This window comes from Eggerthella hominis, from assembly GCF_014287365.1.
In the GTDB taxonomy this organism is placed as follows: domain Bacteria; phylum Actinomycetota; class Coriobacteriia; order Coriobacteriales; family Eggerthellaceae; genus Eggerthella; species Eggerthella guodeyinii.
On the sequence record NZ_JACOOA010000003.1, the window covers coordinates 228,448 to 284,506 of the forward strand.

50 protein-coding genes (2 of these 50 running past the window's edge) are annotated in these 56,059 nt (G+C 66.3%); 32 read left to right on the top strand and 18 right to left on the bottom strand.

The genetic code is table 11. The annotated features are described in order from the left end of the window. Positions 1-238: the beginning of a biotin--[acetyl-CoA-carboxylase] ligase gene (locus tag H8S61_RS08500; protein WP_186938676.1), read on the bottom strand. It extends 734 nt beyond the left edge of the window; 238 of the gene's 972 nt are visible here — the first part of the coding sequence; the start codon lies at positions 236-238; its stop codon lies beyond the left edge, outside the window. Between the two features lie 386 nt (positions 239-624). Between H8S61_RS08500 and H8S61_RS08505 the strand changes: the two genes are divergently transcribed. From H8S61_RS08505 to H8S61_RS08515, 3 genes are read left to right on the top strand one after another with little or no spacing between them, the layout of a single operon-like run. Then, positions 625-1,284 (top strand): TetR/AcrR family transcriptional regulator, encoded by a 660-nt coding sequence (locus tag H8S61_RS08505; RefSeq protein ID WP_015761347.1) that lies wholly within the window; start codon positions 625-627, stop codon positions 1,282-1,284. A 12-nt stretch (positions 1,285-1,296) separates the two neighbouring features. Next, the gene (locus H8S61_RS08510; RefSeq protein WP_186938677.1) at positions 1,297-5,988 is read left to right on the top strand and encodes a 2-hydroxyacyl-CoA dehydratase; all 4,692 of its coding nucleotides are present in this window, start codon (positions 1,297-1,299) and stop codon (positions 5,986-5,988) included. Positions 5,989-6,032: 44 nt separating this feature from the next. Continuing rightward, positions 6,033-6,533, top strand: a complete 501-nt coding sequence (locus tag H8S61_RS08515) for a LytR C-terminal domain-containing protein (RefSeq protein WP_186938678.1) — start codon at positions 6,033-6,035, stop codon at positions 6,531-6,533. Between the two features lie 69 nt (positions 6,534-6,602). Here H8S61_RS08515 and H8S61_RS08520 read toward each other — a convergent pair whose 3' ends face one another. Further along, on the bottom strand, positions 6,603-7,127 hold the full coding sequence (locus H8S61_RS08520) for a TetR/AcrR family transcriptional regulator (protein ID WP_186938679.1): 525 nt from the start codon (positions 7,125-7,127) through the stop codon (positions 6,603-6,605). Between the two features lie 106 nt (positions 7,128-7,233). Here H8S61_RS08520 and H8S61_RS08525 point away from each other — a divergent pair, with 106 nt between their 5' ends. From H8S61_RS08525 to H8S61_RS08535, 3 genes are all read left to right on the top strand, one after another. Continuing rightward, positions 7,234-7,992: an EFR1 family ferrodoxin gene (locus H8S61_RS08525; RefSeq protein ID WP_186938680.1), complete on the top strand. Its 759-nt coding sequence runs from the start codon at positions 7,234-7,236 to the stop codon at positions 7,990-7,992. After that, positions 7,989-8,771: a nitroreductase family protein gene (locus H8S61_RS08530; RefSeq protein ID WP_186938681.1), complete on the top strand. Its 783-nt coding sequence runs from the start codon at positions 7,989-7,991 to the stop codon at positions 8,769-8,771. The genes H8S61_RS08525 and H8S61_RS08530 overlap by 4 nt, the downstream gene beginning before the upstream one ends. 133 nt (positions 8,772-8,904) lie before the next feature. Continuing rightward, on the top strand, positions 8,905-9,459 hold the full coding sequence (locus H8S61_RS08535) for a glutathione peroxidase (protein ID WP_186938682.1): 555 nt from the start codon (positions 8,905-8,907) through the stop codon (positions 9,457-9,459). Positions 9,460-9,580: 121 nt separating this feature from the next. On the opposite strand, the gene H8S61_RS08540 is transcribed toward H8S61_RS08535, so the two are convergent. Further along, the gene (locus H8S61_RS08540; protein WP_186938683.1) at positions 9,581-9,883 is read right to left on the bottom strand and encodes a DUF2316 family protein; all 303 of its coding nucleotides are present in this window, start codon (positions 9,881-9,883) and stop codon (positions 9,581-9,583) included. Positions 9,884-9,923: 40 nt separating this feature from the next. Beyond that, positions 9,924-11,735, bottom strand: coding sequence for an FAD-dependent oxidoreductase (locus H8S61_RS08545; protein ID WP_186938684.1), 1,812 nt, complete (start codon positions 11,733-11,735; stop codon positions 9,924-9,926). Positions 11,736-11,967: 232 nt separating this feature from the next. Between H8S61_RS08545 and H8S61_RS08550 the strand changes: the two genes are divergently transcribed. The 3 genes from H8S61_RS08550 (at position 11,968) to H8S61_RS08560 (ending at position 15,205) form a co-directional block, all read left to right on the top strand. Further along, entirely contained in the window at positions 11,968-13,365 is a 1,398-nt protein-coding gene (locus tag H8S61_RS08550) for a helix-turn-helix transcriptional regulator (protein ID WP_186938685.1), read from the top strand. A gap of 235 nt (positions 13,366-13,600) precedes the next feature. After that, on the top strand, positions 13,601-14,023 hold the full coding sequence (locus H8S61_RS08555) for a helix-turn-helix domain-containing protein (RefSeq protein WP_186938686.1): 423 nt from the start codon (positions 13,601-13,603) through the stop codon (positions 14,021-14,023). 42 nt (positions 14,024-14,065) lie between these two features. Next, positions 14,066-15,205, top strand: coding sequence for an alpha/beta fold hydrolase (locus H8S61_RS08560; RefSeq protein WP_186938687.1), 1,140 nt, complete (start codon positions 14,066-14,068; stop codon positions 15,203-15,205). A gap of 95 nt (positions 15,206-15,300) precedes the next feature. Here the strand turns inward: H8S61_RS08560 and H8S61_RS08565 are convergent, their stop codons facing one another. Further along, positions 15,301-15,882 carry a TetR/AcrR family transcriptional regulator gene (locus tag H8S61_RS08565; protein ID WP_186938688.1) on the bottom strand — a complete coding sequence of 194 codons (582 nt, stop codon included), beginning with the start codon at positions 15,880-15,882 and terminating at the stop codon, positions 15,301-15,303. Between the two features lie 130 nt (positions 15,883-16,012). Here H8S61_RS08565 and H8S61_RS08570 point away from each other — a divergent pair, with 130 nt between their 5' ends. Continuing rightward, entirely contained in the window at positions 16,013-17,476 is a 1,464-nt protein-coding gene (locus H8S61_RS08570; protein WP_186938689.1) for a DHA2 family efflux MFS transporter permease subunit, read from the top strand. Here H8S61_RS08570 and H8S61_RS08575 read toward each other — a convergent pair. After that, positions 17,473-18,972: an aldehyde dehydrogenase family protein gene (locus H8S61_RS08575; protein WP_186938690.1), complete on the bottom strand. Its 1,500-nt coding sequence runs from the start codon at positions 18,970-18,972 to the stop codon at positions 17,473-17,475. The genes H8S61_RS08570 and H8S61_RS08575 overlap by 4 nt on opposite strands. Positions 18,973-19,196: 224 nt before the next feature. Between H8S61_RS08575 and H8S61_RS08580 the strand changes: the two genes are divergently transcribed. From H8S61_RS08580 to H8S61_RS08590, 3 genes are all read left to right on the top strand, one after another. After that, positions 19,197-20,633, top strand: a complete 1,437-nt coding sequence (locus H8S61_RS08580; protein ID WP_186938691.1) for a helix-turn-helix transcriptional regulator — start codon at positions 19,197-19,199, stop codon at positions 20,631-20,633. Positions 20,634-21,035: 402 nt separating this feature from the next. After that, a complete protein-coding gene (locus H8S61_RS08585) occupies positions 21,036-23,222 on the top strand; it encodes an FAD-dependent oxidoreductase (RefSeq protein WP_186938692.1) in 2,187 nt (728 codons plus the stop codon). A gap of 51 nt (positions 23,223-23,273) precedes the next feature. Further along, positions 23,274-23,501, top strand: coding sequence for a 4Fe-4S dicluster domain-containing protein (locus H8S61_RS08590; protein WP_186938693.1), 228 nt, complete (start codon positions 23,274-23,276; stop codon positions 23,499-23,501). 60 nt (positions 23,502-23,561) lie between these two features. Here H8S61_RS08590 and H8S61_RS08595 read toward each other — a convergent pair whose 3' ends face one another. Further along, on the bottom strand, positions 23,562-24,374 hold the full coding sequence (locus tag H8S61_RS08595; protein WP_186938694.1) for an alpha/beta hydrolase: 813 nt from the start codon (positions 24,372-24,374) through the stop codon (positions 23,562-23,564). Positions 24,375-24,439: 65 nt separating this feature from the next. After that, complete coding sequence (locus H8S61_RS08600) at positions 24,440-26,155, bottom strand: FAD-dependent oxidoreductase (RefSeq protein ID WP_186938695.1); 1,716 nt, start codon at positions 26,153-26,155, stop codon at positions 24,440-24,442. A gap of 346 nt (positions 26,156-26,501) precedes the next feature. On the opposite strand from H8S61_RS08600, the gene H8S61_RS08605 reads away from it, so the two are divergent. The 4 genes from H8S61_RS08605 (at position 26,502) to H8S61_RS08620 (ending at position 30,754) form a co-directional block, all read left to right on the top strand. Further along, complete coding sequence (locus tag H8S61_RS08605) at positions 26,502-27,830, top strand: helix-turn-helix transcriptional regulator (protein WP_186938696.1); 1,329 nt, start codon at positions 26,502-26,504, stop codon at positions 27,828-27,830. A gap of 117 nt (positions 27,831-27,947) precedes the next feature. Beyond that, complete coding sequence (gene rsmI, locus H8S61_RS08610) at positions 27,948-28,799, top strand: 16S rRNA (cytidine(1402)-2'-O)-methyltransferase (protein WP_186938697.1); 852 nt, start codon at positions 27,948-27,950, stop codon at positions 28,797-28,799. Between the two features lie 9 nt (positions 28,800-28,808). Then, positions 28,809-30,164, top strand: a complete 1,356-nt coding sequence (locus H8S61_RS08615; protein WP_186938698.1) for an MATE family efflux transporter — start codon at positions 28,809-28,811, stop codon at positions 30,162-30,164. After that, positions 30,161-30,754 carry a M48 family metallopeptidase gene (locus tag H8S61_RS08620; RefSeq protein WP_186938699.1) on the top strand — a complete coding sequence of 198 codons (594 nt, stop codon included), beginning with the start codon at positions 30,161-30,163 and terminating at the stop codon, positions 30,752-30,754. The genes H8S61_RS08615 and H8S61_RS08620 overlap by 4 nt, the downstream gene beginning before the upstream one ends. Positions 30,755-30,758: 4 nt before the next feature. On the opposite strand, the gene H8S61_RS08625 is transcribed toward H8S61_RS08620, so the two are convergent. Both H8S61_RS08625 and H8S61_RS08630 read right to left on the bottom strand, forming a co-directional pair. Then, positions 30,759-31,328, bottom strand: coding sequence for a helix-turn-helix domain-containing protein (locus tag H8S61_RS08625; RefSeq protein ID WP_186938700.1), 570 nt, complete (start codon positions 31,326-31,328; stop codon positions 30,759-30,761). Between the two features lie 193 nt (positions 31,329-31,521). Beyond that, the gene (locus tag H8S61_RS08630; RefSeq protein ID WP_186938701.1) at positions 31,522-32,943 is read right to left on the bottom strand and encodes a response regulator transcription factor; all 1,422 of its coding nucleotides are present in this window, start codon (positions 32,941-32,943) and stop codon (positions 31,522-31,524) included. A gap of 186 nt (positions 32,944-33,129) precedes the next feature. Between H8S61_RS08630 and H8S61_RS08635 the strand changes: the two genes are divergently transcribed. Further along, complete coding sequence (locus H8S61_RS08635; protein ID WP_186938702.1) at positions 33,130-34,776, top strand: FAD-dependent oxidoreductase; 1,647 nt, start codon at positions 33,130-33,132, stop codon at positions 34,774-34,776. Between the two features lie 145 nt (positions 34,777-34,921). After that, positions 34,922-36,340, top strand: a complete 1,419-nt coding sequence (locus H8S61_RS08640; RefSeq protein WP_186938703.1) for a DHA2 family efflux MFS transporter permease subunit — start codon at positions 34,922-34,924, stop codon at positions 36,338-36,340. Here the strand turns inward: H8S61_RS08640 and H8S61_RS08645 are convergent. Next, complete coding sequence (locus tag H8S61_RS08645; protein ID WP_186938704.1) at positions 36,337-37,125, bottom strand: alpha/beta hydrolase; 789 nt, start codon at positions 37,123-37,125, stop codon at positions 36,337-36,339. The genes H8S61_RS08640 and H8S61_RS08645 overlap by 4 nt on opposite strands. Before the next feature lie 198 nt (positions 37,126-37,323). Between H8S61_RS08645 and H8S61_RS08650 the strand changes: the two genes are divergently transcribed. Further along, a complete protein-coding gene (locus H8S61_RS08650; RefSeq protein ID WP_160941280.1) occupies positions 37,324-37,638 on the top strand; it encodes a DUF6442 family protein in 315 nt (104 codons plus the stop codon). Between the two features lie 9 nt (positions 37,639-37,647). Continuing rightward, positions 37,648-37,899 (top strand): helix-turn-helix transcriptional regulator, encoded by a 252-nt coding sequence (locus H8S61_RS08655; RefSeq protein WP_114544954.1) that lies wholly within the window; start codon positions 37,648-37,650, stop codon positions 37,897-37,899. A 13-nt stretch (positions 37,900-37,912) separates the two neighbouring features. Here the strand turns inward: H8S61_RS08655 and H8S61_RS08660 are convergent, their stop codons facing one another. Further along, positions 37,913-38,257 (bottom strand): GIY-YIG nuclease family protein, encoded by a 345-nt coding sequence (locus tag H8S61_RS08660; protein ID WP_186938705.1) that lies wholly within the window; start codon positions 38,255-38,257, stop codon positions 37,913-37,915. Between the two features lie 115 nt (positions 38,258-38,372). Beyond that, positions 38,373-39,683 carry a lipase family protein gene (locus H8S61_RS08665; RefSeq protein ID WP_186938706.1) on the bottom strand — a complete coding sequence of 437 codons (1,311 nt, stop codon included), beginning with the start codon at positions 39,681-39,683 and terminating at the stop codon, positions 38,373-38,375. Positions 39,684-40,062: 379 nt separating this feature from the next. On the opposite strand from H8S61_RS08665, the gene metG reads away from it, so the two are divergent. The 6 genes from metG to H8S61_RS08695 all read left to right on the top strand — a co-directional run bounded on the left by metG (position 40,063) and on the right by H8S61_RS08695 (position 45,471). Beyond that, positions 40,063-41,652, top strand: a complete 1,590-nt coding sequence (gene metG, locus H8S61_RS08670; RefSeq protein ID WP_186938707.1) for a methionine--tRNA ligase — start codon at positions 40,063-40,065, stop codon at positions 41,650-41,652. A gap of 70 nt (positions 41,653-41,722) precedes the next feature. Further along, entirely contained in the window at positions 41,723-42,025 is a 303-nt protein-coding gene (locus tag H8S61_RS08675; protein ID WP_160941276.1) for a nitrate ABC transporter substrate-binding protein, read from the top strand. 18 nt (positions 42,026-42,043) lie between these two features. Beyond that, complete coding sequence (locus H8S61_RS08680) at positions 42,044-42,697, top strand: TatD family hydrolase (protein WP_186938708.1); 654 nt, start codon at positions 42,044-42,046, stop codon at positions 42,695-42,697. 5 nt (positions 42,698-42,702) lie between these two features. Continuing rightward, entirely contained in the window at positions 42,703-43,323 is a 621-nt protein-coding gene (locus tag H8S61_RS08685; RefSeq protein WP_186938709.1) for a flavodoxin family protein, read from the top strand. Then, positions 43,320-44,243 (top strand): 16S rRNA (adenine(1518)-N(6)/adenine(1519)-N(6))-dimethyltransferase RsmA, encoded by a 924-nt coding sequence (rsmA, locus tag H8S61_RS08690; protein ID WP_186938710.1) that lies wholly within the window; start codon positions 43,320-43,322, stop codon positions 44,241-44,243. The genes H8S61_RS08685 and rsmA overlap by 4 nt, the downstream gene beginning before the upstream one ends. Before the next feature lie 277 nt (positions 44,244-44,520). Further along, complete coding sequence (locus H8S61_RS08695) at positions 44,521-45,471, top strand: serine hydrolase domain-containing protein (RefSeq protein WP_186938711.1); 951 nt, start codon at positions 44,521-44,523, stop codon at positions 45,469-45,471. A 7-nt stretch (positions 45,472-45,478) separates the two neighbouring features. Here H8S61_RS08695 and H8S61_RS08700 read toward each other — a convergent pair whose 3' ends face one another. Then, entirely contained in the window at positions 45,479-45,664 is a 186-nt protein-coding gene (locus tag H8S61_RS08700) for a hypothetical protein (protein ID WP_160941271.1), read from the bottom strand. A 100-nt stretch (positions 45,665-45,764) separates the two neighbouring features. Beyond that, entirely contained in the window at positions 45,765-47,252 is a 1,488-nt protein-coding gene (locus H8S61_RS08705; RefSeq protein ID WP_154332983.1) for a YfcC family protein, read from the bottom strand. 258 nt (positions 47,253-47,510) lie between these two features. Between H8S61_RS08705 and H8S61_RS08710 the strand changes: the two genes are divergently transcribed. Together H8S61_RS08710 and H8S61_RS08715 are read left to right on the top strand one after the other, a co-directional pair. Beyond that, positions 47,511-47,855: a Veg family protein gene (locus H8S61_RS08710; protein WP_154332984.1), complete on the top strand. Its 345-nt coding sequence runs from the start codon at positions 47,511-47,513 to the stop codon at positions 47,853-47,855. 157 nt (positions 47,856-48,012) lie between these two features. Continuing rightward, complete coding sequence (locus H8S61_RS08715; RefSeq protein WP_186938712.1) at positions 48,013-49,425, top strand: response regulator transcription factor; 1,413 nt, start codon at positions 48,013-48,015, stop codon at positions 49,423-49,425. A 12-nt stretch (positions 49,426-49,437) separates the two neighbouring features. Here the strand turns inward: H8S61_RS08715 and H8S61_RS08720 are convergent, their stop codons facing one another. After that, positions 49,438-50,415 carry an FAD:protein FMN transferase gene (locus H8S61_RS08720; protein ID WP_186938713.1) on the bottom strand — a complete coding sequence of 326 codons (978 nt, stop codon included), beginning with the start codon at positions 50,413-50,415 and terminating at the stop codon, positions 49,438-49,440. A gap of 227 nt (positions 50,416-50,642) precedes the next feature. Here H8S61_RS08720 and H8S61_RS08725 point away from each other — a divergent pair, with 227 nt between their 5' ends. Then, positions 50,643-52,538, top strand: a complete 1,896-nt coding sequence (locus H8S61_RS08725) for a flavocytochrome c (RefSeq protein WP_186938714.1) — start codon at positions 50,643-50,645, stop codon at positions 52,536-52,538. A gap of 98 nt (positions 52,539-52,636) precedes the next feature. Here H8S61_RS08725 and H8S61_RS08730 read toward each other — a convergent pair whose 3' ends face one another. Beyond that, entirely contained in the window at positions 52,637-52,825 is a 189-nt protein-coding gene (locus H8S61_RS08730) for a phenylalanyl-tRNA synthetase subunit alpha (RefSeq protein WP_154332987.1), read from the bottom strand. 53 nt (positions 52,826-52,878) lie between these two features. After that, the gene (locus H8S61_RS08735; RefSeq protein ID WP_160941266.1) at positions 52,879-53,793 is read right to left on the bottom strand and encodes a LysR family transcriptional regulator; all 915 of its coding nucleotides are present in this window, start codon (positions 53,791-53,793) and stop codon (positions 52,879-52,881) included. 297 nt (positions 53,794-54,090) lie between these two features. On the opposite strand from H8S61_RS08735, the gene H8S61_RS08740 reads away from it, so the two are divergent. Both H8S61_RS08740 and H8S61_RS08745 read left to right on the top strand, forming a co-directional pair. Then, positions 54,091-55,338, top strand: coding sequence for a radical SAM/SPASM domain-containing protein (locus tag H8S61_RS08740; RefSeq protein WP_186938715.1), 1,248 nt, complete (start codon positions 54,091-54,093; stop codon positions 55,336-55,338). A 206-nt stretch (positions 55,339-55,544) separates the two neighbouring features. Beyond that, positions 55,545-56,059, top strand: partial view of a hypothetical protein gene (locus tag H8S61_RS08745; protein ID WP_186938716.1) — the 5' portion only. Its footprint extends 10 nt past the window's final position; only the first 515 of its 525 coding nucleotides appear in the window; it begins with the start codon at positions 55,545-55,547; its stop codon lies beyond the right edge, outside the window.

Genomic DNA, 56,059 nt, shown 5'->3' on the forward strand with positions numbered 1-56,059 from the left:
GGTGGCCGGGCGGCAGGAACCGCTCGATGCCCTGGGGCGACAGCAGGTCGTTCTCCTGCGACAGCGCGTAGCCCTTGTTCGTGACGGCATCGATGGCGTACCCCTCGGCGCGCAGCGCCTCGACGGCTTTCCACACTGCGTTGCGGCTCACGCCGATGGCCTGCGCCATCGCGGCGCCCGACACGTAGCGCTCGCGGTTCTCCTCCAGCAGGCGCAGCAGTTGTTCCTTGGTTCCCATGGGTGCATGGTAGGAGAGAGGGGCCGATCGTGTCAACGCGATCGGCGAAAGAAGGTGACAATGGGCGGAAGGCACGCGAGGCGCGCGAGGGCTTGGGGGCGCGAAGGCGCGGGGGTGGGCGAAGAAACGAACGAATGTTTCACGTGAAACATTCGGCACGCCGCCGCACGGGGAAGTGCGCGCGGCGCGCCGCACGGGGAGACGTGCGCGGCGCGCCGCAGGCAAGGCGCGCCCCACGGGAGGCGGACGCCTCGCAGCACGCCGCGCGGCGCGCCTCGTGTGAAGGCGGGGTTCTCCCTCGTTGTGTTCCGGGGCGCTAACAGGTATACTGCTCGTTATTCGACAAGTTGTTCATTATTGACCCAACTGTTCAATTAGAGGTGATCATGACCACGACAACCGTTTCGCCCGCTCCCGTCGCTGTCGCGACGGCGCGAAGCACGGCTGCCCCGCAGGATCGCCGCATCACGCGATCGAAGCGCGCGCTCAGCGACGCGCTCATCGAGCTCATGGAGGAGCGCAGCTTCGACGGCTTCTCGGTGAACGACCTGTGCGAGCGCGCCGATCTCAACCGCGGCACGTTCTACAACCACTTCCGCGACAAGGACGACCTGCTGGCCCAGTTGGAAGCCGAGGTCATGGACGACCTCGACCGGCTCCAGGCGCAGATGCAGAACCTCACCGTGCGCGAGCTGCTGGGCTACCGGGCGCGCAAGAAGCCGCTGCCGCTGCTCGTGGAGCTGTTCGACTACCTGCGCGAGCAGGGCGCGTTCCTTCACGCGGCGCTGGGCCCGGGCGGCGACGTGGGCTTCGGCCCGCGCCTGCGCGACTCCGTGTGCACCAACCTCGTCCAATCCATCCTGCACGAGCGCTACCGCAACGATCCGTCGCCGTTCGTCGGCTACTACGTCGCGTTCTTCGCGTCCGCGTACCTCGGCGTCATCACGCGCTGGATCGAAACGGGCATGCAGGAAAGCTCGGAGGAGATGGCCCTCATCGCCATGAGGCTGTTCTTCATCAAACCGGGCGAATCGATCAAGCTGTAAGGCAAGGGAGCTATGGAAGAGAACAACAACCTGCATATCGGCATCGACGTGGGCTCCACCACGGTCAAGCTGGCCATCCTCGACGAGGCCCACGAGGTGAAATTCTCGGTGTACCGCCGCCACCACGCCGACGTGCGCGCCACCATCGTGGAGGTGCTTTCCGAAGCGGCGGCCGATTTCGGCACCGATCGCATGACCATCGCCATCACGGGATCGGGCGGCCTGCTGCTCGCGCAGTGGCTGGGCATCGAGTTCGTGCAGGAGGTCATCGCCTCGAAGACGGCGGTGGAAACCTTCATCCCCGTCACCGACGTGGCCATCGAGCTGGGCGGCGAGGACGCGAAGATCATCTACTTCGATCAGGGCATCGAGCAGCGCATGAACGGCACGTGCGCCGGCGGCACGGGCGCCTTCATCGACCAGATGGCCGCGCTGCTGAACACCGATGCGGGCGGCTTGAACGTGCTGGCGCAGGGCGCCACCACGCTGTACCCCATCGCCAGCCGTTGCGGCGTGTTCGCGAAGACCGACGTGCAGCCGCTCATCAACGAGGGCGCGCGCAAGGAGGACATCGCCGCGTCCATCTTCCAGTCGGTGGTGACGCAGACCATCAGCGGCCTGGCGTGCGGCCGCCCCATCCGCGGCCACGTGGCTTTCCTCGGCGGCCCGCTGCAGTACCTCCCCGAGCTGCGCAAACGCTTCTACGAGACGCTGGAGCTGGACGACGAGCACATCATCGTGCCCGAGAACGCCCACCTGTTCGTGGCCAGCGGCTGCGCCATCGCGGGCGCGGCCAGCGAGACGGTGAAGGCCGAGCTGCTGGACGACGTGCTCGACCGCCTGAAGAACCTCGGCGACATCCAGGGCTCCGAAGTGGTGCGCCTGCCCCCGCTGTTCGCCAGCGAGGACGAGTACGCCCAGTTCAAGGATCGCCACGACGGCGAATGCGTGCGCCGCGGCGACCTCATGTCCTATGAGGGCACGGCCTACCTCGGCATCGACGCCGGCTCCACCACGTTCAAAGCCGCGCTCATCGGCGAGGACGGCGCGCTTTTGTGGTCGCACTACGCCAGCAACAAGGGTGACGTGCTGGGCTGCGCGCGCACCGCGCTGAGCAACCTGTACAACGAGATGCCGGTGGACGCCGACACGGGCGAGCCGCTCGTGCACATCGGCCACGCCACGGTGACGGGCTACGGCGAGCATCTGCTGCTGGAGGCGCTGCGCGTGGACTCCGGCGAGATCGAGACGGTGGCGCACCTGCGCGGCGCGCAGGAGATGCTGCCGGGCGTCGAGTTCATCCTCGACATCGGCGGCCAGGACATGAAGTGCCTGCGCGTCAAGGACGGCGTCATCGACCACATCATGCTCAACGAGGCGTGCAGCTCGGGCTGCGGCAGCTTCATCGAGAGCTTCGCCACGGGCCTCAACCTGGACGTGGCCGAGTTCGCGCAGACCGCCATCAAGGCCGAGCGTCCCGTCGACCTGGGCAGCCGCTGCACCGTGTTCATGAACAGCCGCGTGAAGCAGGCGCAGAAGGAAGGCGCCACCGTGGGCGACATCGCCGCGGGCCTGGCCATCTCCGTCATCAAGAACGCGCTGTTCAAGGTCATCAAGATCCGCGACCCGCACGATGTGGGCACGAAGGTCATCGTGCAGGGTGGCACGTTCCTGAACGACGCCGTGCTGCGCGCGTTCGAGCAGCTGTCCGAGGTTCAGGCCGTGCGTCCCGACATCGCCGGCAACATGGGCGCGTTCGGCGCCGCGCTGCTCGCGCGCGACCGCTACCACTCCGCCGTGGCGCTCGAGGCGCGCAAGGCCGAGGCCGGCGCCGCGTGGAGCTCCGAGAGCGAGCAGCCGGCCGCGCCCGTCGCGGTGGGCTCGAGCCTGCTGTCGCTCGAGCAGCTGGCGGCGCTGTCGCCCACGCACAAGACCGTGCGTTGCAAGGCGTGCTCGAACCACTGCCTGCTCACCGTCAACGACTTCGGCGTGGACGAGACCACGGGCAAGCACCGCCGCTTCATCACGGGCAACCGCTGCGAGAAGGGCGCGGGCACGCTCGACGAGAGCAAGAACGTGCCGAACCTCTACGAATACAAGAGCAGCCGCCTGTTCGATTACGAGCCCCTCGCGTCCGAGAACGCCCCGCGCGGCAGCGTGGGCATCCCGCGTGCGCTCAACCAGTACGAGAACTACCCGTTCTGGTTCACCTTCTTCACGAAGCTCGGCTGGCGCGTGGTGCTGTCCGACCCGTCCACGAAGAAGACCTACGAGGCGGGCATCGAGTCCATGCCGTCCGAGTCGGTGTGCTACCCGGCGAAGCTCAGCCACGGCCATATCATGAACCTGCTGGACAAAGCTCCCGACTTCATCTGGTTCCCGTGCAGCAAGTGGGAGCGTCAGGAGGACGAGGGCGCGGGCAACCACTTCAACTGCCCCATCGTGGCCAGCTACCCCGAGGCGCTGCGCCTCAACATCGACGAGCTGCGCACGTCCGACGTGAAGCTGCTCACCCCGTGGCTGCCCTACGACCAGAAGGAGCACCTCAAGAAGCGCCTGTTCGTGGAGCTGGTCGAGGCGCACCCCGAGCTCATGGGCTCGGCCGCCGCGCCGACGCAGGCCGAGGTGGACGCCGCCGTGGACGCCGCGTGGGCCGAGGACGAGGCCTTCAAGCGTGACATCCGCGCGAAGGGCGAGGAGACGCTCGCCTGGATGGAGGCCACGGGCACGCACGGCATCGTGCTGGCGGGCCGCCCTTACCACAACGACCCCGAGATCAACCACGCCATTCCCGAGCTGCTGACCAGCTTCGGCCTGGCCGTGCTCACCGAGGACTCCATCGCGCACCTCGGCACGCTCGAGCGCCCCATCCGCCTCGTGGACCAGTGGATGTACCACACCCGCCTGTACGCGGCGGCGAAGGTGGCCACCGAGCGAGCCGACCTCGACCTCATCCAGCTCAACAGCTTCGGCTGTGGCCTCGACGCGCTGACCACCGACCAGGTGCAGGAGATCCTCGAGGCGGCGGGCAAGGTGTACACCGTGCTCAAGATCGACGAGGTGTCGAACCTGGGCGCGGCGCGCATCCGCGTGCGCTCGCTGCTGGCGGCGCTCAAGGACCAGGCCGACGAGAAGGCCGACGCCGAACGCATGCCGCGCGGCTGCCCCGCCGTCAGCTTCGATCCCGACACGTTCGAGGCCACGCCCGAGGCGGCCATCGACGCGAAGACGGGCCAGACCGAGGCCGCCATCGCGGCGAAGCTGACCGGCGCCACCCCCGAGACGTTCACCCAGAAGGCGGCGCCCGAGGTTGCCGAGCGCTTCCGCCAGCGCGAAGGCGCCACCACCGAGTTCCCGCGCGCGGTGTTCACGCAGGAGATGAAGGATGCGGGCTACACGATCCTCTGCCCGCAGATGGCACCCATCCACTTCGACCTGCTCGTGGACATCTTCAAGCGCAACGGCTACAACTTCGAGCTGCTGCCGTCGGTCGACCACGGCGCGGTGGACGCGGGCCTCAAGTACGTGAACAACGACATCTGCTACCCGTCCATCCTGGTCACCGGTCAGATCATGGAGGCGGTCATGTCGGGTCGCTACGACACCGACAAGCTGGCCGTCATCATCACGCAGACGGGCGGCGGCTGCCGCGCCACGAACTACATCTCGCTCATCCGCAAGGCGCTGGCCGCCGTGGGCCTGCCGCACATCCCGGTGATCGCGCTGTCGTTCAAGGACCTCGGCGAGGAGAACCCGGGCTTCAAGGTGACGCCTTCCATGCTGCTGCAGGCGGCCTACGGCATCTTCTACGGTGACCTGCTCATGATGGCGCTGTACCGCACGCGTCCCTACGAGGTGGAAGCGGGCAGCGCGAACCGCCTGTTCGACCACTGGATGGCCACGTGCAAGGCCCAGCTGCGGCGCGGGCTCAAGCGACGCGAGTTCAAGGAGACGGTGCGCCGCATCGTGGAGGACTTCGACACGCTGCCGCTGACCGGCGAGGGCACGAAGCCGCGCGTGGGCGTGGTGGGCGAGATCCTCGTGAAGTTCCACCCGACGGCAAACAACCAGATCGTCGACGTCATCGAGCGCGAGGGCTGCGAGGCCGTGGTTCCGGGCCTGGCCGAGTTCTTCCTGTTCGGCATCGCGGGCGGCATCTTCCAGAAGGACCCGCTCGGGCGCTCGGCGAAGGGCGCGGTGGGCTCGCGCATCGGCCTGTGGGCCATCGCGAAGCTGCGCGCTCCCATCACGAAGGCGCTCGAGTCGTCGAGTCGCTTCGAGGCGCCGGCCGACATCTACGAGCTGGCCGAATACGCCAGCGAGATCCTGTCGCTGTGCAACTCGATGGGCGAGGGCTGGCTGCTGACGGCCGAGATGGTGGAGCTCGTCCGCACCGGCGCGCCGAACGTGGTGTGCACCCAGCCGTTCGCGTGTCTGCCGAACCACGTGGTGGGCAAGGCCGTCATCAAGGAGCTGCGCCGCCGCTACCCCGACAGCAACATCGTGGCGGTGGACTACGACCCCGGTGCGTCCGAGGTGAACCAGCTCAACCGCATCAAGCTGATGATCTCGGTGGCGAAGGCGAACCTGGCCGACAAGGAAGCCGAGGCGAAGAAGACGCGTGATCGGTTCGTGAGCGCCGGGCGCCCCCAAGCCACCCAAGAGGACGCCGGCGAGCTCGAGATCGAGACGAAGCGCGCGTAAGGGGCGCCTGCGCGCCTGGAACCACCGATACGAGGAGGCCCGAGATGCTGAAACGGATGGTCGGGATCGTCATCGTCGCCGCGCTCGGCGCGGCGTTGACTGGGTGTGCGTCGGGCGTTGAGCGGCAAAATGTTCCGAACGACCGCGCCGTCGGCGAGCAGCCCGCCAAAAGCGAGCAGCCCGTCGGGGGCGCCGATTCGACCGAGCCTGAGCCGCTTCGCGCGGGAAAAGGCGAGATCACCGTGCTCGTGCTGAACGCAAGCGGCGAGGAGGGGGCGGCGCGCGAGGCCGCCGATAGCATCGAGGCGCTCGGCTTCGAGCACGTCACGGTCGACAATGCCACGTATCACCAGAAGGGTAACCGGGTGTCGTACCACTACGAGGAGCATCGCGCCGAGGTGGACGAGGTCGCGGCGCTGTTCGACGCGCTCCCGCCTTTCGACCCCTATTGCTACGAAGACGCCCGGAGCGGCGGCTGGAGCATGGACTACGACATCCTCGTCATGCTCGGCGAGCCGGGCACTGGGTACCCTGTGCCCGTGTAGCGTACAAATGTTTCACGTGAAACACCGTCGGAAGCGACCTGCTCGCCGGGCCGTGTCTCGCGACCTCGCCTAGAGCTTCTCGCCCTTCGCCAGGTGGGCGAAGGTCTCGGCCATGACCTCGGGGGATTCTTTCATGCCGCTTTCCAGCCAGCAGAGCAGCACGTTGTAGAACGCGCCGGCGGAGAAGTACAGCCGGTAGCGCTCGGGGGAGCTTGCGGGCATGTCTCCTCCGGCGGCGATCTCGCAATCGGTGATGAGGTCGAGCAGCGACGTGCCCGCCTTCGCGCGATGGAACGCCAGCACGAGGCCGGCATGCTCCTGGTAGAAGCGGAACTTGAACTCGAGGCGCGCGCGGCTATCGAGGTCCCCATCCGGCATGCCCTCGTGGTAGCGCTGCGTCACTTGCCCGATGCCGTATTCGACCAGCTCCTCGACCGAGGAGAAGTTGCGGTAGAACGACGCGCGGGCGACGCCCGCCTGTTCGACCAGCTCGGTGACGGTCACCTTCGACCAGTCCTTGCGGCCGGCGAACTCGATCAACGCGGCCAGCAGCTGGTCTTTCACGCGTTGGTTCTCCTGCTTTCTCTTGTCCATGAGACAGATCACCTCGTTTTGTCTCCGGTGCACGGATTGACGGCATACGCATATCTGATACAAAATGTATCACATCGAATGATATCACCGGAACGGGAGATGCGCCATGATTTTGTACTTCAGCGGCACGGGCAACAGCCAATGGGCGGCGCGGCGGCTCGCCGATTCGCTCGACGACGAGGTTGTTTCCATCAACCGGGCGATGAAGGACGGCCATCCTGCATCGTTTCGCTCGGAACGGCCGCTCGTGTTCGTCGCCCCCGTGTACGCGTGGCGGCTGCCGCGGGTGGTCGACCGGTGGATTCGCGCCGCGCGCTTCGAGGGCAACCGCGACGCCTACTTCGTCATGACCTGCGGTGGGAAATGCGGAAACGCGGCCGCCTACGCACGGCGGCTGTGCGCGAGCACGGGGCTGCGCTATCGGGGGCTGGCCGGGGTGCCCATGCCGAAGAACTACGTGGTGCTGTACGACACGCCCGGCGCCGAGGAGTGCCGTGCCGTCGTCGAGCGCGCCCGGCCGCGCATCGACGAGCTCGCCAGGCTCATCGGGCGGAACGAAGCGCTTCCGGAACAGCCCATCGAGCTGAACGACCGCTTCCGCAGCGGCCCGGAGAACGCGCTCTTCTACCCGGCGCTCGTGCACGACGCGAAGTTCACCGCGTCGGACGCGTGCGTCGCGTGCGGGCGCTGCGTCGAGCGCTGCCCACTCAACAACGTCGTGCTGGTCGACGGCAAGCCTACGTGGAACGGCACGTGCACGCACTGCATGGGCTGCATCGCGGGATGCCCGGCCGAGGCCATCGAGTACGGCTCGAAGTCGAGCGGCCGCCATCGCCATGATCTGTGGACGGAGGAGCTCGCATGAGGCATGCGCACGACGTGACGATCGACGCGGGACGGTGCATCGGGTGCGGCCTGTGCGAGGAGGATTGCCCCGCCAGCGCCATCGCGGTCGAAAGCGGGAAGGCGCGCATGGTCGCGCAGGACTGCCTCCTCTGCGGCCACTGCGTCGCGATCTGCCCGAAGGCGGCCGTGTCCATGACCGGCTTCGAGGACGAACCGCGCGAGCTGGGCGCAGGCGCGCCGCCGGCCCTCGACGCGGATCGGCTGCTCGAGGCCATCGCCGCGCGCCGCAGCATGCGCCGGTTCAGCGACGAGCCCGTGGCGGAGGAGGACATCGCCTGCATCATCGAGGCGGGACGGCTGACGCCCACCGCGAAAAACGCGCAGGACGTGTCGTACGTGGTGCTGCGCGATGGCATCGCGCGCTTCGAGGCGCAGGCGGTTCGCCTGTTCAGGCGGGTGTTCCCTTTCGTGCGGCTCGTGAACTCGATGGCGCGCCGCACCAGCATCGACGACCGGTTCTTCTTCAAGGGCGCGCCCGTGGCCATCGTCGTGGTTGCGCGCAACGACATCGACGGTGCGCTGGCGGCCTCCAACATGGAGCTCATGGCGCAGGCGTGCGGTCTGGGCGTGCTGTACAGCGGCTACTTCTCGATGGCCGCTGCCGTGTCGCGCGTGCTGCGTCGTGAGCTGGGGCTGTCCCGCGGCAAGAAGGTGGTCGCCACCCTCGTCGTCGGTCATCCCGCCGTGCGCTACCGTCGCACCGCCCCGAAGGAGGCAGCCGCGGTACGCTGGGCGTGAGGGGATTTTCGCGTCGCCGCCGCGCGCCTGCAACGGATATATGACCGTTCCGTAAAATGTTAGTAACAAAGTATCATTAAACGGTATCATGGGTTCCACAACCGACGAACAACCCTCATCGAAAGAAGGACCCATGGCTTCCAGCATCTACGACTTCACCGTGAAGGACCAGCAGGGCAACGACGTGTCGCTCGCCGATTACCGGGGACGGGTGCTGCTCGTGGTGAACACCGCCACCGAGTGCGGCTTCACGCCCACGTACGCCCAGCTCGAGGAGCTGTACCGCGCGCTGCACGAGCGCGGGTTCGACATCCTCGACTTCCCGTGCGACCAGTTCGGCCACCAGGCGCCGGGCACGAACGAGGAGATCACGGCGTTCTGCACGTCCCGCTTCGGCGTGACGTTCCCGCAGTTCGCGAAAATCGAGGTCAACGGCGAAGGCGCCGACCCGCTGTTCGCCTACCTGCAGCAGGAGAAGGGGTTCGAGGGCTTCGACGAGGGCCACGAGCTGACGCCGATCCTGGAGGACATGCTGGCGAAGGCCGATCCCGACTATGCCGGCAAGCCCGACATCAAGTGGAACTTCACGAAGTTCCTCGTGGACCGCGACGGCAACGTCGTCCGCCGCTTCGAGCCCACGACCAGCGTGCCCGACGTGGTCGCAGCGGCCGTGGAGGAGTTGCTGTAGGTTCGCGCCCGGCACCCAAGATCGCGCAAGCCGCCGCGTCGAAGCTCGACGCGGCGGCTTTTTCGTGCCGGCGGGTCGGATGTTTCACGTGAAACATCCGTACGCGTTCGCGGTGCGGGCGTTACGGTCGCATGTGGCCGCGGTCGATGGCCGCGCCGTCGAGGAACCAGTAGTCGTGATGGTCGCCGACGAGGGCCGTGAAGGGTATCAGCTCGATGCCGCGCGCGGCGCCCTCGGCCAGCAGGTGGTTCCGCAGGATCCACGGGTCCTCGAGCCGCACGTTGTCGAGGTTCGCCACGCGGACGAGGTGCTGCTCGGTCGTGCCCAGGTCATGCGCGACCTGGGCGGGCGTCAGTCCCAGCCGGCGCAGGTTCTCGTCGAACTGCTCGATGGTGCTGGCTCGCTGCTGCGGGGATAGCGACATGGTGCGGCTCCTTCCGGTCGGCGTCGTCGGTCGTCGGCGTCTATTGTAGCGCTGCTTCCGCCGCGATGTAGCCCGTCGTCCACGACATGGCGTTGCCGCCGAGGATCGTGGTGTTGTACAGGCCGGTGCAGTAGTTGCTCTCGCCGACCATGCCGCCCGCGGTGGAGAAGTTCGCGTACAGGCCCTCGATGACCTTGCCGTCGGCGTTCACCACTTCCATGCTGGGCGTCACGCGCACGCCGCACATGGTCTTGCCGAGCGAGGTGCCCAGGCGCGCTCCGTAATACGGCGGCTTCTGCACGGGAGTCAGCCAGTTGGGGTTGTAGGGGTACACCATCTCGGTGTCCTCTCCCTGCTCGCACAGCTCGTTCCAGTGCGCGACCGAGTCCTTCAGCACCTCGGGGTCGAGCCCGAGCATGTCCGCCAGCTCGTCCAGCGTGTCGGCCTTCTTGATGACGCCGCGGTCGATGGCCTTTTCCACGTCGCCCAGCCAATCGCCGCTGAACAGGCTGCCTTTCGGCACGTTGTCGGTGTTCGTCACCGGCGAGGCCGAGGCGCTCAGCCCGTGTGCGAACACGTCTTCCGGATAGTTGCTGTCGAATACCTGGTAGTAGCGGTTGCCCATGCGCGACACCTGCGCCGCCACGACGCCCGTGTCGCCCATGCCGCCGTAGAAGTCGGGGCAGTCCTGCTTGCCGTCCGTCGCGTAGTACGGCACGCGGCGCCCGCGCTTGTCGATGGTCAGCCACACGTTGCGGCACAGCTGCGTCGCGCCGTCCCAGAAGTAGTGCCAGAACTCGCCCGTCTCCTGGTACTCCTCGAACCCGGCCAGCCAGCCGCACCACGAGTCGTGCCCGGACATGTCCGCGTTCAGCCCCAGCGCCATGCGCGTGCACTCGCCGGTGTGGTAGAACATGGGGCCGCCGAACGTCGCCACGTCGAGCGCCGTGGGCACGTACTTCTCCATCATGGCCAGGTTCATGCCGAACCCGCCCGAGCACAGGATGACGCCCCGCTTGCCGCGGTAGTGCACGGTGGCGCCGTCCTTGTCGGTGGCCTGCACGCCCACGACCTTCCCGTTTTCGACGACGAGGGCCGTGCACGTCGTGTTCGTGCGCAGGTCGGCCCCCTTCTTCGTGGCGCATGCGCCCATCGCGAGGCAGGTGGGCTGCATGCCGAGGATCTGGCTGTGCTCGCCGCTGATCACCTTCGTGTCCATGAACGCCTGGCCGCGGCAGGTCATCTCCACGCCGTCGTGCTCCTGGAGCCAATCCATCACCCCGCCGGCCTTGAGCGCGATGTTCTTCAGCAGTTCGTCGTCGATGCTGAACTGGTAGTTCGGCAGGATGGCGCGCATGAACGCGTTGATGTCGAAGGGGTAGGACGGGTAGGCGTACTGCAGGGCCTCCTGGTCCTTCGAGCCGCCGGGCAGCAGGAACCAGCCGGCCGCATGCTGGGTGGCGCCGCCGATCTCGGCGTTCTTCTCGATGGCGATGACGGTGCTGCCGTTGTCCACCGCGTAGTTCATCGCGGCGAGGCCGCCGCCCCCGGTGCCCACGACCACGATGTCGGCTTCTCCGTCCCAGGTCGCGGGCGGGTCGACCGGGGCGATGGGCTCGGCCTCGGCCATGTCGATGTTCTTGAACACGCCGTGGTCGATGAGGCTCGCGCCCGCTGCCTCCTTGTCGGAGCTCGCGTCGGCCGAGCCTGCCGGGGCGCAGCCGCCGAGCGCGAACGCGCCGCTCGCGGCTGCCGTCGCCAAGGCCCCTTTCAAAAACGCTCGACGATCCATTCCCCGGTCCATTTCCCGATCCATTTCCCGATCCGTGCCCTCAGACTTCTTTTCGTTCATGATTCCCTCCTCGGTGTTCAGGCTGTGCGGGTTGCACGTTCCAACGGGCCCAGCTTCGCACGGCGTGGGCGCTCGCGCGTCGTTTCGGGAGGGTGATTGCGGCTTTCACACCGTTTGGGTGACGGATTCGGGCGGAGGTTCCGGCTGCGGCGCGCCCTTCTGCGTCTATAATCGGCAGAGGAGAAGGATAGGTTGGTGGGGACGGGATTTCGATCCGGGTGAGGGGAGCGCTTTGTCCGCACGGGAGACGCAGGATGCGCAGGGCATATTCAAGGAGCAGCTGCTGCTCGTCGTCGCGGGCTCGTGCTTCGTGTGCCGCCATTTCCTCACGTTCTGGACTTCGCCGTCCGATGCCAGCCTGATCTCGTCGTTCGGGCAGGGTTGGTCGTGGATGGTGGCGGTGGCGGCGTCCATCGTGTCGTGCGCCGCGTTCGTGCTCGTCTCGCGCCGCGCGGGTCGAACGACCGCGTCGGGGTGGTGGTACCTGAGCGGGTTCGGGCTGCTGCTGGTTGCGCTGTTGGTGGGCGCGTACGCCGGCTGGACGGGCTCCGACGAGCTGAGCTTCGCGGCAACCGTGCTGCTGGGGCTGGGCAACGGCGTGGCGTTCTGCATCTTCATCGGGGCCCATCTGGGCGAGAAGCCGGGGATCATCATCGTGCTGCTGGCTTCGGAGTTTCTCGTGGGGTCGGTGCTGTACCTGCTGGTGCACGCGTTCGTGCCGAACGTCGCGCTCGTGGTTCCGGCGCTCGCGCTGAACGTGGCGTCGGGTCTGCTGCTGTGGGCGTGCGCGCGATCGTCGGGCAAGCCGGCCTCCCTCGAGCCGGTGGCGAACCTCAGGCCGCCGGTCATCACGTTCAAGCAATTCTGCCTGGTCACCGTCTGTTTCGCAGCTTCGTACGGCATCGTTCGCACGCTGGCGACGCGCACGTCGAGCGGATCGCTCGACATTGAGGTGCTCAGCACGCTCGTGGCGGCACTCGCGCTGCTTGTGTTCGGCCTCGGGCGCGGCATCCGTTCGTCGCAGTCGTTCATCATGGTGATCGTCGGCATCTTCGCCGTGAGCTTCGTGTCCATACCGCTGTACCTGTTCGACGTGTACGTGGCCTCGCTCATCCACGCGGTGGGGTTCTCGCTGTTCCTGATCGTCTGCTGGGGGTTCGACGCGTTCTACGCGTCCGAGAACGGCACGAGCCCGCTTGTGGTTGTGGGCGTCACCTACGGGTGCGTGCAGTTCGGCGAAGTGGTGGGCGGCCTGCTCATGCTCGTGTTCGCCCCGCTCTCGGAGCTGTTCTTGCACCTGTTGTCGTCGGCGCTGCTGTTCGGGCTGGTAGCGTTGCTCATGCTGTTCTTCATGCGGCAGCAGCGTACGAAGGAAGTGGACTACACGGCGTATTTCGAGCTGCTGGCGCAGGCGTGCGCCCGCCTGGCCGACGAGCACGGGCTGACGCAGCGCGAGCGTGAGATCCTCGAGCTGACGGCGCAGAAGAAGAGCAACGGCCAGATCATGAACGAGCTGTTCATCTCCCAGAACACGCTCAAGACGCACCTGCGCCACATCCACGCGAAGATGGGCGTCCACAACCGCAGCGAGCTGCTCGACCTCGTGGAGACGGAAGCCGCCCGCGCGTAGGCGCTTCCGGCGGACGAGGCTCCGGCGGATGTTTCACGTGAAACATTTGTTCGGAGTCTGCTTGCGTGGCCGCGGCGTGGAGCGGCGGGCGGTAGCTTGCTGCGGACCGATGCGGGGAGGGGCGTCCGCCCGGTTTGTCAACGAAACGCGACAGGGATTCGGGTTCGTGTCATCATCGGTTGGTGGATCGGGGCCGGTTGGCGGCTTACCATAGGTGGCAAGGAGTATGAATACCATGATCGGTTCGAACATTCAGAGCAGGCGCAAGATGATCGGGCTCACGCAGGAGCAGCTGGCCGAGCGCTTGGGCGTGTCACGGCAGACCGTGACGAAGTGGGAGACGGGCGAATCCGCTCCCGACCTCGTGAACGCGGGGGCGCTGGCCCGCGCGCTCGACGTGTCGCTCGACGCGCTCGTGGACTACGACCCGCAGGGCACGGTGCTGCCCATGCCGCCGCGCGGCAAGCACCTGTTCGGCACCGTCACGGTGGGCGAGCGCGGGCAGATCGTCATCCCCAAGCAGGCGCGCGAGCTGTTCGGCATCGAGGCCGGCGACGCGCTGCTCGTGCTGGGCGACGAGGAGCAGGGTCTCGCCATCCTGAAAGCCAACGAGTTCATGGACCGCGTGTCGATGCTCCGCACCATGGTCGACCGATAGCCCCGCCGCCCGGCGGCGCGGGCTCTGAGGCGAGGAGGACGCATGAGCACCGTCGGGAAGAGGAGGATCGGCATGATCGCAGCTGTCGTCGTAGGAGTGCTGGCGGTGTGCATCGCGGCCGCGCTGCTGTGGTACGTGGATGCCAACCGCCACGGCGAGGAGCGCGATCTCGCGAAGGCGTACGCGGTCGGTTTCGTGGAGAAGCAGGCGCAGGTGAGCGTGCCGGTGCGTGGCGAAGAAGCGCCCGGCAGCGCCGCCACCGCCATCGCCACCGTCAACTACGCCGAGGGCCCCGACAACGGCCCGGCGCTCGTGCTCGTGCACGGCCAGTCGATGCAGTGGGAGGACTACGCGCGCGTGCTGCCCGACCTGGCCGCGCGCTACCACGTGTTCGCCGTCGACTGCTTCGGCCACGGCGAGTCGAGCCATGACGAGGCGCTCTACTCGTGTCAGGCCGTCGGCGAGGCGCTCAAGGCTTTCGTCGCGCAGGAGATCGGCGGCCCGTACCTCGTGTCAGGCCATTCGTCGGGCGGCATCATCGCCGCCTGGTTGGCCGCCAACGACGCCGAGCGGGTGACGGGGTGCGTGCTGGAAGATCCGCCGTTTTTCCGCGTGACGCCGGACGAGATGCGGCAGGAGCCCGGCTGCTTCGTATGGAAGGACGCATTCGAAGTGACGCACGCCTTCCTCAACCAGGACGAAGTGGCCGACCCCGCTGTGTTCTACGCGCAGCACAGCTACCTGTTCGGCCTGTTCGGCGGCTTGCAGCCCCAGATCGCCGCGTGGACGGAGGCCGAGCGCGCCGCCCGGCCCGACGCGCATCTCACGCTGGCGTGGGTGCCGCACGATTGGGTGCGCGGCCTGTACTTCTACGACGACTTCGACGTGCGGTTCAGCGAGACGTTCTACGACGGCTCCTGGTTCGACGGCGTCGACCAAGCCGAGGTGCTGAGCCGCATCGCGTGCCCCACCGTGTACCTCAAGGCGAAGACGAACTACGGCGAGGACGGCACCCTGTTCGCCGCCAATTCCGACGACGACGCCGCGCGCGTGCAGCAGCTCGTGGCAAGCTGCGAGACGACGGTCGTCGAATCGGGCCACGACATCCACTACGAGAAGCCCCGGACGTTCATCGAGGCCGTGGACGCCGTCGGGGCCGCTCGTTCCACGAGCCGCGGCTGAAAAGGACGCCTCGCCGAACGTCCCGGAATGTTTCACGTGAAACATCCGTTCGCATCGCGCTGTTTTCGCATCGCGTCGCCTTGCGGGCGCGCGGCTTACGCCTGCGGCGCGCGGGGGAGGAACAGCTCGCAGGTTTTGCGGGCGAACTCCTCGAGGGAGAGGCCCCGGGCGGTTTGCTGGAACTCGGGGGAGCCGCTGATGAACGCGGCCAGCAGCATGTCGGCGCGGAACGGCGCGTCGTCGCAGCCCGCGCGCTCGAACAGGGCGGCGAAGGGTTCATGCAGACGCTCGTAGACCGGGCTCTGCAGGGGCCCCGCCGCGCTGAGGGCCGACTGTTCCATACCCTTGAACAGGGGAATCTTCTGCTCCTTGAACTGGAGGTAGCGCAGCGTCATCCGCTCGAGCGTGGGGCGCGCGTCGTCGCGCGCGGCTGCGAGCGCGGCCAGCTCGTCGGCGAGCGTCATGAGGTGGTCCTGCATGAGCGCGAAGCACAGGTCGCTCTTGCTGCCGAAGTGGCGGTACAGCGTGCCGGCGCCCACCTCGGCCTCCTGCGCGATGCGGTTCATGCTGACGCTCTCCACGCCGTAGCGGGCGAACAGGTCGTGCGCCGTCTCGAGGATGCGGGCGCGGTTCTTCACGGCGTCTTGGCGCTCGCGGCGCGGGGCCTGCTCGGTCATCGTCGATCCTTTCGCTCGAAGCGCACCTTGTCCCTTGACAAACGGAGAGTACTCCGTTTACTATATCCGGAGAGTTATCCGTTTATACTAGCGCATGCGGGGCGATCGCGCAATGCTGAGGAGCCGCACCATGGAGCAAGCGAATTCCGCACCGACGAAGATCCCCCGCAAGGCCATCGCCATCGTGGCCGTCATGATGGTGGGCTCGTTCATTTCCGTCCTCAACCAGAACCTCATGACCACGGCCATCCCCACGTTCATGGGCGTGTTCTCGGTCGAAAGCAGCGCCGCACAGTGGCTGACCACGGCGTTCATGCTGGCAAACGGCATCATGGTGCCCATCACGGCCTACCTGATCCGCCGCTTCTCCACGCGCGCCCTGTTCTTCACGGCCATGGGGCTGTTCGCGGCGGGCACGGTGCTGTGCGCCAGCGCGCAGGTCTTCGAGATGCTGCTGGCTGGCCGCATCGTGCAGGCCTTGGGTGCCGGCATCACCATGCCGCTCATGCAGACGGTGCTGTTCACCGTGTTCCCGCCCAGCAAGCGCGGCACGGCCATGGGCTTCTTCGGCCTCGTGGTGGCGTTCGCCCCGGCCATGGGCCCCACGCTGTCGGGCTGGATCGTCGACAGCTTCCCGTGGCAGGCGCTGTTCCTGCTGCTGCTCCCCATCATCGCGGTCGACGTCGTGGTTGCGTTCTTCGTGGTGGGGAACGTCTCCGAGCGTTCGAACCCGCGGCTCGACGCGCTGTCGGTGGCGCTGTCGTCGCTCGGCTTCGGCGGGCTGCTGTACTCCCTGAGCATGGTGAGCACGCTGGGTTGGAGCAACCCGGTGCTGCTGGGCACGCTGGCGGTGGCCGCCGTGTCGCTCGCGTGGTTCGTGGTGCGGCAGCTTCGGCTGGAAACGCCCATGCTGGAGTTCCGCGTGTTCACGTCGCGCACGTTCACCGTGTCGATGGTCCTCGTGGTGCTGGCGTGGGCGTCGTTCATGGGGTCCGCCACCATGCTGCCGATGTACATGCAGAACACGGCCGGGTTCTCGGCGCTCGATTCCGGCATGACGCTCATGGCGGGCGGCATCGTGATGGGCGTGCTGTCGCCCATCAACGGCCGCGTGTTCGACCGCTTCGGGCCGCGCGTGCTGGCACCGGTCGGTCTCGCGCTCGTGTGCGCGGGCACGTTCTTGCTGGCGCACGTGGAAACCGCGAGCGGCATGGCGTACATCGGGGCGGCCTACGCCGTGCTCATGGCGGGGCAGTCGATGGTGTCCATGCCGCTGACCACTGCGGCCATGAACAGCCTGCCGCCTGCGCTCATCCCGCACGGCACGGCCATGAACAACACGATGCGCTCCATCGTGGGCGCGCTGGGCACCGCCGTGTTCGTCACCATCATGGTGAGCGTGTCGTCGTCGGCCGCGCAGGCCGGTGCCGCGGGCAGCGCGTCGGCGGGCTTCGACGCCGCCTTCGGGACGATGGTGGTGCTCAACGCGCTCGCGTTCGTCGCGTCGCTGTTCGTGCTGCGCAAGCCCCGCAGCGCCGACGCCGCCTCGCTGGTCCAGCCGGCGCGCGACCAGGAGGCGGCGCCGAATTCCTAGAACGGGTAGGGATGCGGGGCGTGTTGGACGCTCGTCCAGTGGGTGCGGGTCATCTCCTCGAGGATCCAACGGCCGTTGAAGCGGCCGAGCCCCGAGTTCTTCTCGCCGCCGAAGGGAACGTGCTGCTCGTCGGCCACGGTCATGTCGTTCACGTGCGTCATGCCGGCGTCGATCTTGAGCGCGAACGCGGTGGCGCGCTCCACGTCGCCGCCCACGACGGCGGACGACAGGCCGTACTCGCTCATGTTCGCGAACTTCAGCGCCTCGTCCTCGCCGTGCGCCGTGATAATGGGCGCGAGGGGGCCGAAGCTCTCCTGCAGGGCGATGTCCCAGGTGGGGTCGACGCTGCCGAACACCGTGGGCGGCAGCACGAGGCCGTCGGGCTCGGCGCCCAGCAGCGTTTCGGCGCCCTGCTGCTGCGCGCGTTCGATCTTGCTCAGCAGGCCGGTGAGTTGCGCGTCGTTGATGATGGGGCCGATGTCGGTCTTCGGGTCGAGCGGGTCGCCGCACACGAGGTTGGCGGCGCGGTCGACGAAGCGCTCGGTGAACTCGTCGACGAGCGACGCGTCCACGATGATGCGGTTCGTGCTCATGCAGATCTGCCCCTGGTGCAGGAAGCGTCCGATGATGGCGATGTCCACGGCGCGGGCCATGTCGGCGTCGTCGAGCACCACGAGCGGGCAGTTCCCGCCCAGCTCGAGCGCCACGCGTTTGATGTGCTTGCCGCCGGCCGTTTTCGCGCCGATGCCGCGTCCCACCGCGGTGGAGCCGGTGAACGTGATGAGCTTCGGCACAGGATGCTCTACGAAGTAGTCGCCGATCTCGCCGCCGCGTCCGATGAGCACCGACAGCAGCCCGGCCGGCAGGCCCGCTTCCTCGAAGATCTTCGCCAGCAGCAAGCCGCCCGTGACGGGCGTGTCGCTGGCGGGCTTGAGCACCACGGCGTTGCCGCAGCCCAGCGCCGTGGCCACCGAGCGGTTCGACAGGTTCATCGGGAAGTTCCAGGGGCTGATGACGCCCACCACGCCCAGCGGCTGGCGGTACACGCGGTTCTCTTTGTGCGGTGTGTCGGAGGCGAAGATGTCGCCGTGCATGCGATAGGGGAACGACGCCGCCTCCTCGGTGATGTTGCGCGCCGCGCCCACCTCGAACTCGGCCTTCGCGCGGATGCTGCCCGATTCGCGCTGGCACCATGCCACCAGCTCGTCGTGACGCGCATCGAAGAGGTCGACGGCGCGGCGCAGCACGCCGGCGCGCTCGGCAGGCGCGGCGGCGGCCCACGCGCGTTGGGCGCGCTCGGCGGCAGCGTACGCGTCGTCGACGTCGGCGCGATCGGCCAGCACGTGGGTGGCCAGGACGTCCTGGTTGTAGGGGTTCACGTCCTGGGCCTGCTCGCCGCTGCCGCCGTCGCGCCAGGTGCCGGCGATGTAGAGCTTGTCGAGGCCGTCGTAGGGACGGGGAGCGGTTGGGTTTGGGGCGGTGGGGGATGCGCTCATGGGGAAGCCTCCGATTCTCGCGGGTTTGCTCCCAGTATAGGAAGCGTCCCGCGCGGTGCTTGCGCCCCGAAACGAACGGTTGCTCGGCTGGCATGGAAGCGTTTTGAGGGTCCGGCGGGATGCCGCAGCGCGCCGGGCGCCGTCCCCTTGCTAAAACCCCGCCCATTCGTCAAGATGGCAGGAGCGCGGTTTGAGGGGCTGCGCGACGGCGGAGGGAGGGCCGCATGAAGCGCGAGGTGTGGGTGGCGTACGTCTCGATGGGCCTGGCGGTTGCGGCTCTGGCGTGCTGTTTTTCGTCGATCTACTTCATTCAGTACTCCGTCATCGGGGGCAACGTCCAGTCCACGCTCGTGGTGTCCGTCAGCGCTGTCGTGGCGATGTTCGGGGCGGCGACCGTGGCGTACTTCCGTCCCTTGAAGCTGTGGTACGTGCTCGTGCTGTTCGTGGCGTTGCTGCTGGCGCGCTACGCGGTGCTGCCCGACGCCATCGGCGCGGAGCTTCCCGCCATGAACGTCATCATGGGATGCGTGCTGGGGCTGTGCCCTATCATGGCGGGCTGCGTCGCCACGTACCGATCGACGAAGACGTCGTTTCGGGTGATCCTGCTGGGCTTCGCGGGAGCGGCGCTGCTGCTGGGACTCTTGCGCGTGTTCTCGCCTATGAGCTACATGCACATCCAGGAGCTGTGCCTTATGGTGTTCGCGGTGGCCGTGGCGCTGTTCTTGCTGCTGCATCGCCGAGAGCCGGTGGCCCGCGCCTCCATCCGGAGCTCGCTGGGGCACGAGCGCGCCACGAGCTGGGTGGTGGCGCTGTTCGACTTGCAAGGGTCCACGCTGTTCGTGTTCGGGGGTTCGGCGCTGCTGTTGTTCTGCTACGGCGTGTTCGAAACCTACGCGCTGGCGAACGGGCAGGTGATGCGCGATTCCGGCGAGACGATGCTGGCCATCTTCGCGATCAGCATCGCGCTGCTCGTCGCGGGCAGCGCGCGCTCCTCCTCGAAGCGGCTCGAATCCCTGTTCACGGTGCTGTACGTGGTGTACGTGGCCATCACGTTCGCCACGCTGCTGCTGGGCGTGTTCCCCGGGCCGCTGTTCCTCGTCATGGGCGTGGGCGCCATCGTGCTGCACATGCTGATATGGCTGCATCTCGCGCAGGCCACCGTGTCGAAATCCGTCTCGCCGGTGTTCATGTTCGGCGTGGTGCTGGGCGCGGTCATGGTATGTCACCGGCTGGGTTGGTTCACGGCCATGACGCTGACGGCGCTGTTCCCCGACGACGGCACGCTCGTGTCGAAGCTGGCCGCCGGGGTGCTGGCCGCCATCGCCTTGGCTGCGGCGGTCGTGCTGTTCGTGGCGATGCGGCGGGCGACGGCGTCGCCTGATCGCGGCTCGGCGGCCGACGCGGTCGCGGTGCGGGCGCAGGCGCTTGCCCGCTACTTCGAGGGCGCGGGCCTGACCCAACGCGAGAACGAGATCGCGGTGCTGTACTGCCAGGGCCGCAGCACGCCCTACATCGGCGACGAGCTGTTCATCTCCGAGACCACGGTCAAAACCCATATCCGCCACATCTACGCCAAGCTCGACGTGCACAACAAGCAAGACCTGTTGAGCGCCGCCGATCGTGCCGTTGCGGCCGAGGGCGAGCGGGCATCGGCATCGTAGCGATTCGGGCAGCGGGGCGGTCGCGCTCGCTGTTCAAGCGCGATCGAAAGATTCATCCCGGTCGTCCCGACAAGGGGACGAACCGGGACAGCAATAACATCCGAACCGCCGAAGCGAGTCCGAGAGCCGTGGGGAGTTGACGCTCCCTGCGGCTCGCCTGTCATTGTACCGAGTCGCCCGCATCCGCGCAAGCCAAAAGGTTCCGACACCGGTGCATCGTGAACCTCCAGTTCAAACGTCCGTTTTTTTCCCTATCATCACTTTGTGACGATGCGTTTTCGCGAAATACTCCGAAACGGTCGCTGTGCAAACGAGCCCGTCCCGGCAATACTCCGGTCAGCAAGCAGCCCCGCGTTCGCACGAGGAAGCGGAGCGAGGGCACGGGACTTGAAGGAGGGCACTATGGGCATCAAAGGGAAAGAAGCCGACGGCCAAACCAGAAACGACGCGATCCGCGCGCTCGCCGAATCGGGCGTTCAGGTGGAGCCGGGCATCAGCCACGTTTCGCGCAGGGACTTCCTCAAAGTGGTCGGCGCGTTCGCGGGCACGGCGGCCGCCGCAGGAGCGCTGGGCGGTTGCAGCCCCGCCGCGAACACGGGCGCGGCGGCCGCGTCGGACGACGCGGCGGGCAAGGCGACCGGAGGCGCAACCGAGGTGGCGGAGCGGAAGGGCGCGGTGGCGCTCGACATCGACGAGGCCAACAAGACGTACCTGCCGCTGAACACCGAGTACGCCACGCCGGTCATGCCGGCGCCCGAGCAAACCGCGTATACCTGCGACGTCCTCGTCATCGGCGGTGGCCTCGCGGGCACGAACGCCGCGGTGGCGGCGGCGCAGGCGGGCAAGAACGTCATCCTCGTGGATAAGAGCTATCCGGGCTACTCGGGCCTGTCCGCCTGGCCCAGCTGCACGGCGTACTGGGATCCCGACAAGGACATCGACCTCGAAACCTGGCGCGACTACCACAAAGTGAAGTCGGTGTACTTCTCCGACCTCGACTGGGAAGAGCTGTGGGCGCGCGAATCCAAGGGCGCGTTCGACCGTCTGAAGGAATGGGGCTGGATCGAGGAGCACGACCGCGCGGTGGATGCCGAAGGCGGCGCGTACTACCAGGACGGCCTCGTGTTCCACGACGACCGCTGGGGCTACCATCAGGCGAACCTCGCCCACGACCGCCATCGCGTGCTGGCGAAGATCCTCGAGGACAACGGCGTGACCATTCTCGACCACGTGATGATCGCCGACGTCATCGAGGCGGACGGGCGCGCGGCGGGCGCCGTGGGCCTGCACTATCGCAGCTCGACGCCCCTCACCATCGCGGCGAAGGCCGTGTGCATGTGCACGGGCTCCGGCTGCGTGAAGCCCGCCGGCTACCCGCTGGGCGGCGACACGTTCGACGGCTTGTGGATGGGCTACCAGCACGGTCTGCCCATCACGGGCATGGAGTTCGAGGACTTCCACCAGACGTCGAGCTACGCCCCCGGCAACATCCAGGTGAACTGCGGTTTCCAGTACTCCGAGAACATCTGGCCCACCGGCGGCACGGTGGCCAGCGCCGAGTTCAAGGCGCCCGAGCTCATCTTCGAAGGGCGCGAGGCAACGTACGAATACGGTTTCTACCGGGGCGATTGGAGCAAAGTGGAGATCACCGAGGCCGCCTCGCAGTCCGTCGCCCATGCCGGCGGCGACGAAAGCGATCCGCGCATCGGCAAGTGGACCTCTCCCTCGCCGGTGGGCGACTGCTTCGGCGCGGCACCCGGCATGCCCATGCACTGCATCGCCGGCGTGTGGTGCGGCGTCGACGACAAGGAGGGCTTCACGGGCATCCCGGGCCTGTGGGTGGCGGGCGACGGCACCCATGCCGCCAACATGTCCGGCCCGAACTACGGCCACGAGCGCGGCTCGATGTCGAGCTTCGTGTCCATCGTCGGAGACATCGTCGGCAACGCCGCGGCGAAATACATCGACGACGAGGGGGTCGCCGAAACCGCGCTTCCTGCTGACCAGGTGCAGGAAGTCACCGACCGGATGATGGCCCCGCAGACGCGCGAGCGCGGCTACGAACCGATGTGGGTGCGCAACGTGCTGTTCGGCATCATCGCCCCCGGCTGGATCACCGTCGCGAAGTCTGAGGACAGCCTGTCCAGCGCGCTGTCGGACGTCAAGCGGCTGCAGGGCATCGCGTCGGGCAACATGATCGCCGAGAACGGCCACGACCTGCGCCTGTGCATGGAGGTGGAGCACCAGCTGCTGGCCATGGAGATGAAGCTGAAAGCCGGCCTCGCCCGCAAGGAGAGCCGCGGCCTGCACTACCGCACCGACTACCCGTTCAAGGACGACGCGAACTTCCTGCACTTCATCACCTACACGAAGGGCGAGGACGGCGCGATGGTGGAAGGCCAGGTGGAGGAGCCGGACGAGTGGAAGGGCGACCTGTCGCTCAGCTACACCGAGCGCTATCCCGTGCTGGTTACGCCCGAGGAGATGCTGACCTACGGCACCGAGGAGCAGAAGAAGAACCTGACCCATTACAACGGCGTGGAAACCGTCGTCGGCGGCGGCCAGAACGAGGACTACGGAAAGAAGTAGGGGCCCGTCCGCACGGCAAGCGAACCCCTCATCTTCGGAAGGAGCATGAACATGTCTGTCATTCGAAACGATCTGAACCTGTGCCAGGGCAGCACGTGCAGGATGTGCGAGAAGATCTGTCCCATGGACGTGATGTATTTCAGCGAAGAGCACAACAAGTCGGTCATCGCCTACGTCGACAACTGCATGAGCTGCGGCCAATGCTGGCTCAACTGTCCCAGCCATTCCCTGGGCTTCCAGACCGAGCAAACCGGCCCGGCCACCAACGCCGGTCGCTGATCTCGTCCGGCAAACGCCCGAGCGCCTGCGCCGATCCCTCCCCGACGCAGGCGCTTCGCCTTATCCTACGTGGTCGTCGAGCCACTCGACGGCGTCGCGGATGACGCGGTCCTTCTTGAACTCGTTGAATATCTCGTGGCGCAGGCCGGCGTAGATGCGCAGCGACTTGTCCTTCGACGAGACCTCGCGGAACAGGTCGATGCTGTCCTGCGGGCTGACCAGGCCGTCGTCGCCTCCGTGCAGCAGGATCACCGGATCGGCGAACGCGGCGGCCTGCTCGCGCAGCCAGAGGTGGCCGTCGTGCACGGCGTGCAGCAGCGCCACGGAGAACTCCTTGATCACGAAGGGGTCGGCCAGGTAGGCTTCGCCCACGGCGGGGTCGGAGCACACGCCGTCGCCCAGCTCGTTGGGCAGGTACGTCTCCGGGTCGAGCCCCTCGTCGACCGCGCCGGAGGCCAGGCCCGCGTGGTCGCGCGTCCAGGCGCCCGACAGCACGTAGCCGGCCAGCTTGCCGGGGTGGGCGGTGCCGTAGCTGGCGGCGCCGAAGCCGCCCATCGAGTGGCCGATCATGAACAGCGGCAGACCGGGGAACTGGGCGCGCGCTTCCTCGACGAACAGGTCGGTGTCGGACACGATCTGCGTGCGGTCGTCGTACCACACCTTCTTGCCCATGGAGCGCCCGTGCCCGCGATGGTCGAAGCGCACGACGGCGTACCCGGCCTCCAACAGCCGTTCCACCACGTGGTCGTAGCGACCGAAGTGCTCGCACAGGCCGTGGACGATGACGACCGCCGCCTTCGGCCGCTCCGGCGCGTCGATGCGTCCGACCAGCATGAAGCCTTCGGCGGTCTGTTTCGTGAGTTGCTGCTGCATGCGCGTTCCCTTCTCTCGGGTCGAAATGCTGGGGACATTGTAGCGCACCCAAGCGCTCGCGATTGCTAAGCGTCGTGCTCGGCGAGCCAGTCGTCTTTGCGATAGCCTTCGGCAGACTTCGTCTCGGCCCAGTTCGCGGGCTTGCTGGGCACGAGATCTCCGGTGAGGGCATGGATGGTGGCGTAGCGTCCGGAAGTCATGCACGACCCGCACGACATATTCCCCATGTAAAGCGACCAATCGCCGTCGCCGCACAGGTCGCCCGCGCCGAATCCGACGGCGTACAGGCCGGCGATAGGATTGTTCTCGCTATCGACCACCTGGTAATTACCGTCGACGGTAATGCCGCAGCACATGGCCGTGAGACGGATCCATTGGTGGATGCCCCAGAACGGCGGTTCGACGATGGGCGCGAGGTACTGCTGCTGCTTGCCGAAGTCGGTGTCGGCACCCTGCTCGCACAGCTCGTTGTATCGTTCGACGCTCTTCTTGAGGTTGTCCGCAGGTATGCCCAGCTCCTCTGCCAACTCGTCAAGGGTGTCGCAACGATGCGTGTCGACGAGGTCCTTGATCACGCCGGTGGGGTTCTCCACGGCACCGGGAACGTACTTCAAAAGCGAATCGCGATCCGTCGGCTTGTATCCCCAGGCGGTAGCCGTCTCCACGTAGTCGTTGTCGAAGATGCGGCAGAATTTCCCGGGATCTTCAGCGTCTTGGAAGCGCAACGTCTCGTCCCAATAATGCATGGGCGTCTCTTCGTTCATGAACCGCTCCGCATTCTCGTCGACCGCGAGGAACGGGATGTCGATCATCATGTACGGACCGGCGTCCATATCGTGCATCTGCTTGCTGTGGCCGACCGGGGTGATGTGGCCGCCCGCCGTTGCCGACATCAGGATACCGTCGCCGGTTTTGTTCGACTGCTTGCAGGTGAAGCGTGCGAGGTCGGGAGCAAATTTGCTCACCATGCTTTTGTTGTTCTGATAGTCGCCGGTGGCGAGGATGACGGCTTTGTTCGCATTGAAGCGAATGTAGGAGCCGTCCTTGGCTTTTCCGACGATGCCGGTGACGCGATCCCCGTCCTTGATAAGCTGCACGCCCGGTGTGCTGTAGCGTATATCTGCACCGAGCGACTCGGCGTAATCGGCCAGCGCGCGCACCAGATTTCCGTTGTTCTCGGGCTTCACGCCGAACGCGTTCTTGGTCTGGGTTACGTAGTTGCCGTCAGGGAAGTCGAAGTGCAGCGACCACGAGTCGGCGGGAGCGTATCCGGCCGCTGCGGACTGCTTGGCCATCCACATGGACGTTTCGCCCGAATGGTAAGCGAAGAAACGGGCGAGGTCCATATTCACGCGGTAGTTACAGGATTTGCGCCACTCTTGCAGCCACATGAGCACTCCCGCCTCGGTAGATGCCTCGAGGCATATGCCGCCGTCCCCGCCACCTTGCGCGATGGCGGTGGACTCCTTTTGCAGGCAGACGACGCTCGCTCCCTCTTCGAGTGCGGTCAGCACCGCCGGCATGCCCGAGGTGCCTGCGCCCACCACGACGATGTCGTAGGTTTTCTCGTCGGCGAAGGAGTCTATAGGCTCGTATACGACGCTGGAATCCTTGAAGTCTTCCGCAGAGAAGCCGTCGGGATAGGTTGCGCCTGCGTCCGCCTCCTTGGCGGCAGCGTTCGGCGCGCATCCGGCGAGGCCGAACGCCGCCACGCCGGCCGCTCCGGCGGCGACGACGCCGGTGGACTTCAAAAACGTGCGCCTGCTTGGGTTGTACTGCATGATTCGTTCCCCTTCCTTGTTGGTTTTATGCCGGGGCTCGGCTTCCGATACGCTTGGCCCCGTCGCCTATCATGGGTGGCGCATTCGCATCGTGCCAGCTCCGGAAGGGGGTGCGACCCTCCCCCGAAAGGGGGTGTTTTCGATTCCGCGCGCCCAAGAGGCTCCTGATGGCTGAAAAGCGCTACACTGGAAAGAAGGATTTGGGGAAAGGGAGGGGATCGCCGTGCGTGAGCGGGCGGATGCGTTGCAACGTGCGAAGGACGTGCGATCCTCGGCGCACCCGAGCGGGATTTCACTGCGGTGGTTCTACTTCGGATTGTGGACGCTGTACGTTTGGCGTCTTTGGATGAGCAACAACTTCGGGCCGCTGCCCGTTCCGATGACGTGGCAGTGGCTGTTCGGCGTGATGTCGATCGTGTTCCTTGTTGCGATTGTCGGCGCGCTGTGGCGCCGCCATGCCGGCTTGCCGGTTGGCGGTGCGAGACTGGTTGGCCCGGCGCCTGCATGGGCGGCGGCGGGGCTTATGGCGGTGTCCACGGCGTTTGCGGGTGCGACGGCCATCTGCCCGGCAGCGCTTGCGCAGGGGCTTGCGGCGGCATCGCTGGTTGTAGGCGGCGTGGGCGTGGCGTGCGCCTATGTGCAATGGGGCGTGTTCCTGTCGCTGGTGGACGTGAAGGCTGCCGTTGCGTACCTGTTCGGAGGGGGCATCGTCGCTTCTGTGGCGAAAATGCTCCTGTTCTTCCTCCCGCTGCCCGTCGTCGTTCCCGTCATAGCCTGCTTGCCCCTGCTGTCGGCTTGGTGCTTGCTCCGATCGGTGGGAAACGTGCCGCGCAGCGAGCGCCCGCGCGTTCGGTTCCACGCGAAAAGCTACCTCGGCCTCTGGAAGGTTGCGGCGGTCATCGTCTCGTTCAGCCTGGCGAATGCCGTTCTGCTCTCGCTGTTCAAAGGCCCGGCTGAAACCTCGTCTCCTCTGTTGTTCGCCATCGGCAGAACCGTTGAGGTCGCATTCTCCGCGTGCGTGCTTTTGTGGGTGTTTCGCTGGAAGCGATCGTTCGACTTCGCGCAGCTATGGCGGTTCATCCTATTCGCCTTGGGCACCGTGTTGCTGTTGAACGTGCTGGTGGAAGAGGTGAGCTTTGAGGACGCGCTCATATCGGCGTCCTTCAACTTCATCACGCTGTTCGTTTGGCTGACATGTGCGGACATTTCCCGCAGAAGCGATTTGGGGGCAGTGCTCGCGTTCTCGTGCGGATGGTTGGCCTATACGGTGCCGTTGTTCGGCGGGGCGGTGCTGGCCGCCGCGTTCTCGCTCGGCCAGTATGACGACTACAAAATGGCCTTCGTGCTCATGTATGCGATGGCCGTCGTCATCGCGGTGTGCTTGAGCGACCGCGATTCAGGCATGCGGTTCTTGTTCTCGGATCTGAACGCGCGGAGTCTTGAGCCGGAGGATTTCTCGTCCATCGACGAGAGATGCGCTGCTTTGGGCGCGCGGCGCGGCTTGAGCCCGCGCGAGTTGGAGATCATGCAGCTCATATGCAAAGGGCGCTCGAAAGCCTACATAGCCGAGACGCTGTTCATCGCCGAGAGCACCGTCAAGGGCCACACGAAGCATCTGTATGCGAAACTCGACGTGCACAGCAAGCGCGAGTTGCAGGATTTGGTAGGCGCATAGCTTTCTGCGTTCTCGGCTGTGCCCTTTCCGTCGAGAGCGTGGGGCGCGCGTTTGCCAAGGGGGCTTGCATGCCCGACAATGGACGGCATGACAAACGCACGACGCGGAAGGACCTCCATGGCTGGCAAGCTCATCATCTGCCCGACGCCCATCGGCAACCTGGGCGACATGACCGAGCGCGCGCTCGAGGCGCTGCGCTCGGCCGACGCCGTGTGCGCCGAGGACACGCGCGTCACGGGCAAGCTGTTGGCCGCCTACCGCATCGAGAAGCGGATCGAGCGCTTGGACGAAGCGCTCATCGGCGAGCGAGCGGCCTCGCTCGTGGAGCGCGTCGGCGCGGGCGAGGTGATCGCCTACTGCTCCGACGCCGGCATGCCGGGCGTGTCCGACCCGGGGCTGCGCCTCGTGCGCGCGGCGCGCGATGCCGACGTGCCGGTGGAGGTGCTGCCGGGCCCCACCGCCGTCGCGACGGCGTACGTGGCCAGCGGCAGCGCGAACCCGCGCTTCTACTTCGGCGGCTTCTTCCCGCGCAAGGACGCCGAGCGGCGCGCCACGGTGGAAAGCCTGCGCGCGCTCGACGCGGCGCTGCTGTTCTACGAGAGCCCGAACCGCCTCGTGGCGGCGCTCGACGCGCTCGCCGCCGTGCTGCCGCATCGCGAGATCGCCGTGTGCCGCGAGCTGACGAAGCTGCACGAGGAAGTGGTGCGCGGCCCGTTGCCGCAGGTGCGCGACGTGTTCGCGGCGCGCGAGCAGGAGGGTGCGGGCATCAAGGGCGAGATCGTGCTCGTGATCGACGGCCCGAGCGCCGCCGAGGACGCCGCTGCCGAGCAGGACGCCGAAGCCGCCGCGCGCGAGCGCGCCGTCGAGCTCAAGGCCGCGGGCGCGCGCAACAAGGAGATCGCGCGCGCCATCGCCGAGGAGTTCGGCATCGCGCGCAACGCCGCGTACGATATCGCGCTGGGAGCATAGGCGGCGGGCGTGGCGCGCGAAGCGAGCATAGCCGGAGCCTCGTCGATGGCGCGCCCGTTCGCGCGCTACGTGTCGCTTAACGTGCTGGGCATGGTGGGCCTGTCGGCGTACATCCTGGCGGACACGTTCTTCATCGCGAACGGGGTGGGGTCGGACGGCCTCGCCGCGCTCAATTTCTCCATCGTGCTGTACACGGTGCTGCAGGCCACGGGCCTCATGCTGGGCATCGGCGCTGCCACCGAGTTCCAGGTGTGCGCCGCGCGCGGCGACCGCGTGGGAGCGAACCGCGTGTTCACCACGGCGCTCGTCATGGCGGCCGTCGCGGCGGCGGTGCTGCTCGTGGTCGTGGAGGCGTTCGCGTCGCCGATGTCGTCGCTGCTCGGCGCCGACGAGGTGACGCTGCCGCTGACCGAGACGTACCTGCGCACCATCTTCGCGTTCGCTCCGCTGTTCCTGCTGAACAACGTGCTGCTGCCATTCGTGCGCAACGACGGCAGCCCGCAGCTGTCCATGGCGGCCATGCTCGTGGGCAGCCTCGGCAACATCGCGCTCGATGCGCTGTTCATCTTCGGGTTCGGGTGGGGCATGTTCGGCGCGGCGTTCGCCACGGGGTTCGCCCCGCTCATGAGCCTGGCGGTGCTGTCCGTCCACTTCTTCAAGAAGCGCAACACGTTTCGCCCGGTGCGCCTGCACCTGCGCGCGCGGCTCGTGGGGCACATCGCTGCGCTCGGGTTCTCGTCGTTCGTGGTGGAGTTGTCGGGCGGACTCGTGCTGCTCGTGCTCAACCTCGTCATCCTCGCGTTCGAGGGCACCATCGGTGTGGCGGCCTACGGGGTGGTGGCGAACTTCGCGTTCGTGGCGAACGCCCTGTTCGTGGGCATCGCCCAGGGCATCCAACCGCTGGCCAGCAACGCGTACGCGCGCGGCAGCACGCGCGACGTGCGCGCGGTGCTGCGCCTGGCGCTGCTGACGGCCCTCGTCATCGCCACGGTCACGTACGCGGCGGTGGCGCTCGCCGCCGAGCCGCTGGCGCTCGCGTTCAACCGCGACAACGACCCGCAGCTCACCGCGCTCGCCGTGGACGGCATGCGCGTGTACTTCCTCGGGTACTTCTTCGCGGGCGCGAACATCGTGGCGGCGGCGTTCTTCAGCGCGGTGGAGAAGCCGGCGCGCGGCCTGGCCATCTCCATCGTGCGCGGGCTCCCGGCCATGCTCGCGTTCGCCGCCCTGCTGGCGGCGCTGTTCGGCATGGCGGGCGTGTGGGCCACGTTCCCCGCGGCCGAGGCGGCCACGTTCGCGCTGACCGCCGCGTTCCTCGTGCGGTTCGTGCGCGGCTCGCGCGAGCAGCGGGCGGTGGCCCCATGAGCCCGCGGGCGCGCTCGGGGCGCACGCAAACGCAGGCGTCGCAGGCGCCCGTCGAGCTCGTGGTGGACGGCCTGGTCGTGCGGCTCACGCGCAAGCGCATCAAGAACCTCAACCTGCGCATCCATCGCAGCGGCGGCTTCGTGGAGGTGTCGGCCCCGACGTACGTACGCGATCGGGACGTGGAGCGGTTCGTGCGCGAGAAGCGTCCGTGGATCGACGCGAAGATCGCGCAGGTCGCCGCATCGCCGGCCGCCGTGGCGGCCGAGGCTGCGCCGGAGCAGGTGGCGGCGTGGCGCGCCGTGGTGGAGGCGTGCGTGCCCGCGCTCGTGGAGGCGTGGGAGCCCATCATGGGCGTGAAGGCGGGCAAGCTGGCGTACCGCAACATGACGAGCCGGTGGGGCAGCTGCCAGCCGTCTACGGGCCGCATCTGCATCAACGTGCGCCTCGCGCTCTACCCGCCCGAGTGCCTCGAGTACGTGGTGGTGCACGAGCTGTGCCACCTGCTGGAACGCGGCCACGGCCCCCGCTTCAAGGCCCTCATGGACACGTTCATGCCCGACTGGCGCGCTCGTCGCTCGAAGCTGCGGTGACGGCTCACCCGACCCAGATTCTCACACGCTCGCCCTCGTCGTGGTCGGTCACGTCGACGATGGTGCCCAGCTCGCCCTCCTCGACGGCGCGCAGGATGGCCTCCAGGTCGAAGCCTTCCAACGCCGTGTTGTTCGCGATCGCCGGTTGGGCGAGGGCCACGTTGGCGGCGAATTTGACGATGGACAGCGGTATGGACACGTCCACGTTGTCGCCCTCGCGCCCGCCCGTCACCTGGATGTGGACCCAGGCGTTCTTGGATGCGGTCGACGGGCGGGACGTCGGATCGGCCGCAGTTGTTGGGGTTGCCGCCGCGGGTTCGCTCGCGGCGGCGGCGTCCGCTGCGCCTTCGGCCGGCGCGCCCGCCGATGCCGCAGCTCCCGTGAGCAGCTCGTCGACGGTCGTTTCCAGCAGCCTCGCGAGCGGGGCAAGCAGCGTGACGTCGGGGTAGTTCAGATCGTTCTCCCACTTGCTGACCGCCTGAGCGCTCACGCCCATCTCGCGCGCTAGGCGCTCCTGCGTCATCCCTTTCGCCAGACGGCGTTGGGCGATTCTTCTTCCGATGGATTCCTGCATGGCTCGTTCCTTTCGCGTCGGCTCGATGCGGCACGCCCATCATCGCGGAAAACGGCGCGCAAGGAAAGAACGTATCCGTTGCGCGCGCACTCGTTGAGCGATTTCCCTCCAAACTCAACCCCCGGTTGTGCGCCCGCGCCCGCCCCAGCGCCCGCCCAACCGCCGCATGCGACGGCCGAGCGGCGGCAAGGGCTCACGCAGGAGGCCTCCGATCCTGCTCGATGAGGTCGATCAGCTCCTGCTTGTTGTGTATGCCCAGCTTGGCGTATATCCTGCGCCGGTAGGTTTTCACGGTGTTTTCGGAAAGGTAGAGCGTTTCGGCGATGTACGGGGTTGAACGTCCTCTGATCAGCAACATGAGCGTATCGAGTTCGCGTGCGGTCAGCTTGCACTTCTTGGCAAGTGCGCTGCATCGCTGCATGTCCGATGCCTTGGAAACGCGCTCTCGCTTGCTGATTTCGGACGTGAGGAACTGCATTCCAGGAGAGCGCGCCGGCAGCAGAAAGACGATGACGAACAAAATGACGAACAGGAGAACCGACGAAAGCGATACGTTCTGGGGAACGATATGGAAGTAGGTTACGAACGATCTCACCGACCAATCCAGAATGGATATGATCGCATAACCTCCGGCTATCACGACCGATGGGGCGTAAGCGCTCCTGCGCGCCAATCGGATAAGGAAGTAGATCAGGAAAATGAACACCGGCTGCGAGGAGGCGCTCAAAAATACCTGGACGATGCTTGTGGCTCCGAAGAGTGACATGGCCAGCAGCCCGATGCCGAGGCAGAAATAGGCGACTTGCCAGAAGAACGTCCAATCGATGGATCGTTTGAGCCTGACCGTCCAATGCAGCATGAACACGCTGAATCCTATGTCGATAGCCTGGGCTAGCAGCAGCTGCCAGGGAGACGAGCTGCCTGCTAAAGCGAAGTGTCCAACGTTCAGATTGAGGGCGACGTTGAGGAAGGACCACAGGACGAAGAACACGATAATGGCGAGCAGCGTTTGCCAGAGCGAGAAGAACGTGCGCATCGTGTAAGGCTCCTGTAGGCGCGCGTTCTGCCGAGAGACGTCCTTTTCCCGTAAGGCGATCGTGGTCGCCGCCGCGATGATGCCGATGAGGCAGGGGGAGATCGCGGGAAGAAGGCCCGTGGCCACCTTCACGACCGAGATGCAGATGATGCCTACCAGCATGCATGTCAAGTCTTCGCGAGCATCCTTCGACGCGTAGTGGGTTCCCCAGCGGGAGACGACCCAGGCAAGAAATGCGCCAGCGCATATCGCACCCACGATGAGGATCGACTTGTTGCTAGCCCATGTCCCGTTCGAGAGGATGGCGACGGAGGCAAGTCCTGCCAGGCACAATCCAATGTCGAGCGTTCTGGTAACGAATTTCGAGAGTCGGAAACGCCACAGCATGACGGCGAACAGGATGCAGGCGACTCCGCAAAACCCAAAGTAATTGAGCCACCAGAGGTCTCCCGCATACAAAAACAAGCGGTAGCTTATCCAGTAGCCTACGCTGTACCAGCCCCAGAATCCTATGGATTCCGCAACGTACGCCAATCCGCTCGGCATCGGCAGAACGATCTTCTTGCGTTTTGGCCCCATGGCTCCACCCTCCCCAGCTTTTATAGTACAGCACGCGAAACGCGGTATCGAAAAATGTCTCCTTTTCGGGTGACAGCTTTTTTGGATTGTCTCCTTTTCGCACTCATGCGAGCAAGCGCTTCGACTCTAGCATGGTCGCTGAGCCGCGAAGCTGAGCGGTAGGAGCTGAAGGGAAAGGGGAGCGTCATGACCGATTCGTTGTTTCAAACCAGGAGGAGCTTCATCAAAGCGGCTGGAGCGGCGACGCTCGGAGCGCTTGCGCTTGGAGCAACGGGGTGCGCCGCAAAGAACCCGGAAAACGATGCGGCCTCCTCGGTGGCGGATATCGCATGGGACGAGGAGTGCGACGTTCTCGTGGTGGGAGGGGGTGCCGCTGGCATGGCGACGGCGATTGCCCTTTCCGAGGCGGATCCTGCCCTCAAGGTTCTCCTGCTGGAAAAAGGAGGATCGGAGCTGGGCAATGGCAACAGCATTTTCTCGTCGGGCGTCATTTTCACGGGCGAGAACGCTGCCGACATCTTCGAATACCTGAAAGAGCTGCGTGGGGAATATTCGGGAACGCCGGATGAGGTCCTCAAAGCCTTCGCGGAGGAGATAGTCGGGCACAAGGAATGGCTGTTCGGCCTGGGCGCTTCGCAAACCATGATCAAGGATTACCCGGGGCACGGGTGCGAATGGTGCGAACTGCCCCACGCGTTCGCTTCGAAAGCCGTCCTTTTCGACAAGGAAGATCCCGATGGGATGACCCATGTGGTGAAGTTCCTCGATTCGGTGCTGCAGAAGAAGGGGGAGGTTGTCGAGCGCAAGACGAACGCGCCGCTGACGGCGCTCGTTCAGGACCCGGAGGGTGCGTCCGTGATAGGCGGCGTCTACGAAGACGGTTCGAAGAGCGTGTACGTGAAGGCGAACAAAGGGGTCGTCATGACGTGCGGAGGTTTTGAAAACGACGAGGTTATGAAGCAGGATTACCTGTCGTATCCGCGGTCGCACCCTGCTGCCGGCGTGTGCAACACCGGGGACGGCCACCGTATCTGCGGCAAGTTGGGTGCCGATATGTGGCACATGAACAGTTATGCCGGCGGGTGGAACAATGCCGTTAAGCTCGACGGTTCGGAGATGGCTCCGTACCGCATGCTCAAGAAGAACCAGGGTATCAGCGTCGGGGTGAACGGCCGCCGCTACTACATGGACTGGGACGGCACCACCATGTACAAAGATTGGGCCGGCACCGATCTCTCGCTGAACTACGGATGCCGACATGGTCATCAGAACGTCGGCGGTGATTGGAACCATGTGCAGCAGCCTGTCGTTTCCTGGTTCGTATTCGATAGCAATGGGCTGGCGAACAGCGCCTACCTGGGTAAATACGCTTCAACGAACACGCTGCAAACGCAAACTCAGACCACGCAGAACGAGTTCGAGGTCGATCCTGTCGCCGACGGTTACGGCTATGCCGCCGATAGCATCGAAGAGCTGGCAAGTCTCATGGGCGTCCCTGTTGAGGAGTTGACGAACACGATCGCCGTTTGGAACGATGCGTGCGCTGCGGGCGATGACACCCAGTTCCATCGTCCTGCCGATACGCTCGTGCCTATCGACGAGCCGCCGTTCTATGCGGTGAAATGCCTTCCCGAAGTGCTCAACACCGATGGAGGCCCGCGCCGCAACGAGAAAGCGCAAATCCTCGATTTGGACGGAAATCCGATCCCTCGCTTGTATTCGGCTGGCGAGTTCGGGTCTGTTTGGTGCGACAAGTACCAAGGTGCCGGCAATATCAGCGAATGCCTCGCGTTCGGTCGGATTGCTGCGCGCAGCATAGTGGAAGAAGGCTAGAACGAGCCCTGTCTTATGCGGTCGGTGCATTCCCTCCCTTGCGCTGACGCGTTGATGCGGGGAGGCTTGCCGTTCGGCGGGCCTCCCCGCTTCGTTGCGCGCCCGTTCTTCTCGTGCCTCTTGCACGCGCTGCTATCATGGGGGTATGGAGCGAACGAACCCAACAGATCGGGAGGTCGACGGGCTGCCGAAACGGCAGCGCACCGTGGTGCTCGCGGTCATGATGGCCGGCACCACCGCCGCGTGCATCTCGCAGAGCATGATGATCGCCGCGCTGCCCACCATCATGCACGAGTACGGCGTGAACGCCTCGCTCGGCCAGTTGCTCACCACGTCCTACATCTTCACGCTCGGGCTCATCTCGGCCATGACGGCGTACCTCGTCCATCGCGTCAACTCGAAGAACTTGTTCATTGCATCCATGGTGTGCTTCGTCGCGGGTTGTGCGGCCGCGCTCGTGGCGCCGAACTACCCGCTGCTGCTGATCTCGCGCCTGCTGCAAGCCGGCGGCGCGGGCATCGCGCTGCCGCTCATCCAGGTGGTGGCTCTGTCGGTGTATCCGAAAAGCGAGTACGGTCGCGCGATGGGCCTCGTGGGCCTCATCATCGGCTTCGCGCCCGCCATCGGCCCCACCGTGTCGGGTTTCCTCATCGACTTCTGGGGATGGCGGTCGGTGTTCGTGGTGCTGGGCGCCGTGACGGTGGTCGTCGTGGCGCTCTCGTTCTTCGTGCTCACCGACGCGGTGAAGCGCGAAGGGCCGCGCGAGCGCTTCGACGTGCCGTCGGGCCTGCTGTACACGGTGGGCTTCTGCGCCATCATGCTGGGGACGACGGTGATGGAGTCCGACGGCGCTTTCGACCCCGTGTCGCTGGCGGCGCTCGCGGGCGGGGCCGGGGCGCTCTTCGCGTTCGCTCGCCGCCAGCTGCGCATCGAGCATCCGCTGCTCAAGCTCTCGTGCTTCCGCAACCGCACGTTCGCCGTGTCGACGATGCTCGTGATGGTGTCGCAGATGGCGTTCATGGCCGGATCCATCATGGTGCCGCTGTTCGTGCAGGACGTGCAAGGCGGCAGCGCCACGGTGTCGGGGCTGACCATCCTGCCGGGCGCGGTGCTGCTGGGGTTCTTGAACCCGGTGACGGGGCGGCTGCTCGACCGCCATGGCGCGCGGCCCCTCATCGTGGTGGGGAGCATCGTTCTCGCGGCGGGCACGCTGGCGTTCGCGGCTTGCGACGCGAGCACGCCCGAGTGGGCGGTGACCGTGCTGTACGGCGTGCGCACCGTGGGCGTCGCGTGCCTCATGATGCCGATGACCGCCCACGCGTGCGCGGCGCTGCCTCTCGAGGACATCGCGCAGGGCACGGCCATCATCACGTCGTTCCGCCAGATCTTCGGCGCGCTCTCGTCGTCGGCGCTCATCGCCGTCATGGCCTGGACGTCGGCCAACGAGCTGGGCGTGGACGCCTTCGGCTTCGGTGTGAGCTTCGAAGTGCAGGCGGCCCTCATCGCGGTGGGTTTCGTTGCCGGCATGGCGTTCCTGCCGCGGAAGGGACGCGCGAAGGGCTAGGAGCGGGCGGTTTCGATGTAGGCGTCGATGGCGTCGGCGGTTTGGGTTTGCTGGTCGGCGGGGGTGATGGTGGCCTCGCCGTCGCCGCTTTGCGGGCCATAGGTGCCGAAGCTCGCATGGTTGCCGCCTTCGATCTCCACGGTTTCGGCCCCCTCGGGCAGCAGGTCGGCGTTGTCCTCGAGCTTGGTGCGGTTGAGCACCTGGTCGTTCGAGCCGTAGAGCGAGATGACGCCCAAGTCGGTGTCCGACAGGTCGCTGGCAGAATAGGAACCCAGCAGCACGAGGCCGTCGAGCGCGCCGTCGTCGGCATGGTCGGCCGCGTACTGCGCCGCCATCGAGCCGCCGAGCGAATGGCCGCCCACCCACCACGCGTCCACGGCGGGGAAGTCCGCGCGCACCCGGTCGGCGGCGTTGATGTCGAAGAAGGCGAAGTTGAACGGCATCTGCACCACCACGGCCAGGTAGCCGCGATCGGCCAGGTCGCGCATGAGCGGCGCGTATGCGCTGTACTCCACCTTCGCGCCGGGGTAGAACACGAGGCCGACCTCCGCGTCGGGGTCGCCGAACGCCAGGTAGTTGGTTCCCTGTTGGACGGGCAGCGCCTCGGTGGACACGAGGTTGCGGTGGTTCGCGTCGAGGTCGTGGTACGAGTCGCTCGCGTACGCGAAGAACGCGGCCGCCAGCACGCACAGCAGGATGGCGAGGGCCGCCAGCACGACGACGAGCTTGCGCGGCTTGCGACGCGGCACGGCCTCGGCCGGGGATGTGGGTTCGTTCGTTTCCATGACGGATATGGTAGCAAAAGAACCGCGCTTGCGGTTCCGCGCAGGGTTCCGGATGCACAACGTCTGGCTTGCGTTTTCCCATCGTGTCAAGTATACTTGTCACTGTGATAAGAAAACTTGGCAGAATGAGCGAACGAATGTTTCACGTGAAACATTGAAACATTCGGAGGCGAAGGCGGCGCGGCGGGGAGGTGCGGCATGGATAAAGACGAGATCCTCGAGAAGAGCCGGCGGGACAATGGAGACGTCGACGAACGGTTCAAGCTGATGCAGTGGCGTGCAAGCTACGTCATGGTCACGGTGATGCTGGTGGTGTGGGCGCCGCTGTTCGTGTGGGATTCCCTTCACGGTCAGAGCACGGACGTGTCGTTCGCCATCGTCATGTCGGGCATAGCGGCCATGAACTTCTATCAGTATTACCAGTTCCGCTACAAAACCGCCCTCGGGGTGGGCATCCTGGTGACGCTTGCAGTCCTCGGCATGATCGTCCACCACGTTCTCGCCACGATGTAGGGTTGCCTGATGATCAAACTACCGTCCCTCGGGTTCGACGATGTGCACGACAACGACGGCGAGCTCGAACTCTGCAACCGGTTGAAAGCGGCGCGCGCCGAGGCGGGGCTGTCGCAGCTCGAGCTCGCGCGGCTCGTGGGCGTGTCGCGCCAGACCATCTCGTCCATCGAGACGGGGCTGTTCAACCCCACGGCGAAGCTGGCTCTCGTCCTGTGCATCGCGCTCGACAAGAAGTTCGAGGACCTGTTCTACTTCGAGTAGGCCCGCCCGCGGCTCACTTCCAGATCTTGCGGGCGGCGGGGTCTGCGGCCAGCAGCAGCTCGCGCAGCACCTCGAGGTCGTCGGCTTCCACGTCTGCGGGGTCATCGTACTCGAGCGTGTCCACCACGGCGAACGCGAAGCCGTCTTCGCCGTGCTCGTTCCACAGCTGCTGCAGCGGGCGGTTCGGGTGTCTGCCCCCGTCCAGCTTGGCTCGCAGGCTGTTGCGCTCCTTGGCCGCATCGCGGGTGGTGCCCAGAAAGCGCTCGCCCGTGGCGATGCAGCGCAGCTCCACCACGCCCATGTCGGGGCGGCGGCTCTTGTATGCGTCTCGCAATTCCTTGCGTCGGTCGGTTTGCATGCGTATCACCTCGCAGCCTACGGTATCGCATACGCCCCCGCAGCGCAATCTACGGATCGTCGACGGCGGCGCCAGCGTCGACGCACTCCCGCCCCCCCCGCCTCGCAACCGCGCGTCAGGCGGCTTCGGCGTGCGCGGAACCGGCCTGCATCCAGGCGATGTACGTGTCGGGGTAGTGGGCGGTGAGCACGGCCGACAGGTCGAGGCCGATGAACGACCGCACGGCGCCCATGATGCCCAGCGGGCTGGCCAGCACGTCGAGGGTGGGCACGTGGTTGGACGCCGTGGAGCCGAACGCGCTCAGCGCGCTCAGCGCGTCCTCGTCGCATCCCAGTGCGTAGCCGGTGTTGCGCTCGTAGGCGGTCTGCACGACGGCGTACGAGTCGTCGAAATCGTCGCTCGCGGTGCTCGGCAGGGTGATCTTGGAGCCGTAGCGCCCGAATCCCCAGGAGGATAGCGGCAGCTGCGTGACGATGTCCGCCTCGTTCACCACGTTGAAGATGTTGCCGAACGCCTCGTCGTGCCGGTCGGCCGCGCGCGTGGCGCACGGGGCGGCGAACGTGTAAGCGTAGATGCCCGACGAGGGCGCCAGCGCCGAGACGTCGTCTTCGGGCGCGTCGAGGTCGGCGGCCAGCAGGTTCGCGATGGCCCCGCCGCGGCTGTGCCCCGTGATGAGGATGCGCGTGTGGGCCGGGTCGAGGCCCAGCTCGTGCGCGTAGGAGCGCACCGCTTCCTCAACCTCTTCCTCGGCGGCCTTGAACCCGCGATGGTCTGCTTCGCCCGCGCTTTGCCCGAGGAAGTTGAAGTTGCTGAGCCACTCCGCGCCGTACGTGCCGCGGATGCCCACGAACAGCAGCGTGACGGGCTGCCCGTCCTGCTCTGCGGCGATGGTCTTGCTGGCCAGCGTGTACGCGGCCACGTCGCTCGACCCCATCAGCAGCGAGCTCACCTCGTCGAGGATGCTGCTGCGCATCGCGTACGACTCGGTGCGCACGTCGTGGAACCCCAGCGCACCCAGCGTCCGCTCGACGTAGGGCACCGATCCGGCCACGCCGTCGTAGTACTGCGATTCGGAATTGCACACCGCCGCCAGCACCGAGCAGGCTGTGGCCAGGTCGTGCTGGTAGGTGCGGGCGTCGCGGAAGAACCAGGAGTCGTCGAACGTCATCTGCGTGGACGTGCGCCCGGACGGGTTGGCCGGGTCGAGGGCGGCCACCACCCCGCTGCAGTATTCGGCGGTGACGGTGCTGCGCGGCGTCGGCGAGACGTACGCGACCTCGGCGCTCGCGTCGGCATGCGCGACGGGGACGAGGCCCGACTCGTAGCCCAGGTAGCGCAGCTGCACCATGAACAGGGCGATGAGGAGGAAGCATCCAAGCAGGGAGCCGAGCACCGATGCGAAGCGTCGCACGGGGTTCGTCTGCATCGTCTCCTCCTTCGCCTTCGGGTGCCGTCGGACGCCGGCGGTCGGGTAACCTTCGTTGCAGCCAGTATACGGTGCCGTGCCGCCTTGGTGACCGATCCTCACACAACGCAAGTGAAACTTAAGCGTGCTGTAAGCATTTCTTAAGGTTCGGAACGCTGTGCGGTAAGGAATGGGCGCCCCCGCGTGAAACATTCGCGCGCGATCTGCGCGGACGCTTGGGAGAAGGGCGGCTCGTGCTAGAATAGCCAGTTGCCACCAACCGATGCCGAACGTCGGCTGGTGGGTTTTGTCCCGGCACGCCGCATCATGAGCGGCAACGCCCGAAAACCGGCCGACGAGGCATCATGCGCCGCGCGGCCCCGAGATGTGAGGAAACACCATGTCAAAGGGAACCTACTCGTTCACCACCCCCATCTACTACGTCAACGCGGCCCCGCACCTTGGCACGGCGTACACCACCATCGCGGCCGACACCGTGGCGCGCTACCAGCGCATGAACGGCTACGACGTCGCGTTCGTCACGGGCATGGACGAGCATGGCCAGAAGGTGGCCGACACGGCCGCCGCCAAGGGCATGACCCCGCAGGACTGGTGCGATTCCATGGAGCCCGCGTTCCGCGACGCGTGGGACATGCTGGGCATCACGTACACCGACTTCGTGCGCACCACCGAGCCGCGCCACGCCGTTACGGTGCAGAAGTTCTGGCAGGAGCTCTACGACAAGGGCTGGTGCTACAAGGGCAGCTACGAGGGCTGGTACTGCGTGCACGAGGAGACGTACTACGTCGAGAGCGACCTCGAGAAGAACGACGAGGGGCAGCTCGTGTGCCCCGACTGCAAGCGCCCCGTGCAGAAGGCGGGCGGCGAGGAGAACTGGTTCTTCAAGCTGTCCGAGTTCGGCGACAAGCTGCTGGAGTTCTACGAGGAGAACCCCGACTTCATCCGTCCCGAGACGCGCAAGAACGAGATCGTGTCGTTCGTGAAGAGCGGCCTGAAGGACCTCTCCATCAGCCGTTCCACGTTCGACTGGGGCGTTCCGCTGCCGTTCGACGAGGGCCACGTGGCCTACGTGTGGGCCGACGCGTTGCTGGCGTACCTCACCGGCATCGGCTACGGCGACGAGGGCGCGCGCGCCGGCGAGTTCGACCGCCGTTGGCCCATGCAGTACCACTTCGTGGGCAAGGACATCACGCGCTTCCACTGCGTCATCTGGCCGGCCATGCTCATGGCGGCCGGGCTGCCCATCACCCACACGGTGTTCGGCCACGGCTTCCTGCTCACCAAGGGCGAGAAGATGTCGAAGTCGAAGGGCAACGCCCTCAAGCCGGCCGACCTGTGCAAGGTGTTCGGCGTGGACGCGTACCGCTACTACTTCATGAGCGACGTGCAGTTCGGCTCCGACGGCTCCATCTCCATGGAGCGCATGGTGCAGGTGTACAACGCCGATCTGGCGAACACCTGGGGCAACCTGTGCAGCCGCGTGTTCAACATGACGAAGAAGTACTTCGACTCGGCTGTGCCGGAGGTGCCCGCCGAGGTGCTGGCGAAGGAGAACCCGCTGCGCGCGATCTCCGACGAGCTGTACGCCGAATACGACGCCGCCCTGGGCGCCGCCGACTTCACCCGTGCCGCCGCCGCGGTGCAGAAGCTGGCCGGCCGCGTGAACCTGTACGTGGAGGAGAGCGCGCCGTGGAACCTCGCGAAGAGCGAGGAGACCGCGGCCGAGCTGGCCGAGGTCATCTACAACGCGCTCGAGGCCATCCGCATCATCGCGCTGTACATGGCGCCGCTCATGCCGAACACGTCGGCCGAGGTGTTCCGTCGCCTGTCGCTGGGCGACGTGGCGGCCGTCACGGACGTCGAGGCGGCCACGGCCTGGGGCCAGCTGCCCGCCGGCAACCCGGTGGAGATCGGCGACCCCCTGTTCCCGCGCCTGGACATGGACGCCATCGATTTGTCGATGGAATAGCCTTGGTCCGCCGGCCTGCCGGCCGGCGGAACCGCCTTTGCTTGGCCCGCGATGTAGAAAGGACGCGACCATGACCGACGAACAGCACGCGGAGCCCGTCTTCGACGACCCGCTGTTCCGCCAGAAGCGCAAGCACGGCACGTACCGCGTGGTCGACGCCCCGCAGCTCGAAGGGCCGGTGGCGGACACGCATACGCACGTGCAGCTGCTGCCCGACCCATCCTACGCGCTCGCGCGCTGCGCGGCGCACCAGGTGGAGTTCGTCTGCACCATCGTGGACGTGTTCGAGGACGGCTCCACCACGTTCGACCGCCTGAACTCGTGGCGGTTCGAGGCCGCCGCCGCGGCCAAGCGCTTCGTCGGCTGGACGTGAAGCGACCCGTTCCCGCGCGTGCCGCGGGTCCGCATCGCCGTCGGCTGCCATCCGCATAACGCGAAGTTCTACGACGACGGCCTCGAGGCCGAGCTGCGTCGCCGGCTCAAGGACCCGCGCGTGGCGGCGCTCGGGGAGATCGGCCTCGACTACCACTACGACTTCTCGCCGCGCGACGACCAGCGCGCGGCCTTCCGCCGCCAGATCCGCCTGGCGAAGGAGGCGGGGCTGCCCATCGCGCTGCACCTGCGCGAGGCGCACGACGAGGCGCTGGCCATCATGCGCGAGGAGGGCTTTCCCGAGGCGGGCACGCTGCTGCACTGCTTCAACCTGGACTGGGCCACGCTCGAGCCGTGGGTGGAGGAAGGGTGCTACGTGGCGTTCGGCGGCGCGCTCACGTTCAAGAACGCGGACGACACGCGCGAGGCCGCGGCCCGCGTGCCGGCGGACCGCCTGCTCACCGAAACCGATGCGCCGTACATGACGCCCGAGCCCATGCGCGGCATGACCTGCCTGCCCGATCACGTGCTGTTCACGGCGGAGCGGCTGGCCGAGGCGTGCGGACGGGCGCCCGGAGCGCAGCGCGAGGAGTTCCTCGCCCAGCTCATGGCCAACGCGCGCGAACTGCTGGATCGCCCGGCGACCGCCTGGCAGAAGAACGAAGGAGCGTGACGCTTGTGAAGCGACTCATCATCAGCGGGTCCCCCCGGGCACGGGGGCGCAGCGCGGGCGTTGCGGAGGCCGTCCGCTTCGCGTTCGAGGAGGCTGCCCCCGACGACCGCGTGGAGCTCGTGTCGCTTGCGGACGTGCGCATCTCCCCCTGCACGGGATGCGAGACGTGCGCCAGCAACAAGGGCCGCAACGAGCTGTACTGCATCATCTCCGACGACATGCTGCGCGTGCGCGAGCAGCTGAACGCCTGCGACGAGCTCGTGGTCGTGTCGCCCGTGTACTTCGCGGGCGCTCCGTCCCAGCTCAAGGCGTTTCTCGATCGTCTGCAGCCGTACTTCTACGCCAACTGGCGCGCCAAGCCGAAGCGTCCGGCCAGCCTGTACGTGGTGGGCGAGGGGGGCGACCCGCACGGGTTCGGCCCGCTCGTGGGCGAGGTGCGCTCGGCGCTGGCCGTGGCGGGCTTCGCGCTGGAATCCGTGCACGACTGGGTGGGCCTCGTCAGCGCCGACGGTGCGCTTCCCTCGGGCGCCGACGTGTTCGAGGGCGGCCGCGTGCACCCCGCTTCGGCGTACACGTGCACGGGCCCCGAGGGCACGTTCCCGCTCGGGGCGGGGCAGGCCCGATGACGAAGCTCTCGCCGTTGGCCAGCGTGTCGGAGACGCGCGCCGTCCTGGAGGCGCACGGCCTGTCCACCAAGTACTCGCTCGGCCAGAACTTCCTCATCAACGACGCCATCCTGCAGAAGATCGTCGCGCTGGCCGACCTCGCGCCCGACAACTACGTGCTGGAGGTGGGGCCGGGCATCGGCACGCTCACCATCGCGCTTCTGAAGAACGCCGGGCGCGTGCTGTCGGTTGAGCGCGACCCCGACCTGCCCGCCGTGCTGGCCGAGACGCTCGCGCCCTGGTCCGAGCGGTTTGCCCTGATCAGCAAAGACGCGCTCGATTTGACGATGGACGACCTGCGCGAGGCCGGCGCCCCGTCGGGCACGTTGCCCGACAAGTTCGTGGCGAACCTGCCCTACGCGGTGGCCGCCACCGTGGTGCTCGACTACTTCGAGCAGTTCGCGTCGCTCGACAGCGCCACCGTCATGGTGCAGAAGGAGGTGGCCGACCGCATGGCCGCCGTCCCGGGCACGAAGAACTACGGCGCCTACACGGTGAAGCTGCGCCTGCACGCCGAGCCCGCGGGGCGCTTCGGCGTGGGGCCGGGCAACTTCTTCCCGCCGCCGCGCGTCGAGAGCGCCGTGCTGCGCCTTGACCGCCGCCCGGTCTTCGACGACGACGGCGCGCAGCTCGACGCGGACGCCATCGCCGCCGCCTGCACCATGGCCGAGGCCGCGTTCGCCACGCGCCGCAAAACGCTGTCGAACTCCTGCAAAACCTACTTCGCCGGTCGCGGCCCGCAGGGGGCCGCCGTCATCGCCGAGCTCCCGCAGCTGTTCGAGCGCGCCGGCGTCGATCCCAGGCTTCGCGGCGAGACCCTCGACCTCCCCGCGTTCGTCCGCTTGGGCCGCGCCTACCAGCAGCTCGGCACGCCAGCCTGACCCTGTGCGCGAAATCGCGCCTCGATGTGCTGAAAAATCGGGTTTTTGGCAATTTCTCCGGTCGCTGAGGGCTCGGCGACCGTGCTGGAAGAATCATGACCGGGGGTTTCTTCGGGACGAGGTTCGTTTCGCGGTGCCGAAACCCGAAGAGGATTGCCAAAAACCCGATTTTTCTGCACATCGCCCTGCAATTCAGTGCGCCATTCGCGGATCCTTTCTGGTTGCAATCCATTTTTAATGCCCTTAAGCTGGGGAAACTCAAGCGAAAGGGACTCCGATGGACAACAAGCTAGACGACAACATAGCCGGCATCGTCGTGCTGAAAAACGGTGCGATGGTGCACGAGGCGTACGACAACGGATGCGACGAAACCACGGCCATCCACGGGTACTCGGTCACGAAAAGCGTGGTCGCGCTGCTGTTCGGCATCGCGCTGGACCAAGGCCTCCTCGAAAGCGTCGACCAGCGCGTGCTCGACTTCTTCCCGGACTACGCGGTCAAGCGCGGCGAGCGCACCATCCAACGCATCACCCTGCGCGACATGCTCACCATGACCGCGCCGTACAAGTATCGCTTCGCCCCCTACGCGAAGTACTTCGCCAGCGACGACTGGGTGCGCGCGTCGCTCGACCTGCTGGGCGGCAAGGGACGGGTGGGGGAGTTCCGCTACGCGCCGCTCATCGGCCCGGACATCCTCACGGGCGTCCTCGCGCGGGCGACGGGCCGGCCGGTGCTCGCCTTCGCGCGGGAGCACCTCTTCGGCCCCCTCGGCATCGACGTCGCGGGAAGCATCGCGTTCGAGAGCAAGGAAGACCAGCTCGCGTTCAACAAGGCGAAGGGCGTTAGCGGCTGGGTGTCCGACCCGCAGGGCGTGAACACCGCGGGCTGGGGCCTCACGCTCACGCCGCGCGACATGGCGAAGATCGGCAAGCTGTGCCTCGACGGCGGCACCTGGGGCGGTCGCCAGCTGGTGTCCCGGGCGTGGCTCGACGAATGCCTGCGCGAACACGCGCGCTGGAAGAAGATCGACCAGGGCTACGGCTACCTGTGGTGGATCGTCGATGCCGGCGAGGGCGCCTGCGCGGCCCTCGGCGACGGCGGCAACTGCATCTACTTCAACCGTGAGAAAGGCCTCGTCGTGGCCATCGCCTCGCTGTTCAAACCCCGCCCCAAAGACCGCATCGACCTCATCAGGACAAGCATCGAGCCGAAGTTCGCGTACGCCTAAGCAAGCGCTACTTCGCGCCGCCGAGCTTCTTCGCGCGGACGGCCTTGCCTTTGCCGCACTTGGGCTTCGCGAGGGGGCAGTGCTTCTTGCAGCACGGGCACACGCAGCCTTCCAGCGCGACGGCGGCCGTGGCCTTCGCCGCTTTCGCCTTCTTCTTCGCTGCTTTCTTTTGCTTGTGCTCCTTCGAGCTCACGGGCTTGTCCTTTCGCGCGTCGTCGTGAGCTCATTCTAGCATGCGTGCACGACGACGCCCGAGGCCCCTCCGCGGGCGGCAGGCCCCGGCGGCCCTGGCCCTACAGCAGCATCATCGCGATCGTGAGGATGACCACGCTGGCCAGCCCGATGACCACGATGGGCACGGCGGCCCATTTCAACCACGTGGGGTACTCCACCTTCGCCATCATGAGGCCGGGCAGGAACGCGGCGGTGGGGCTGAACAGGTTCGCCAGGCCGTTGGCGGCCACGAACAGCATGACCACCACGTCGGGCGAGAACGACAGCGACGAGGCCAGCGAGCCCATGATGGGCATCGACAGCGTGGCCAACGCCGACGACGACGTGATGATGAACGACAGTCCCAGGAAGATGAGGAAGCTGACGGGCGCGAACACGGCGGCACCGGCGCCTTGCAGCACCTGCGACACGTTGTCGAGGATGACCACGTCGAGGTGCGTCGACTCCATGAGGATGGCGATGGCGCGCGCGAGGCCCACGACGAGCGCGACGCCCACCATGTCGGCCGCGCCGTCGATCCACGTGTTCACCAGCTTGCTCTCGGACATGCGCGCCACCACGCCGATGACGATGGACATGATGAGGAACCACACCGACGCGTCCTTGAAGTACCATTCGCCCAGCGGCGCGCCCGTGATCCACGCGCTCCACGGCAGCACCGTCCACGCGCCGGCCGCCTCGTCGTACACGCCGCCCAGCGTGAACAGGTCAACGCCGAAGTTCTGCCAGGGGATGAAGCCGACGATCATCACGAGGAACGCCAGCCCGAACAGCGCGAGCGCGATAGCCTGCACGCGCGTCATGGCCGGCGTGCTCGCGTCCTCCTGCGCTTCGGCCCCTTCCTGCGCCTCGGTGCCGAACGCCTGCTCCATGGCCTTCTGCTCCTGCAGCGAAAGGATGGTGGAGCCCTTGTCGGCCTTCACCTTGCGCGCGTAGCGCATGACGAAGAACACCGCGATGGCGTACGACACCGCCAGCAGGATGAGGCCGAGGATGATGGTGTTGCCCGTGTTCACCTCGATGCCCGCTTGCCGCAGCGTGTCGATGGCCACGCCGTTCGCGAAGGGGTCCACCGTCGCGCCGAGGCAGCCCACGCCCGCGCCCAGCAGCACCGTGGCCGAGGCCACCATGGTGTCGAAGCCGGCCGCCACCATGGTCAGCGACAGCAGCGCGTAGAACGGCACCGCCTCTTCGCAGAAGCCGTACGAGCTGCCCAGCAGCGCGAAGATGGCCATGATGATGGGGATGAGCAGCAGCTCGTGACCCTTCATCTTGCGCACGAGCGCGGTGATGCCCGCGTCGAGCGCGCCGATCTTCGTGACGATGCCCAGGCAGCCGCCCAGGATAAGCAGGAAGAACGAGATTTCCGCCGCGTCGATGAGGCCCTCCACCGACGAGTCGAGCACCTCGGGCAGCGTCGCCGCGCTGATGCTCGGCGTGAAGAACGAGCAGATGACCGTGATGATGGCCACCGCGAAGATGATGATGAACAGGATGCTGTACGAAGACAGCGGTTCGCGCTGCTTCTTGTCGGTCGATCGAGCCATGGTGTCCCCTTTGTGGCGGTATCCGCGATGGGAAGAGTATAGGTTGCCCACCGGGCGAAGGGGACCAAAACACTAAGCTTCAACTGGTGTTTTAGGATTGGGGCAGGCACGTATCCCACCTGCGGATACCTGTTTGGAAGACAAGTCAATTGTTATGGATTTGGGGACAATCCGTGCAGATTCTGTAGAGTATTGACTTAGATGGTATAATTTTAGGCTGTCATTTCTGCACACTGGCATACGCGAGAAAGAGTGAGCATGGATTTAGCGAAACAAGCCAAAATCGTCGACTCCATTCATGATACGTTACATGACTTCGTCGGTCAACGCCTGAAAGTTCGGGCCAACATGGGTCGTTCGAAAATCGTCGAGAGCGAAGGCGTTCTCATGCAGGTGCACCCGCAGCTGTTCATCCTCGAGGTGGACCGCAAGCGCGGCCGCACCTCCCGCCAGTCCTACCAGTACGTCGACGTGCTGACGGGCATGGTGGAGCTTTCCCAGAACGGCGAGCCGCTGTTCGAGCCGTTCGTGCCCGAGTCTGCCGAGGGCGTTCCCGCGGCGGAAAGCGTGGACGAGCAGGAAGAGGAGAAGGTCCTGTCCTAACGGCTCAGGGCTGGTTCCGGCAAAGGCACGGGTGTCGCGGTTGCGGCACCCGTTTTTGCATTCTAGGGAGAGTTCCTCTGCCGCGCGGCGAGGTCAGCGTATAGAATAGCGGGATGAAGCCGAGCCGGAATCGGCATCGACGCAGGAGGAGGGGATCGTGGCGCAAGACCAGGCGAAGGAAGGCGTGCGCTTGCCGTACGTGCTGCGGCATTTCGACGTGTCGTACCTGGGCATCTGCGCGCCGCACGTGTGGATCTACTGCGTGGCGCATCGCGCGGGCCTCGACTTCGGCGGCGTGGTCACCGGCATCCCCCTCTACATCGCGCTGTCGGCGTTCATGCTGGTGGTGATGCTGCTCGCCTGGAAGGGGAAGGCCAGCAGCATCGCGCCCAAGCTGGACTGGCCGCTGGCCGCGCTGCAGGCGGCGGCCACCTTGCTGCTCGTGGTGCCGCTTCCCGTCACGGGAGCCGCCAGCGCCACGGTGGCCGCGATCGCTGCGGGCATCGGCGTGGCGTGGCTGTACCTGCAATGGGCGCCGTTCTACGCGAAGCTCGCGATCCGCGATGCCATCGCCTGCATCTTCTGCGCCATGGCCGTGGGCTCCGCGCTCAAGGTGCCCATCGACCTGCTGCCGCCCGTTCCGGCTGCCGTCGTGCTCATGGCGCTGCCCTTCGCCTCGGCCGCGCTGGCGCGTCGCGCGCAGCGCAAGCAGCCGCCGGTGGAGCGCGCGCCGCGGCTGTTCTACGACGAGAACCCCACGTCCATCCCGTGGAAGATCATGTTCGGCGTTGCCGCGTACAGCCTGATCATCGGCGTGATCCAGGGTATGCCCATCGAGGCCGACCACACGCCGTTCTGGATGATGACGTCCGCGCACCACGGGGCCGAGATCGTCGTGGCGCTGTGCGTGCTGTGGTGGGTGTTCTCGAAGGGCGGCCTGCTGCGGTTCTCCAGCCTGTGGCGGGCGATCCTGCTGTTCACGGCCACGGGGCTGTTCTCCCTGCCCGTCATCGGATCGGCGTGGGCGGGCTGGGCGCTCGTGCTCATCTCCATCGCGCAGACGCTCGTGGTCATGCTGTTCTGGACGATGCTGGCCGACGTGGCGCACCACTCGCGCACGTCGCCCTACGTCATCTTCGGCTCGGGATGGATCGCCTACTCGCTGCCGTTCGCCCTGGGCGAGGTGGCCGGCAAGCTGGAGGGCGTGCACGGCGTGGGCGCCATGGTGCTGCAGGTGCTGGCGTACCTGCTGACCATCGCGGCCGTGTTCGCGCTCAACGAGGGGAACTTCTCGCAGCGCCGCATCTTCGCCGACCTCGAGGGACCCACCCCCGAGCAATCGATGTTCGCGCATATCGACGAGGGCTGCGAGCGCCTGGGCGCCGAGCGCGGCCTCACCGCGCGCGAGGTGGAGGTGCTGCAGCTGCTGTGCAAGGGCCGCTCGAAGAGCTACATTGCGGAAAGCTTGTTCATCAGCGAGAACACCGTGCGCTCCCATTCGAAGCACCTCTACGCCAAGCTCGACGTCCACTCGAAGCAGGAGATCCTGGACCTGATCGCGCGCGGGTAGGGCGGGCAGCGCCTACGCCTCGTGCACCGTCCCGTCCCGGTCCACGAACCACGCGCCCAGGATCGCCTCGTGCGCGCGGGCGAACGCCATGCCGCGTTCGATTCCCAGCGCCAGCAGGGTCGTCGAGAAGCCCTCGGCGTCGATCGAGCGGCGGGCCACCACGGTGGCTCCCGCGGCGTCCGTCGTCGCGGGGAAACCCGTCTTCGGGTCGAGGATGTGGTGGTAGAACGCGCCGTCGCGCTCGAAGCAGCGCTCGTACACGCCGCTCGTCACGGCCGAGGCGTCGCGCACGACCACGGCGCCCACGATGGCGTTCTTGTCGCGCGGATCCTGCAACCCCACGCGCCACGGGCTGCCGTCGGGCTTCTGACCGTGCGCCATCACGTTGCCGCCCAGGTTCACCACGAACGCGTCCAGCCCGTGCTGCGCCAGCAGCGCGGCCAGCTGGTCGGCGATCCACCCCTTCGCGATGCCGCCCACGTCCACGGCCGCTTGCGGGTCGGCCAGCTGCGCCCACGATCCGCCGCGTTCCCCGGCCTCGCTCACGCGCAGCGCCTTCCAATCCACGTGCGCCAGCGCCCGCTCCACGTCGGCGCGGTCGGGCACGACGCCCTCGTGGAAGTTCCACAGCCGCACCACCGAGCCCACCGTGACGTCGAACAGCCCCTCGCTGTCGGCGCAGTACCCGACGGCGGCGCGCAGCAGCTCCGCGGTGTCGTCGTGGACGGCCACGCGCTCGCCCGAGGCCGCGTTCAGCCGCGAGATGTCGGAGTGCGGCAGCGTGCGCGACAGCCGGCGCTCGAACGCGCGGCTCGCGGTGCGCGCCGCATCGAACGCGGGCGCGCACCGCGCGGCGTCGGCGTAGGCCTGCAAGGTGATGACCGTGTTGAACGCGTAGAACTGATGCGTCATCATGCCCGCGTCGTTGGGCCCGTGCGTCTCGTGCACGTCCTCGAGCGGAACGGGGTCGTATGCGTCGTGATATTCCATGCCGAACAGTATATCACCCGGTTCGTGTCATGGGGCAACCTGCGAAAACACCCGGTCCGTGTACTGTTCCGCCGCCCGCCTCCGCCGCATCATGGATCCATCGCAATCGGCCGGCGAGCATCCCCTCCCTGATCTCCCCGCCCGCCAGCCGATTGCGATTCGGCGGACGGCCCGGCAAGGGGCCGCGCCGAACAGGTGAGGGAACAGAATCGAACCAAGGAGGAGCCATGATCCAGAATCCGAACGAAATCGCCGCCCGTGCCCGCATGGAGGAAGCCATGAGCCGCATCGAGGCGAACGTGCGCACGCGCTTCCAACTGAACCGCCGCCAGTTCATCTGCGGCAGCGCCGCCACCATGGCGCTGGCCATGCTCGGCCTCGCCGGCTGCTCGCCGAAGGCCGACGCGAACGGCGGCGCCGGCGCGCAGGCCTACCGGGCCGGCACGTACGAGGCCAGCGCCGAGGGCCGCAACGGCGCCATCAACGTGAAGGTCACGTTCACCGACGACGCCATGGACGCCATCGACGTCGAGCACGAGGAAAGCCGCAACATCGGCGACGCCGCCATCAACATCCTCAAGGACAAGTACCTCCAGTCCCAAAGCCTCAACTTCGACACCGTCACGGGCGCGTCGCTGTCGTCCATGGCCTTCGCCACGGCCGTGGCCGAGTGCGTCGACCAGGCGGGCGGCGACGTGAAGGCTCTCAAGAAAGCCGACACGGGGCTCGAGCCTGCGCCCGCCATCGACGAGGACTGCGACGTCTGCATCGTCGGTTCCGGCGGCGCGGCGTTCGCGGCGGCCGTCACCGCGGCCGAGGCCGGCAAGACGGTGGTCATGCTCGAGAAGATGGACATCTACGGCGGCAACACGAACGCCGGCGAGGGCACGCTCAACGCGCCCGACCCCGAGCGTCAGGAGCCCCTCGGCATCGAGGACTCGGCCGATTTCTTCTACCAGCAAACGTTCGAGGGCGGCGACGAGCTGGGCGACCCCGCGCTCGTGCGCATCCTCGCCGACAACGCGCTCGACGCCGTGCACTGGATGGAAGATCACGGCCTCGTGTACGAGAAGGAGCCGTTCACGGCCATCGGCGGCCTGTGGCAGCGCGGTCACGCTGTCGAGGTGGAGAACAAGGGCGACCAGGGCGGCAGCTACTACGTGTCGTGCCTGAAGGACTGTGCCGACAAGAGCGGCAAGGTCACGCTGTACACCGATGCGAAGGTGGAGCAGCTCACGGAGGAGGGCGGCGAAGTGACGGGCGTCACCGGCACGCGCCCCTCGAGCGGCGCGACGGTCACCGTGCGCGCGAAGTCGGTGGTGCTGGCGACGGGCGGCTATTCCCGCAACGCCGAGCTGGCCATGGAGTACGACAAGCGCGTGACGAAGGACATGCCCTCGTCCAACGTGTGCTCGTCCACGGGCGACGGCCTGGGCCTCGGCGAAGGCGTGGGCGCCGGCCTGCGCAACATGGAGCTCGTGCAGATCCACCCTCTGGGCGATCCGCAGAACGGCGGCGTGGCCACGTTCGTGGGCAACTGGCTGGGCGTGGAGGACTACGTCATGGTCAACGACGACGGCAAGCGCTTCATCCGCGAGGACGAGCGCCGCGACACCATCGCCGACGCCATCCTCGAGCAGCCGAACGACGAGATGTGGCTGCTCGTCGACTCCACCGACATCGCGTCCGACCGTGCCGACCAGATCGCCGAGCTCGTGGAGAAGGGCCACAGCTTCAAGGCCGACGACATCAAGGATCTCGCGAACCAGATCGGCGTGCCGGCCGATGCCCTGGCCGAGACCGTGGACGGCTACAACGTCTGCGTGCGCGCCGGCGCCGACACGCAGATCGCGCCCGGCAAGGAGCTGCTCGGCACCGAGCTGTCCGACCCGGCGTACTACGCCTCGAAGCGCATCCCCACGATCCACTACACGATGGGCGGTCTGTGCATCACCACCGACGCGCAGGTGTGCACCGAAGCCGGCGAGCCCATCCCCAACCTGTTCGCGGCGGGCGAGGTGACGGGCGGCGTGCAGGGCGGCAACCGTCTGGGCGGCAACTCGTTCACCGACCTCATCGTGTTCGGCCGCATCGCCGGCGCCTCGGCGGTGGCGAACGCGTAGCGAGCGTAACCGACGACGGTCGGCCCGCGTTTCCCGTTTCGTTCTCAATCAGGAAGGCCGGCGCCCGTTCGGGGGCGTCGGCCTTCCTCCGTTCGATGCTACTTTCCCGATGCGGCGCGCGAGAGCCTCAGCCGAGCCATCTCGGACTGCTCCGCCACGGCATGGAGCGCCTCGTCGCGGATGTAGACGACGTCGTCGCTGGTGGAAGCCCCGCATATGAGGGAGCTGAGAGCCTTGGAGATATCGATGAGGCGTTTGTTCAATTCACGATCCGCGGGAGTGTTCATCAACGTCATCCCTTTCAAGTCCGATGGTTCGCTCGTGTTCTCGTTTCTTGCGTTCACCGTAGGTCGCGGCGTATGCGCGCTGCGGTTGCAAGGAGGTATCGTTCAAGGTGCGGCAGCACCGGGTTCTCGGCGGCGTCCGCGTAGGCGAGGCATAGCGGGACGGTCATCTGGTCCTCCGCGTGCAGAGGCCGCACGACGGCCGAGGGGTACAGCGTGCCGAGGCCGACGTCGGGCGCCACGAACAGGGCGCCGCGCTCGTTTTCGAGGAAATGCCGGTTGCGGTCCACGAACGGCTCGAGGGGGACGAAGTGCGGCTCCACGTTCCGCGCGCGCAGGTGGTCGGCGATGAAGTTGCGGCAGTAGCGCAGGTCTTCCGGCGCGGCGAGGGGCGTTCCCTCGAGGTCGGCGATGCGGATGGACGTCGCGGCGGCCAGCGGATGGCTCTCCGTCACGGCCACGTGCAGCGGGAACGCCAGCAGCTTGACGCACGAGAGGCCCGGCTTGCCGGTGCGTCCCACGATGACGGCGGCGTCCACCACGCCCTCTTCGAGCGCGCCGAGGCAGGCGCCGCTGGAGTGGTAGGTCGTGGAAAGCTCGATACGCGGATGCGCTTTCGCGAACGCCGCGAAGTTGTGGGCGTGAATGACGTTGCCGCGGCAGGGCGAGCACGCCACGGCCAGCGAGATGCGGCCCTCGTCGGCTTCGACGCGCTCCTGATGGCGCGCAAGCGTTTCCAGGTCCAGCAGGCACGACAACGCTTCCGATGCGCGTGCTGCGAACATGCGGCCGAAGTCGGTCGGCTTCACGCTGCGCCCCGATTTCTCGCACAGGTGCACGTGCAGCTCCCGCTCCAAGTCGCCTACCGATTTCGAGACGGCCTGGGGCGTGACGAACAGCTCCTTCGCAGCCATGGAGAAGCTTCCGTATTGCACGGTGGTCACGAAATATTCCAATTGGCTGATATTCATGACTGCGGCTCTTTCGGCGAAGGATCGTGGTTGTGCAGTAATCGTCACGACAGACAATTTATCATAAAACGTTAAATCTGTGGTGACGGCTTCGACGTTTTACGCCGACTGAATGCCCAGATCGACCGCTAATACGCGAAATGTAACGGCCACATTACATGATGGGGTGCTGTGGTATTTGAAAAGCCCCCTAGCAGCGAGGTTTGATTGAATGATAGTATTCCTTGGTGTACGGGGGAGGAACGGCCCCTACCATGCATGTCCGGGGGCGGCGCGATCACACGACGAGGAGCTGGTATGAGATTCACCGAAGAGGTAGTTCTGTTCGACTTCGCGGGAATCCCGATGGTGGGCTGCCTCGATACGGGCTACGCGATCGGCCTGACCGAGCAGGGTGGCGCGGTTTGCGCGCGCATGCTTGAGGAGGACGTTCCCGAGGACGAGGTGGTCGCGGTGGATCCTGCGCTGCTCGAGCACCTGACGCGCGGCGGCTTCTTCCAGCGCGTCATGGCCGAGCCGCGCGCGGTTTCGGCGTACCTGCACGTCACGCAGCGCTGCAACCTCACGTGCGCGGGCTGCTACTCGCTCGACGAGCACCGCAACCGCTTGGCCGACGCGCCCCTGTCCGACATGAAGCGCGCGGTGGAAGGGCTTGCCGCCGCCGGATTGTCGCAGCTGATCATCTCGGGCGGCGAGCCGTTCCTGCGCGACGACCTCCCCGACATCGTGGAGCATGCGAAGCGCGCCTGCGGCATCGGCTCGGTCACCGTGCTGTCGAACGGCACGCGTATGACCGAGGAGGCACTTGAGCGCCTGGCGCCGAACGTCGACTGCGTGTCGGTGTCGTTCGACGGCTGCTCGGCCGCCGCGCCGGCGTACATTCGCAGCGAGCAGCGCTTCGACGAGCTGGTGGAAGCCGTGCGCATGGTGCAGCGCGCCGGCATCCCCGCGCATATCATCCCCACGGTGCATGCGAAGAACGTGGACGATCTGGCTTCCTACGTGCAGCTTTCCCGCGATTTGGGCGCATCGCTCAACTTCAGCCTGCTCACGTGCGAGCCGAACGACGAGGTGCTGGGCGGCCTGCTGCCCGGCGAGTCCGAGCTGCGCATGCTCGGTCGCGCGCTGCTGACGCTCGACAACGGCAAGCCCCTTCCCGCGATGGACGCGCCCGTGGGCGTGAACCTCACGGTGAAGCGCAACTGCGGTGCCGGCTGCAAGTCGCTCAGCGTGGACGCCGACGGCACCGTCTACCCGTGCCACATGCTGCATCGCCCCGAGCTCGCCATGGGCAACGCGTTCGCGGGCTCTGTGCTCGATGCGCTGCAAACCGACGTGTCCCGCATGTTCCAGGCGCTCGACGCCGCGCGGTTCGAGGACTGCGGAACGTGCCGTTACCTGCGAATCTGCGGGGGAGGCTGCCGAGCCCGCTCGCTGTTCGAATCAGGCACCCTGGAGGCGAAAGACTCCTACTGCCTGATGACCCAGGAATTCTACGACGTCCTGGGAAAAGCCATGTCCGAATCCCTAAAGCAAAGGAGGTGAAAGAATGCTGTTCTATAGCGAAGCGGAAACGTACTCTATCTGCTATCCTATCGGCATAAATGGTTCTTGTTTTGCGGTAGGATTCTAGACAAACTGAGACTTTGTCTCTGTGCTCAGCAAAGACCTCTTTCATTAGCTAATGAAAGAGGTCTTTGCGATACTATGGTTTTGACTAGTAAAGCGCTTGCTAAGAGATGGAGATGTGAATGCTTGATGCGGATGCAGAAGAGACAGGACGCTTGCTCGTAAAAACTCAAAAGATATGTCGATTAATAAGATTTGCAATGATTGTCGTCTTTGTATTCCTCTGTGTTTGGTGGTTCGTGTCTTCTTGTGTGATGGCGTATACGCTACTAAATCCGGAACTGTTTGATAATCCTGTGACGGGTTTATCTTTGGCTATATACGCTGTTTCGGGCGTGGCGATGGCCATAGTTTGCGTAACCCTGATCAAGATTTTTCAAGAGGCATCAAAGGGACGATCTCCCTTTACGATGCTGCAAGTGGGTAGATTGAGGCTTGTGGCGGCAGCCTTATTGGGTTATGCGCTATTAGAGTTTGTGATGACTTGCACGGCATCGCTAACCCAACAGGGTTGGATGGGGTCATCTTTGAACGGGGCACCTACCTTAAATCTTTTCCCGATTGTCGCGGCAGGCGTCGTATTCGCTTTCTCTTTCGTATTCAAATACGGCGTTCTCCTGCAAGAATTCTCGGACGA

What these genes read in the sequence shown, in the direction of transcription:
- H8S61_RS08505 (WP_015761347.1), top strand. Translation starts at nt 625, where the DNA reads ATGACCACGACAACCGTTTCGCCCGCTCCCGTCGCTGTCGCGACGGCG.
- H8S61_RS08510 (WP_186938677.1), top strand. Translation starts at nt 1,297, where the DNA reads ATGGAAGAGAACAACAACCTGCATATCGGCATCGACGTGGGCTCCACC.
- H8S61_RS08515 (WP_186938678.1), top strand. Translation starts at nt 6,033, where the DNA reads ATGCTGAAACGGATGGTCGGGATCGTCATCGTCGCCGCGCTCGGCGCG.
- H8S61_RS08520 (WP_186938679.1), bottom strand. Translation starts at nt 7,127, where the DNA reads ATGGACAAGAGAAAGCAGGAGAACCAACGCGTGAAAGACCAGCTGCTG.
- H8S61_RS08525 (WP_186938680.1), top strand. Translation starts at nt 7,234, where the DNA reads ATGATTTTGTACTTCAGCGGCACGGGCAACAGCCAATGGGCGGCGCGG.
- H8S61_RS08530 (WP_186938681.1), top strand. Translation starts at nt 7,989, where the DNA reads ATGAGGCATGCGCACGACGTGACGATCGACGCGGGACGGTGCATCGGG.
- H8S61_RS08535 (WP_186938682.1), top strand. Translation starts at nt 8,905, where the DNA reads ATGGCTTCCAGCATCTACGACTTCACCGTGAAGGACCAGCAGGGCAAC.
- H8S61_RS08540 (WP_186938683.1), bottom strand. Translation starts at nt 9,883, where the DNA reads ATGTCGCTATCCCCGCAGCAGCGAGCCAGCACCATCGAGCAGTTCGAC.
- H8S61_RS08545 (WP_186938684.1), bottom strand. Translation starts at nt 11,735, where the DNA reads ATGAACGAAAAGAAGTCTGAGGGCACGGATCGGGAAATGGATCGGGAA.
- H8S61_RS08555 (WP_186938686.1), top strand. Translation starts at nt 13,601, where the DNA reads ATGATCGGTTCGAACATTCAGAGCAGGCGCAAGATGATCGGGCTCACG.
- H8S61_RS08560 (WP_186938687.1), top strand. Translation starts at nt 14,066, where the DNA reads ATGAGCACCGTCGGGAAGAGGAGGATCGGCATGATCGCAGCTGTCGTC.
- H8S61_RS08565 (WP_186938688.1), bottom strand. Translation starts at nt 15,882, where the DNA reads ATGACCGAGCAGGCCCCGCGCCGCGAGCGCCAAGACGCCGTGAAGAAC.
- H8S61_RS08570 (WP_186938689.1), top strand. Translation starts at nt 16,013, where the DNA reads ATGGAGCAAGCGAATTCCGCACCGACGAAGATCCCCCGCAAGGCCATC.
- H8S61_RS08575 (WP_186938690.1), bottom strand. Translation starts at nt 18,972, where the DNA reads ATGAGCGCATCCCCCACCGCCCCAAACCCAACCGCTCCCCGTCCCTAC.
- H8S61_RS08580 (WP_186938691.1), top strand. Translation starts at nt 19,197, where the DNA reads ATGAAGCGCGAGGTGTGGGTGGCGTACGTCTCGATGGGCCTGGCGGTT.
- H8S61_RS08585 (WP_186938692.1), top strand. Translation starts at nt 21,036, where the DNA reads ATGGGCATCAAAGGGAAAGAAGCCGACGGCCAAACCAGAAACGACGCG.
- H8S61_RS08590 (WP_186938693.1), top strand. Translation starts at nt 23,274, where the DNA reads ATGTCTGTCATTCGAAACGATCTGAACCTGTGCCAGGGCAGCACGTGC.
- H8S61_RS08595 (WP_186938694.1), bottom strand. Translation starts at nt 24,374, where the DNA reads ATGCAGCAGCAACTCACGAAACAGACCGCCGAAGGCTTCATGCTGGTC.
- H8S61_RS08600 (WP_186938695.1), bottom strand. Translation starts at nt 26,155, where the DNA reads ATGCAGTACAACCCAAGCAGGCGCACGTTTTTGAAGTCCACCGGCGTC.
- H8S61_RS08605 (WP_186938696.1), top strand. Translation starts at nt 26,502, where the DNA reads ATGAGCAACAACTTCGGGCCGCTGCCCGTTCCGATGACGTGGCAGTGG.
- rsmI (WP_186938697.1), top strand. Translation starts at nt 27,948, where the DNA reads ATGGCTGGCAAGCTCATCATCTGCCCGACGCCCATCGGCAACCTGGGC.
- H8S61_RS08620 (WP_186938699.1), top strand. Translation starts at nt 30,161, where the DNA reads ATGAGCCCGCGGGCGCGCTCGGGGCGCACGCAAACGCAGGCGTCGCAG.
- H8S61_RS08625 (WP_186938700.1), bottom strand. Translation starts at nt 31,328, where the DNA reads ATGCAGGAATCCATCGGAAGAAGAATCGCCCAACGCCGTCTGGCGAAA.
- H8S61_RS08630 (WP_186938701.1), bottom strand. Translation starts at nt 32,943, where the DNA reads ATGGGGCCAAAACGCAAGAAGATCGTTCTGCCGATGCCGAGCGGATTG.
- H8S61_RS08635 (WP_186938702.1), top strand. Translation starts at nt 33,130, where the DNA reads ATGACCGATTCGTTGTTTCAAACCAGGAGGAGCTTCATCAAAGCGGCT.
- H8S61_RS08640 (WP_186938703.1), top strand. Translation starts at nt 34,922, where the DNA reads ATGGAGCGAACGAACCCAACAGATCGGGAGGTCGACGGGCTGCCGAAA.
- H8S61_RS08645 (WP_186938704.1), bottom strand. Translation starts at nt 37,125, where the DNA reads ATGGAAACGAACGAACCCACATCCCCGGCCGAGGCCGTGCCGCGTCGC.
- H8S61_RS08650 (WP_160941280.1), top strand. Translation starts at nt 37,324, where the DNA reads ATGGATAAAGACGAGATCCTCGAGAAGAGCCGGCGGGACAATGGAGAC.
- H8S61_RS08655 (WP_114544954.1), top strand. Translation starts at nt 37,648, where the DNA reads ATGATCAAACTACCGTCCCTCGGGTTCGACGATGTGCACGACAACGAC.
- H8S61_RS08660 (WP_186938705.1), bottom strand. Translation starts at nt 38,257, where the DNA reads ATGCAAACCGACCGACGCAAGGAATTGCGAGACGCATACAAGAGCCGC.
- H8S61_RS08665 (WP_186938706.1), bottom strand. Translation starts at nt 39,683, where the DNA reads ATGCAGACGAACCCCGTGCGACGCTTCGCATCGGTGCTCGGCTCCCTG.
- metG (WP_186938707.1), top strand. Translation starts at nt 40,063, where the DNA reads ATGTCAAAGGGAACCTACTCGTTCACCACCCCCATCTACTACGTCAAC.
- H8S61_RS08675 (WP_160941276.1), top strand. Translation starts at nt 41,723, where the DNA reads ATGACCGACGAACAGCACGCGGAGCCCGTCTTCGACGACCCGCTGTTC.
- rsmA (WP_186938710.1), top strand. Translation starts at nt 43,320, where the DNA reads ATGACGAAGCTCTCGCCGTTGGCCAGCGTGTCGGAGACGCGCGCCGTC.
- H8S61_RS08695 (WP_186938711.1), top strand. Translation starts at nt 44,521, where the DNA reads ATGGACAACAAGCTAGACGACAACATAGCCGGCATCGTCGTGCTGAAA.
- H8S61_RS08705 (WP_154332983.1), bottom strand. Translation starts at nt 47,252, where the DNA reads ATGGCTCGATCGACCGACAAGAAGCAGCGCGAACCGCTGTCTTCGTAC.
- H8S61_RS08710 (WP_154332984.1), top strand. Translation starts at nt 47,511, where the DNA reads ATGGATTTAGCGAAACAAGCCAAAATCGTCGACTCCATTCATGATACG.
- H8S61_RS08720 (WP_186938713.1), bottom strand. Translation starts at nt 50,415, where the DNA reads ATGGAATATCACGACGCATACGACCCCGTTCCGCTCGAGGACGTGCAC.
- H8S61_RS08725 (WP_186938714.1), top strand. Translation starts at nt 50,643, where the DNA reads ATGATCCAGAATCCGAACGAAATCGCCGCCCGTGCCCGCATGGAGGAA.
- H8S61_RS08730 (WP_154332987.1), bottom strand. Translation starts at nt 52,825, where the DNA reads ATGAACACTCCCGCGGATCGTGAATTGAACAAACGCCTCATCGATATC.
- H8S61_RS08735 (WP_160941266.1), bottom strand. Translation starts at nt 53,793, where the DNA reads ATGAATATCAGCCAATTGGAATATTTCGTGACCACCGTGCAATACGGA.
- H8S61_RS08740 (WP_186938715.1), top strand. Translation starts at nt 54,091, where the DNA reads ATGAGATTCACCGAAGAGGTAGTTCTGTTCGACTTCGCGGGAATCCCG.